Raw genomic sequence first — 54697 nt, forward strand, 5'->3', positions numbered from 1 at the left:
CCGCACTACGAGGCCGGACATATGCAAGCACCCAACCGGATTCGACGCGCTTTGAGGAAAGACTTGACGAAGGGGGTGTCCACATATGCTTCGCGATGCAAAGGCGGCCCTGCCGCCGGCGGAAATCAGTTGCCCCCCGTCCTTGAAGGGGCGGCACCTTTGACGGCCGCCTGCCCATCTCTTGAAGGCCGTGTGGGTGACGGGTGGATGAGGTTGCCCGGGAAGAGGCAAAGCGACAGTCCAGAGCCACGACAGGGATGTGACCCCTGCCCCGCACTCCCCGACTGACCCTTGCGCGATGCGGATCAGCCGAACAGGCGTTGCCGATCCTCTGGCCCGATCTGACCTGCCAGATGCTGGCGCAGCGCGTCCTTGCCGTATGCCCGAAGATCATCGTTGAAATCCCCGAGAAGCGGTTCCAGCACCCGAACGGCAATCCCAACCTCAGTGGCTCTGGCGTTCAACCTCTCTGCCGCACGTTGCCCCGCCGGATCGCGGTCGATGGCGATGTAGAGGCGCTGCAGCCCCTCCGGCAGCAGGACCGCCCCGAGGTGACCGGACGAGAGCGCCGCCCAGACGGGAAGGCCGGGCATGGCCTCGACAAGGGACAGCATGGTCTCGATGCCCTCGCCGACCACGAGGATGTCATCATGCGGGGTCAGCCTGACGGCATTGCCGAGGAGGTGACCCATGGCACGCCTCTGCGTCTCGACCCGCGCTTTTCCCTGTCCGTCAGGCGCGAGCCAGGTGCGATGCACACCCTGCAAGGCCCCTGCCCCATCGGTGACCGCGGCGATCAGCGCCGGTCTGGGGAGGCTCCGGGTCTGGCCCTCATCCCGATGCCAGCATTTCGGGTGGAAGCGCAGGGCACTCATCACTCCGCCCTGGGTCAGGCCCCGGGAGCGGAGGTAGGTGTCGGCAAGCGTGCCTGCGACCGGCACCGAGGCTGCGAAGAGCCGCGCCGCCGCTGCTGGTGTGCTACCGGGTGCCTTCGCCTTCTTTGGCACCGGCGCATCCGGGAGGACCGGCTGCGGACGGCCCAGATGCGCCCGGGCCTCAGTGAGAAGATCGGGAAAGCGAGAGATCCCGGTCCTCTCGCGGATGATGTCGAGAAGATCGCCATGCTCGCCCGTGGCTCCGTCGGTAAACTTGCCGGCCGCACCGGGCCCTGTCGCAGGCCCGGTCAGCCGCACGAAGAGCGACCGGCCGGGATTGTTCTGCAAATCGCCCACGATCCAGTAGGATCCTTCCCGCCGTCCGGCGGGAAGGTAAGCGCGACACACGCTCTCTGCGTTCTCCGCAAGAGCGCGGATCACATCTTCAGTCTCGGAATACATGGCTCAACAACCTCCGCGTGCATGTAGTCCCGTCACAGGACAACGTGCAAGCAGACGATCCAGCACGGCGATGCCGGCAGGATCGATCGGACAGAAGAGGCGCAGCTTCCAGCTGATGATCTCCGAGAAGAAGCCATCGGCCTTGAGGCGGTCCTTGGCCGCTTCCGTGAAGCCGGAAAGCTCGATCCGGTTCACCCCCATGACGCGGGACCGGTGCAACTCCATCCCTTCGGCCAGCCGCACCACGGTCTTTCCCTCCAGCACGAGAGCATGGACCTGCGCCGCCGTGAGTTGCGGCGCATCGGCGGCCAACGTGGTCGCGACCCAGGCGGGTGAGACGCGGCGGCCGATGATCCGCCGCCCGTCATCGGTCTGCAGCCGGTAGACGCGGGTTTCGTCCTGGGGGAGCTGTTTCCAGATCGGCAGAAGCAGCCCCGCCACGATGTGCAGCGTGGATTCCGAGAACTCCGGCACATCGGCCAGCTCCGCCGTCCAGGCGGCGGTGAAGGCCGCGCAGTCAGCCTCGAGCCAATGGGTGTCCTCCATCATCCGAGCTGGGACCGTGCTGGCCTCTGTCGGCCGGATCAGCCGCAAGCGGGGCTGGATTGTGCCATCATCCAGCATCAAGCTGGTAGCAGACACCTGCACCGCCGCCCGGCCGGAGCGGCTGTTGACGAGAAGGCGCGCTTTTGGGTCATCGAGCCAGTCAAGCGCATCCACCAGCGAGGTCGGCGTGTTGCGCCGTTTTTCCGCAATGGTGAGCAGCTGGGTTTCCGCGCCGGAGCCGGGATGGGTGTAGATCACCCGCGCATCAGTGACGCGGAAGCTCTCGGCGCGCAGCGTCTCGAGCCCGAGGTCATAGACCCCGGCGGCGATGGCGCCCTCAATGCGCTGGTCGAGCAATTCCTCGAAGGCCGCGAAGAGCACGGCCTGCATGTCGATCGTCAGCGCGAGCAGGCGATTGAGGAAGGTCGTGATCGGCGGCAGGTCGTCCTTCAGACCGTTGTCATCGGTCAGGCTGAGACCGGTGGCATCCTCGAAGGCTCCGAGCGAGCATCCCGCGACATCGCCGCGATAGATCCGGCGATAAAGCTGACGCAGGGCGTCACGAGCATAGGGGCTCTCGAGGTTGTCCTCGGGCCGGAACAGCCCCTGCCCGCCGGTCTGACGCTGACCGCGGGTGATGGCCCCGAGCGTGTCAAGGCGGCGGGCGATGGTGGAGAGGAACCGCTTCTCCGCTTTCACATCCGTGGCGACGGGCCGAAACAGCGGTGGCTGTGCCTGGTTTGTGCGGTTCGTCCGGCCAAGACCCTGGATCGCGGCATCGGCCTTCCAGCCGGGTTCCAGCAGGTAATGGACCCGCAGGCGCTGGTTCTTGGCCCCAAGATCGGCGTGATAGCTGCGCCCCGTGCCGCCGGCGTCCGAGAAGATCAGGATGTGCTTCTGGTCATCCATGAAGGCGGCGGTCTCGGACAGGTTGGCCGAGCCAGCCCGAGATTCCACCACAAGCCGCGCGGCAGCGCCCTCGCCCTTGCGCACGATGCGGCGCGAGCGGCCCGTGACCTCGGCCACGAGATCGGTGCCGAATCGCTGGACGATCTGGTCGAGCGCACCTGGCACGGGCGGCAGCGAGGCCAGCTTCTCGATCAGCGCATCACGCCTGCGGGCCGCCTCGCGGCATTCTACCGGCTGGCCGTCGCGCACCACGGGGCGCGAGGACAGGTTGCCCTCGCTGTCGGTGAAGGGCTCGTAGAGCTGCACCGGGAAGGAATGGGCGAGGTAGTCCAGGACATATTCCCTGGGAGTGATGTCACAGCGGATGTCGTTCCACTCGTCGGTCGGGATCTCCGACAGGCGGCGCTCCATCAGAGCCTCGCCGGTCGAGACGATCTGGATGACGGACGCATGGCCTGCCGCAAGATCGGCCTCGATGGCGGCGATCAGGGTAGGGGTTTTCATCGAGGTGAGCAGATGGCCGAAGAAGCGCTGCTTGGCAGACTCGAAGGCCGAGCGCGCGGCGAACTTGGCTTGGCGGTTCAGCGTGCCGCTGTCGCCCGTGATATTGGCGGCCTCCATCGCGGCGGCGAGGTTGTTGTGGATGATGGCGAAGGCCCCAGCATAGGCATCGTAGATGCCGCGCTGCTCAAGCGTCAGCGCATGTTCCAGCATCTCGTATTCGACGCCATCGTAGGAGAGCGACCGGGCGGTATAGAGGCCCAAGGACCGCAGGTCGCGGGCCAGAACCTCCATCGCGGCGACGCCGCCCGCCTCGATGGCTTGCACGAATTCTGCCCGCGTCGCGAAGGGGAAGTCTTCGCCGCCCCAGAGTCCGAGGCGTTGCGCATAGGCGAGGTTGTGCACCGTCGTGGCCCCTGTCGCCGAGACATAGACCACGCGGGCGTTGGGCAGCTTGTGTTGCAGGCGCAGGCCCGCCCTGCCCTGCTGCGAGGCTTCCATATCGCCACGTTCGCCCTTCGATCCGGCGGCATTGGCCATGGCATGGCTTTCGTCAAACAGGATCACCCCGTCGAAGTCGGTACCTAGCCAGTCAACGATTTGGTCGACGCGGGATTTCTTGGCACCGCGCTCTTCAGAGCGCAGCGTGGCATAAGTGGTGAAGAGGATGCCTTCGTTTAGGGGGATGTCGCGGCCTTGGGCGAAGCGCGAGAGCGGCGTGACGAGCAGGCGCTCCTGGCCGAGCGCTGACCAGTCGCGCTGCGCGTCCTCGAGAAGCTTGTCGCTCTTCGATATCCAGAGCGCCTTGCGACGGCCTTGCGCCCAGTTCTCGAGCACAATCCCGGCCGACTGGCGGCCCTTACCCGCACCAGTGCCGTCGCCGAGGAAGAAGCCGCGGCGGAAACGGACGGCATCAGCGGCATCGGCGGGCGCGGCCGAGACCATGTCGCCGGTTTCATCGACGGTCCACGATCCGGCGAGATGCGCGCCATGGGCTTCGCCCGCGTAGATCACTGTCTCGAGCTGAGCGTCGGATAGTAGGCCGTCGCGCAGGACGGCCACGGGGAGTTTCGGGCGGTAGGTCGGTTTCGGAGGCGCGACCGAGGCCATGGCAGCCGACTGCACCAGCTTGGTCGGGTGCGGGGACGCGCCGGGGATGTCGATCGCCTGCAGGCGGAAGGTCTCGTAGATCGCGTCCGACAGACGCGCAGCGCCGAGATCGTCCGCCGTCTCGCGTAGGGTGTAGGCGAGGTCCTCGGGATCGGGCGTGGTGACATGCACATCCATCTTGGCCGACGCCGTTGACCGCGCGGGTCGAGCGGCAGGGCCGGACGAATGGGGAGGAATTCCCCGGAAAGGGGAAGCGGGCTGCGATTGAGCGACGGCGCCCGCATCCATCTCGAGGCGTGGCGGGACCTCGGCGGTGATCCGGGACAGAAGGCTGGCAACATCGGCGGACATGGGCAGGGCCAGATCGGCAGTGATGCCGCCCAACTCGCCGCCCCGGCATTTGTCGAAGACCGAAATCCGCGTCTCGAAGCTGGTGCCGTGCTTGGCGAAAGCAGATCCCGACACAGCAAGTGTGAAGACCAGGTGAGCAGCCTCAGTCAAACGGCTGAAGGTTTCCGCCCAGGCCGGCGCATCCGGCGCGAAACCGGCGCCGGTGATTGCGACCAGACGCCCGCCGGGCGCGAGGCGGGCAAGGGCAGAGCGCAGATGCCGGGCCGTCGCCTCTGTCGTGCGGGTATCGACATGGGCCACCGCCGAGAAGGGCGGGTTCATCAGGATGACGCTCGGGCGTAGCCCCGCGTCGAGATGATCGTCGATCTGGGCGGCGTCAAAGCCTGTGACGGGTCGGCCCGGGAACAGGCGGCGCAGAAGGTCGGCGCGGGTGTCTGCCAACTCGTTCAGCGCGAGGCTGCCGCCGGCGATTTCCGCGAGGATCGCCAGAAGGCCGGTCCCGGCCGAAGGCTCGAGGACGAGGTCACGGGGCGTGATCTGCGCTGCCGCCATTGCAGCCAGTCCCATGGGCAACGGCGTCGAGAATTGCTGGAAGCGCTCCATTTCCTCCGAGCGCCGGGTGTGCGTCGGCAAGAGGCCTGCCACCTTGGTGAGGATGGGCAAGATTGTTGCGGGCGAGCCCGCCCGGGCGAGCAGCGCGCGGCCGAACTTCCGCAGGAAGAGGACGAGCGCCACCTCGCCAGCTTCATAGGCAAGCTTCCAGTCCCAAGCGCCGTCAGCATCGGAGCCGCCGAAGGCACGCTCCATCTCAAGCCGCAGACGCAGCGCGTCGATCTGGAACCCTTGCGCCAGATCGGGCTGCAAAGCTTCGGCGACAGCGAGGATCGCGGGAGCCGGATCAAGAGGCTGGACAGGAACGGGAGGCGCAACTGGCGCAAGATAGGTCATCAGGAAACTCCGGAATGAGGGACAGGGACAGGCCCGGACACCGTCTCTCGGGCACCCTCAGGCCTGATCTTCCCCGGCCCTCCTTTCCCTCTCGAACCGACGCGTCCCGGACGCTCAGCTTGATTTTGTTCCTGTTATGTTCTAATTTGAAGACCAAGCCAGAAAGGGAGTTCCCGATGGACAGCACCACGCACGCCCTGCCCGCGACGCCCAAGCAGATCGCCTATGCGCGGTCGCTCGCCCTGCGTAACCAGACTCTCCTGCCCTGGGAGGTCCAGCAAGATCGCCGGTCGTTGAGTGCCTGGATTGAGGCGCAGGCCCAGTTGAAGCCAGTGTCGGACATGGACCGGCTGCCGACCTCAAAGCAGGTGGCCTTTGCGGAGAAGCTCGCCCGGATCAAACGGCGCGCCGTCCCGGAGGAATGCTTCCGCGACAAGGAGCTGATGTCGAAGTGGATCGACGGGAACAGGTGACGTGAAGCGAATCGCTGCCCCCGAGACAGAATCTGCCCAAAACCCGAAGGGTTCTGACCAAGGTATATGTCCAGCCTAAACCCTTGATTTCATGCAGAGCCGAACTCCAGGCCAGAAATGACCGTTATCGCACATGAAGTTGCGCCCAAACAAAACAACGGGGTAGAACCACATTCCGCGAATTGCAGGTATCCCGGTTTACGAACCAGCTGCGAGGGCTTCGATCACACGGCATTCGGCCACGACGCCGCGCCCGCACTCCTTGACCATGCGGGACAGTTCTTTGCGCAAGTTCAGAAGACGAGCAATCCGGCTCTCCACCTCGGCAAGCTGCGCCTGGGCGATGCGGCTCGCATCCTCGCATGAGGCTTGCGGCTGCTCCTGAAGTGCCAAGAGTGCGCGCACGGCTGCAAGGTCGAACCCGAGTTCACGGGCATGACGAACGAAGCCAAGACGGCGGGCATCAACCTCGGTGTAGCTGCGCCGCCCGTTCTCTTGACGGGCTGGCACCGGCAGGACACCGATGCGCTCATAGTAGCGGATAGTTTCAATGTTCACGCCCGCGTGACGGGATAAATCCCCAATCTGCATGTTTTCGCCTTGCTCCTGTAGTTACTACAGGATGTATCACGAACTATCTGCAAGATCGAGGAAGCACCCATGGACGCAGCAACTGCCACCATCCGCTATCAAGTCACCGGCATGGACTGCGCTTCCTGCGCGGCAAAGATAGAGGGCGCGGCCCGTAAAGTTGAAGGCGTCGATGATGTGAAGGTGTCGATTGCGTCACAGATCATGACGCTCATGGTCGATGATCCGGCGCGTCGGCTTCCGGCGCTCGAAAGCGCGGTGACCGGCCTTGGCTACCAGCTCGACCGCATGAGCGAGCCGAAGGTGGCCGGAGCGGAGGCTGATGAGGACGACGACAAGATTCCCGACTTGTCGCATGTCACCCCAGCCTACAAGCGCGCGCTCTGGATCGTGGTATTGCTCAATATCGGCTATGGCGTAGTGGAGATCGTCGGCAGCTTCCTGGCGGGGTCGCAGGCCCTACAGGCTGACGCCCTCGACTTTGTCGGCGATGGCCTGATCTCATTTTTGGGGCTGATGGCCGTCGGGTGGGGCCTTGCCGCCCGTGCCAAGGCGGCGCTGTTGCAAGGCATTTTCCTGGCGCTCCTCGGCTTGGGCGTTATCGGCTCGACGGCCTACCGGGTCTTCGTGGAGCATGAGCCGCAGACCCTGCTCATGGGCGGCTTCGCGCTCGTGGCCTTCTTCGTCAACGTGGCTGCTGCCCTGGTGCTGATCCCGCACCGAAAGGGCGATGCCAACATGCGTGCCGTCTGGCTGTTCTCGCGCAACGACGCTATCGGCAACCTCGCCGTGGTCGTCGCGGCAGCACTGGTGTGGTGGCTCTCCTCGCCGTGGCCAGACCTCGTGGTCGCCTTTGCCGTCGCGGGCCTGTTCCTGCAGTCGGCATGGTCGATCATCCGCGACGCGCGCTCCGATCTTGCACAGGCGCCGCGAGCGTGAGGGCCGGAGCAGCCGTTTCGCTGGTCGTCTTCGGGTCCGCGCTCGATTTGGCCGGCAAAGCCTGGGCGCGGGCTGCGCTCGAACCCTACGCCGCACCGCTCGACTTCCTACCCCTCGTGTCGCTGCGCCTAAGCTTCAACGAAGGTGTGTCGTTCAGCATGTTCGCGTCCGAGAGCGAAGGCGCGCGGCTGGTCTTACTTGCCCTGACAGGCCTATTGACGCTCGCGCTTGGCGTCGAGGCCCTCCGCTCGCACGGTTGGCAGCGCGCAGGCTTATCGCTGATTATAGCCGGTGCCTTGGGCAACCTGATAGACCGGGCTGCGCGCGGCTCGGTGACCGACTTCCTCGGACTGCACTTCGGGGAATGGTATCCCTTTGTGTTCAACCTCGCTGACGTGTGGATTTCGCTCGGCGTGGTGGTTCTGGTCATCTCGCCGTACTTCAGTAAGAACAGCCCCCACGCACTCAAAACTGTCAGCTCCTCGGGCGAATCCGCCCCATTCCCGGCTGGAAAGCCGTAGCGGAACTTAAGTTCATTGAGACAGGCATATTCTGATCACCTAAAGTTCCCAGCCTAGGCCCCTGTCGTGTTTGTGCTGCCTTTCCAGTTCTAGCTGGCGCAGCCGTTCGCGCTCTTCTTCCAGCTTGCGCTGCTGCTCCTGGCGCGGATCGGGTTTGTCCCGTGCCAGCACCTGGTTGAGCCGATTGCGGATCGAGTTCGCACCTGCCCCTCTGTCGGCTTCATCCGCGCCAAGATCCCGCCCCGCAATCCGCGCCAGACGCTGCTTGATCTCGTCCTGGTCCAGTTCCTTCGCCTGTCGCCCTGCGGCGGCGCGCAACGCCGCCAGCCCCGCGCCGACATGGCCCTGTCCCTCTTCCCGGGCCTCGGCGTAAGCATCGCGCGCCAGTTCCAGCCGCTCGCGCATTTCCGCGAACATCGTCTTGGCCTGGCGGGTAGCATGCACCCGCGCACCCCTCTGGGTCAGCGGCGCGTAATCTCGGCCCTCGGCCTCGGCGGCAAACTGTTCGCGGCGCTCAATGGCATTGGCAGCGGGGCCAAGCTTCAGCTCCGGCTCGCGGTCAAGTTCCTCGGCCTTCAACGTGTCGCCAAGCGACAGCGCCTCTTCGCGCTGCACCTCTAATGACCGATGATCGACGCGCTCTTCCTGCCCTGCCAGCTCAAGGGCGCGGTTTTGCAACTCGGCCCAGTAGCCGCGCATGGCCTCGATCTCCGGCCCGCCCGTGCTGGCCGCATCAAGAATGCGGGTTTTGTCGGTCAGCCCCTCGGCAGACAGAACGCGGGTGGTGGTCAGGATATGGGCGTGATGATTGCGCTGATCACCCTCGCGGTGCGGCGCATGGATGGCCACATCTGCTGCCACGCCATAGCGCTCGACGAGCTGCGCGGCGAAGGCCCGCGTGATCTCGATCCGCGCGGCGTCCGATATCTCGGACGGCAAGGCCAGCTCCCATTCGCGGGCGGTCACCGAATTTGAGCGGGTCTCGCGCGCCTCGGCGGCGTTCCAGAGCGCGGCCCGGTCCTGCGCCCAGGACGGCGCATCATCTGGGGCGAGAATGAAGCAGGCCTCGACCCCGCGCTTGGCGGTGTAATCATGCATGCGCCCTTCCCGGTCACAGGCAATGACGGAGGCCGACCGATAGGCCGCCGCCGCCGTGGCGGAACGCCCGGCGCTGCGTTTAATCGTCTTGACCGAGAGGTGGTAGCTGGCCATGGCCGCGCCCTACCGATCCGGTGACGGGCAAAGGCCGGCAGACTGCCAGACAGGCAAACTGGCAGACATGCAATCTGGCAGGCTGCCTTCTGGCCATCCGGGCAAGCAGGCGACCGTGCAAACAGGCAGACATGCAGCCACGCCGACAGGCGGGCGATCATGCGGCCAGCGAAGCGCGGGGCCATCGCCAGGATGGGCCACGGTTTGCCGGACAAGCGCAGCGCGGCAAACCCGATCCGGCAGGGCACCCCCAAAGTGGGGAGCCCGGAACCGGATCGCCCGCTGGCGCGGGCGACCTCGTGGAACTGCCCCGCTCTCGGGGCCAGTTCCAAAGAGGGCGACAGGGACAGCGGGGCGCAATCCAACCGCGAAGGTTGGCCAGGAAGGGTTCGGGAAGGCGGGACGCGCTTCCTGATCCGGCGCAACAAGCGCCGGACTGGGGACGCCGTCGGCGGGGGGCCTTGCCCCCGGAGAGACCGCACCCAAATCTCGGAAGCGCCGCAGGCGGTGGAGAGTTTGCATAAGTGCGCCCTTAGGGGCGCCGATTTCTGCTTAGTGTTGCGGTCGGCTCCCGAACTGAACGAACTGCGCAGTTTTTCGGATTGGGGACTGCCTGAAGAGGCGCTACTGGCGTAGCGATTCAGTGCGAAGGAAGACGCCCGTCAGCCAACCTTCAGGGCCGTAGCGCCTATATCAGCAAGGAACTCCCTCCGCCTACGAAACGCTGCCCGTAGCGCTTCCGTCGGTGAGGGCGGACAGTCCAAAGCCTCGAAGAGCACCTTATGGTCGCATGGCTTCAAGTTCGTGACCTCCGCGCTATTTTCGTCTGCCGGTTTCATTTCTTCGGCCCCCCAAAACGCATTCGCCGTTACTCGTCAGCCGACTGCCGTAATCGAGTAGTGCGGTGTCCCATCCCAAACAAGATCCCAAGACGCGCCCGGCCGGACGTTCTGGATCGCATGGGGCTCGAAGCACACGAGGCAATTCCCGCCCGGCGCGGGAGCCCGAACTGAGGGGTAAATCAAGCCCCGCGATCCACCCCGACGGAGATGCAGGGCGAGGCTTTGGCCCTCGGGATATCCGACAGCCGGATCGGGATGCAGAGCCGGATGACCCGGCTCGTCGGTCATGTTTTCGAAGATGCCAATGAAGTCCGCCAGCAGTTCCACATACCGGGCGCTGTCATGGAAGCTGCCGGCAAAGCCGAGTTCGCGCGTGCGGTGCCAGGCCACTTCGCTGACCGACACCATGACATCCCATGCGCAATACCAGGCGCCGCGCTCCTCGGTGTTGAAGCGGTTTCCGCCGACGCGGGTATAGGTGAAGGCGGCATTGACATGACTGTCGCCGTAGATGCGCAGATCGCGGCTCCGGCGCTGCCAGGCAAGCTCGCGCGGGTCCAGATGGGGATTGCGGCCACGTTCGGCCAGAAGGCGGCCGCTGGTCAGGCCTTCGATCTCTGCGAGGATCTCCATCTCGTCATCAGTATCGACGAGACCGCGCAGGGATGGCGGCTTGTGGTAGGTGGCGGGCAGTAGACGAACGAGACCGCGATCAGAAATCTCGGTCTGCTTCATGCCCCACCACGCAACGCATCGAGATAAGTCCGCACCGCCACGATCTGCGGCAAACCCCCGTCGATGGCGGTGTCGACGGGACGGCTGCCCCCGAACAGCGGACCGGTGTTCGGCCGGGTAAACCAGCTTCGCGCGAGCGGCTCGGAGAAGTAGAGCTCGAGCGACTTGTAAATGCCGATCACCGCACTGAGCCGCAGCAGCTGGTCCTTCGTCAGTTCCCCCGCAAAGTCCGGCTTCTTGGCGCGCTTCCACGTGCTCTCCGACATGTCGGCAAGGCCAGCCGCTTCCTTGAGGCTGAGACCCCAAGCATCGACCACCCGGGTATAGGCTTTCAACGCGACGGCGTTGATCTGTGCGGGTTCCCGGATTTTCTCAGCAACGTACATGGCGTCCTCCATTGGCCTGAATATAGATCATATGGCCTCCGTGTAAAGATCAAATGAACCTAACGCGCTCTCACCCTAAGCGGCGCCCTCCTTCGGTGAAGGTGTACTCGTTCACGACGATCCCCTCCTCGATGGCCTCGTCCGAGGTCAGGTGGTCGTATTCAGCCTGAAGCTGGCGGTAGAGCCAGCGGGCCAGATCACGCAGCGCCTCGGTCACGATCTCCTCGGCGTCTTCGGTCGGCGGCTGCCAGGTCGGGCTGTCCCGCGTGACGTCCACCGACATCGTGTACTCGTGGTAGTAGCGCCCGCGATGGCTGACCTCGGCGGCAAGCTGGTAGAAGTTGCGGCGCTGGATGGCCTGCAGCCGGTCAGCGATGCCGTGCAGCGTCGCGTCCGTGGGCGCGTAGTCCCGGATGCGCGTGGCCCCGCCCTTGGCGTGGGACCAGTAGCTTTCAAAGCAAGCGCCGTCGCCCTGGCTGCAGAACCCGGAGAACCAGATACAGAGCTTGGGCCGCGTCCCGCCGCCCATCAGGCGGACGGGGGTGGTCTTCAGCCGGATGCCGAGGATTTCGCAGACCCGCTCGAAATCCTCGTAGACCGCGTCCCACCAATCGTCGTGGGGGCCAAGCTCGCGATACCAGCTGCGGGCCTTTTCCTTGGCGGCATCTGAAAGTTCTGGGAACTGGTAGACGGTGGTGCAGATGAGCTCAGGCATCGATGTCCTCCCCGTTGAGAGCCGCGGCCAGCCATTCGTGACTGCTGGTCCAGCCGAAGGATTTCCGCGCACCGAGATCGATGACATGCGCGCCGCCGCCGAAGGCGTCGAGGCGCGGCCGGGAGCAGGTCAGGGCGTACTGGAACCCCCAGAGGCCGGCGAGGTCGATCTCTTCCGCAAGGCGCAACACGAAGCGGATGACGGCTTCGACATCGCCGTGGTCGTCGTCATGGATCCAGATGGCGCTGCCCTCGGGCGCGTCCTGGAGCACGAGATCAAAGCCTGCGACCTCCGGGTCGTCTGCGTCCTGATCTGCGGCGCGAAGTTCCTGGAACAGCGCGAGCGCGCGGGCAGCCTTGTCGGGGGTGCCGACATCGAGCAGGCACGAGAAATGGGTGAAGTAATCCGCCATGGGGACCTCCTGAATGGGAAAGACCCGGCCGAGAGGCCGGGCACTCGATTGGGATGAAGGGGTGGTCGGGGGCGATTAGCCTGTGGAACTGTCGCCCGCCGCCTGTCGCGCGGCATGGGCGCAGAGCATCTGCCGATAGAAGCGCTTGCGCGCGGCCCGGAAGCCGCGAACGGCGCGCGTGTCGGGGTGCAGCGCCCGGACCGCTGCCCGAAGGACGGCGAAGGGCGAAGCCGTCGCTGGCACGCCGAGGCGCTGATAGGCTGAATCGGTCATCTCAGGTGACCTCGACCACGGGCGAGGCGAGATGCGGATCGACCAGCGCCTCGATCCGCGCCGACCGGCCCATCCAGGGCTCGGGCCGGATGGCCTTCACCCAGTCGGCAAAGCTCGGGATGAAGCCGAGGTCCTCCTTGACATGCTGCTCACCGACCCAGCGGGTCGGGATGATGCGCCCGGTCGAGAGTGTGAGGGTGCGACCGAAGATCGTCTCGGCCATGAAGATGCCCTCGGCATGGTGGCGCAAGGCCCGGTGCCGAAAGTCCGCTGTGATCTCCTTGCTCTGGTCGATTATGTGGACAGCACGCCCGCGGCGGCGTTTTGCCATATGCTGGACGGTATGACCCCGGAATCTCTTGAGGCGCTGATGTTCAAACTGACAGGTTCCGTTAGCGGCGGCACAATTCTGGTGACAGATTTGGACGGTAATCCAGTCGAGCCGATCTGTCGATTTGCTGCCTACTTGCTGGCGAAAGCATATTCGCCCAACACCGCCCTCGCCTATGCGCGCGACCTCATTCATCTCTGGACCTTTCTCTCAACACAAGGAATTCATTGGACCTCCTTCTCCCCTGAACTCTCAGCCGCCTTCCTGGGGCACCTTCGGTCGGTGCCAGCCAATCGCAAGCGCCGGGACACTTCGATCAGACTTGTGGTGAGTGAGGGGGCGCCCGTTGCAAAAGGACTGTCGGCCGCCACGATCAATCGCGCCCTTGTGGCGGTCGACGCCTTCTATCGTTGGGCGATTTTCACCGGAGCGTTCAGCGTGGCAAACCCGATCGTGAAGAAACAAGATCAAACATCTTGGCGGGTGAGCGACAGGCACAGGCCGTTTCTGACTGGGATTTTACGGCAGAGGTCTGAGGTCAGAGAATTGCGCCTCAAGACCATGCAGCGGCTTCCAAGACCGATGAATCAGCAACAGGTCGAAGGCCTAATGGCCGCCACGCGCAATCTCCGCGATCGCAGCTTGGTATTGCTGATGCTGAACGGAGGCCTTCGCCCCGGAGAAGTCCTCGGCTTACATCTGGCCGATATCGGCTACGGGCGCCGCCGCATCTTCGTGCGCTGCCGCGATGATCATCCAAAGGGCGCACGATCGAAGTCCCGCGTCGAGCGCGTAGTCGATTTGCATGATGGCGAGACACTGGAAACCCTGAACGCATACGTCATGCACGAACGACCAAGTGATGCTGACGTTCCTTTCGTGTTCCTGGTCGGCGGCACAGGCGTAAACCGTCAAGAACCGCTGTCCTATTCTGCGCTGGCGCGACTTTTCGCTCGCGCATGTGAGCGCGCCGAGATCCGTGAGCCGTGGATGACCCCGCACGCCCTTCGCCACACCCATGCGACGCGCATGTGGGAGGCAGGGATGCGAGAACTGACATTACAGAAGCGATTGGGTCATGCCTCGCCGGAATCGACCAGAATTTACACAAGGGTATCCGACGCCGTAGTGGTCGCCGAGTATCGACACGCCTTGGGTCTGGACCGTCCTTCGCAAACAACGGACGGAGAGGCTCTGTGACCCATGTATCGCCAAAATCGGACGTCGACCGCCCTGTCATATTTGAGCACGCAGACGAAGCTGACTATGCGGCATTTCTGGCGCGCATCCCGATGGCTGACAGTTTTCGCCGCAAGCGGCTGATATACCGATCCACGTTTATTGAGAGTTGGCCGGATATCAGGGATTGGTTCGCTGCCCCCCTGCCCATCAGAATTGGCTGCCTAAATGGTGACAAGCAGGCCCACCCGACTTATCCGGTCAGCTTTCGGGCCCGCAGCTATCTTTATTACGCAGCCATGACCGACCGAATCCGGTTGGACTACGATTTCCTGTTCGCAGTCGGGAACATGCGTGTGGCGGAGACGATGGAGCCATTGAACGCCTATGAGGGGCTCGACGCATTGGTCGCGGACAGTGCGAAGATTGGCTATTCCGCAACCGGCGTGCAAGCAGCGCTCCGCGTGGTTTTGCCACGCCTTGCGATGAACACGGGTGTTCGCTCTTTCGGCGAACTTCGCCAGCATCACCTCGACGAAATGATCGCAGGTGTCGACGCCTTCGCCGCACGGCATGACACTCATATCTTCCGAAACGAGAAAGAAGACTTCCCGGCAGGCTTTCAGCGCAGCTGGCGGGTCAAAACCCGCATTCTGCAGCTGCTCCTCTTCCAAAACGGGAATGATGTCATCCGGCCTCAGATTATCCAAGACAAACGCAAGCCGATCGCTTCGCCGAGGCCAGACCTCCAGGAATGGGCAAACCGGTGGCTTGAGAGAAAGCGGGTCAGTCTTGCTCGCCCGACGGTAGATCACATGGCCGTTTCGATGAGGCATTTTGTGACTTACTTGTCTACCCGACAGCCCAGCATTTTGAACTTTGCTGATATCAATCCTGAGCTTTTCAACGATTACCTTCGCCACCTTCAGTTCGACATTGCACCACGCACAGGCGCGCCGCTGTCCATAAACGCTCGTCGAGCAAGGGCGGGCACTGTTGCCAAGTTCCTGTCTGATGGCGCGGCATGGGACTGGCCCAATTTTCCAACACGGCCGATTCTTGATCCGAACGATCTGCCGAAGTTGGCACACCGCGTGCCAAGGTTTATTCCAGAGGACCAGCTGTCGCGCCTTATGGCGCAGCTGCCGAGCCTCGAGTGTGAGTTTCAGAAGGCAGCGCTCCTGATCGCCCGCTGGTCTGGCGCTCGGCGGGGAGAGGTGATTCGGCTCCGCTTGGACTGCCTGGATCAGTATCCCGACGGGACCTTCCGACTGCGGATACCCGCTGGAAAGACTATGCGGGAACGCCTGGTGCCTTTGCATGACGACGCCGCAACGGCATTGCACGAAGTCATCCAGCGACGGCTCGAAGCCAACGACCGTCCGATCCGGGATGACAAGACTGGCGACTTGGTCCGCTATGTCTTCTTTCGCCGCAGCGGGCGGATGTCGGCAGACTATTTGCTACAATACCCCCTGAATCAGATGTGCAGACTCGCCGGGCTGGTCGATCAAGATGGAAAGCCGATAGTTACCAGCCATCGGTTTCGGCACACTGTGGGCACGCAACTTGCCGAACGAGGTGCCAAGTTGCACACGATCATGAGCGTCTTGGGGCATCAGACGCCGCACATGTCCATGGTCTACGCACGGATCAGCGACGCCGAAGTGCTGCGCGACTACCGCAGCGTTCTGGGACCCGGCGAAATGATTGCCGGACCGGGCGCAGAAGCGATCCGCGCAGGAAAGCTGTCATGCGCGGCGATCGACTGGCTTAAGTCGAACTTCATCAAGACCGAGCTCGAACTTGGCCATTGTCTACGCCTGCCGTCGGAGGGACCTTGCGAATGCGACCTGTATCTCAGCTGCGCCAAGTTCGTCACGACCAAAGCTTACGCTGGTCGGCTGCAAGAGCGGAGAAAACTCGAGTTAGTACTTGCTGAAGATGCGCGCGAGCGGGGATGGTCTAAAGAGGTCGAACGACATCAGAGCACAGCTTCGCGCATCGAACGTCTGTTGAAGGATCTGGGTGAAGAAGCCGACCCATAGCAGTGAGCGAACGACAAATAAGCTATGTTGACATCGGATTGCGTCGGCCAAACCGCGCGCTATAGCAAACTCATACCAGATGTCATGATCTTCGCACGGAAGCCCAGACCATCGCTACCCAGAAAGCTGTCCGAAACGTCATCGCGCCGACAGTGCGCGCCTCGAAGGCATCCCCCACAAAAACCCGCCAGCCGAACACGGCAAACACCGTTGCGTTCGCGATCAGGATGGTCAGCGCGACGGGCAACGCAAGCCGATGCCCGATCATCAGAAGCCGGCCGCCAATGACATAGGCGAAGCCTGCGAGGAAGTTGAACCACAAGACAAAGGGCACGACGGCCCCCATGTCGACCAAGCCGAACAGGGCCGATCCACCCGATATCAGCGTCAACAACCCAAAGGCTATGGCCGCTACACCGGCGATGTGATGCGTTTTCATGTCTGCATCTCCTTGCGGGCAAACAGGACCAATTGCACCTCCAGCAGGCGCATCCCCTCGGGCACGATGTCAAAGCTGCGCGAGCCAAGGCTCCACCGGATGGCAATGCCCTGAACAAGCGAGGTCAGAAGCACGGCGGCATCCTTTGGCTGAACGCCCGCACCCATCATCCCGGCTTGGGCCATGGCATGCAGGTTTGCCACCAGATGCGCCTGATACTGCATCAGAACCCCACGAAACCGGTCGCGCAGGGCGGCATTGTCCACGTTCAATTCGCGGGAATGCAAAATGGCCGGAAGCGCGGGGGTTTCCCCGATTTGCTGCAACTGCGCAGCAATCAGCGCCCGGAGCCTTGACTGCGGGCTTTCGTTGCTGTCGACGGCCTGCTTCCAGGCAGTTTCCAGCCGATCTGCGATGGCCTCCCCGACGGCGGTCCAGAGTTCGGCCTTTGTCGGGAAATGCCGAAAGATCGCGGCTTGGGTCACGCCAACCTCTTGCGCGACGTCATTGGTGGTCAGCCGGTCGGGGCCGATACGGTCGGCCAAGTCCAGAACGGCCGCGATGATTTCCGTCTTGCGATCTTCGGCTGATTTGCGACGCAACATGGGACACCTATTGTAAGTAGGTAATCACTAACATATTTTGCAAAGCAAGCAAGCTGATTCGCCAGAGCGAGAGGACCGCCATGCCCAGCCCCAAAGGATACACCCGCCTTCAGATCGCGCTTCACTGGGGCGCGGCCCTGCTGATCGTGCAGCAATACCTGTTCAAGGATGCCATTGCCGCCGCGTGGGACGCTGCGGCAAAGGGGGTGGAAACCGCCTTTAATCCGCTGGTTCTGGCCCATGTCGCAGGCGGGGCGCTGGTCATGCTGTTTGCGCTGTGGCGGCTGTCGATCCGGGCGCGGCGCGGCGCGCCTGCCATGGTCGGTGACAGTGCCGCGCAGCGCGCCTTGGCAAAGGCCGCCCATGTCGGCCTTTACGCGCTGATGATCCTGATGCCGCTCAGCGGGTCGATGGCCTGGTTCGGCGGGGTCGATCTGGCGGCACAGGGCCATAACGTGCTGAAGATCGTGCTGCTGGCGCTGGTGGCGCTGCATGTTTTGGGTGCGCTCTATCATCAGTTTGTGCTGAAAGACGGCCTGATCAACCGCATGCGCCGGGCCGAGGGCTGAGCGATGCGCAGAACCTGGATCCTTGGCGCGGTTGCACTGGTTGGGCTGGCGGCGGCGGGCTGGTTTCTGACCGAACGGCCCCTGACTGTGACGGTTGTCGTCGCTGAAACCGGGGTGCCCTTGCGCCTTTACGGTCTAGGTTCCGTCGAGGCCCGGATCCTGTCGCGCGTCGGGTTCGAAGTTGGCGCGGCATTGGTGTCGGTGTCGGCAGATGCAGGGGATGCGGTCAAGGCCGGACAGGAACTGGCCGCCTTGCATCCGGCTGAGCAGATAGCGCGCGTTGCGCGGGCGCAAGCAGCGGTTGCGGCAAATGCCGCCGGTCAGGCCAAGGCCGATGCCGCAGTGGCGCGGGCGCAGGCAGTTCTGGCACAGCGCATTGCCGCGAACGATCGACAGAAGGAACTTGCGCGGCAGGACGTCGCCTCTATCCAGCGAGCCGAGGAGGCACAGCGCGACGAGGATGTGGCGCGGGCCGAACTGGCCTTGGCCGAAGCCGATCTGGCCGTGATCCGCGCGCAGGGCGCAGATGCGGCGGCCGCCTTGCAACTGGAACAAACCTTGCTCGCCCATCACCGGCTGGTCGCACCCTATGATGCGGTTGTCGTGGCTCGCCACGTCGAGCCGGGCACGGTGGTCAAGGCCGGTGATCCAATCTTCACCCTGATTGATCCGGCAACGATTTGGGTTCAGGCCTTTATCGACGAAGAACGCGCCGGCCAACTGGCGCTTGGACAAGAGGGTGTCATCCGCCTGCGGTCACAGCCTGCGGCAGAGTTCCACGGCACCGTCGCCCGGATCGGGCTGGAAAGTGACCGCGTTAACGAAGAGCGCCGCGTCTGGCTGACCTGTTCCGACTGCCCCGAAGCGATGTTCCTTGGCGAACAGGCCGAAGTACGCATCCTGACCGGCATACGCGACAACGCGCTGATGGTGCCCGAGGTGGCGATCACCGGCTTTGACGGCTTTCGCGGCATAGTCTGGCTGGTGCAGGATGGTCGGCTACGCCGCGCCGAGCTGACCTTTGGCGCACGCGACGACCGGGGCCGGGTCGAGGTGACAGGCGGCCTGCCCGAGGGCGCCGCGATTGTCGCCATGCCGCCGAAAGGTGCCGACGAAGGCAGACTGGCCCGGATCGGGGACGCGCCATGAATCTGGCGCTGAAAGACATCCGGCATGGCCTGTTCCGCTTTGTGCTGACCTGTTTCGGGTTGGGCCTGCTGATGACGGTCGTTCTGGCGATGATCGGCATCTACAATGGCCTTGTGGCCGATGCGTTGGCGGTGGTCGAGGCCCCCGCGGCGGACGTCTGGGTGGTCGAGGCGGGCACCAAGGGGCCTTTTGCCGAAGCCTCGTCCATTCCCGCCGACAGCCGCGACACCGTGGCCCGCATGCCCGGCGTGGCCGAAGCCGGGGCCATCAATTACCAGACCATCGAGGCCCCCTTCCTTGACCGCGCCTTGCGGCTTTATATCATCGGCTATGAAACCGGACGTCCGGGTGGCCCGCAGATCATCGCCGAAGGGCGCGGCATCGGCACCAGCCATTTCGAACTGGTGGCCGACCGCAAGACTGGCCTTGTGCTGGGTGATACCATCCGCCTTGGCCGCAACCGCTTTACCGTGGTCGGGCTCGTCGAAGGGGCGATGAACTCGGGCGGCGATCCGGCGGTTTACATGACGCTTGCCGATGCGATGGCGCTGCAAACGGAACTTGCTCCGGCAGATCAACGGGTGCAGGCCGCGCGCGGGGCGGGGGCGGTCAAGTCGGCCTCGGTCGCGGCAGTGATCGTGCGCGTGACGCCCGGCGCGGATGTCGATCTGCTGACCGCAACCTTGCGGCAATGGAAGCATCTGGCTGCCCTAAGCCAGACCGAACAGGAAAACATCCTGCTGGCCTCGGTTGTGGACAAGGCGCGCCGTCAGATCGGGCTGTTTCTGGGAATCCTCCTGGCGGTGTCGGCCGTGGTGATCGCGCTGATCATCTACACCATGACCATGGAAAAGCTGAAGCAGATCGCAACGCTAAAGCTGATCGGCGCCCCAGACCGCACCATCATCGGGCTGATCGTACAGCAATCGCTGATCCTTGGGACCGCAGGTTGGGGCATCGGTCTGGTTCTGATCCTGCTTGTCAAGGATGTCTTTCCGCGCCGCGTGGTGCTGGAACCGTTTAACGTGGCCGTTCTGGCCGGGATCATCGTCGTGGTCTGTCTGGCCGCCAGCGGTCTGGGCGTGCGCGCGGCCCTGAAGGTGGACCCCGCCACCGCGCTGGGAGGCTGAGCCATGGCCATCGGTGATATTCTGGTCGATGTGCAAGCCGTGGCCAAGCACTATGGCGAAGGCGAGACCCGCGTCGATGCCCTCCGCCAAGTTGACCTGCAGGTGCGTGCAGGTGAGGTGATCGCACTCCTGGGGCCGTCAGGGTCTGGCAAGACGACGCTTCTGAACATCATCGGCTGCATCCTTGACCCATCCTCGGGTCGGGTGGTGCTGGATGGTGATCCGGTCTTTGACGGCAAATGGCTGCGCAGCGATCTGCGTCGTCTGCGGCTGGACAAGATTGGCTTCATCTTTCAGGCGCACAACCTGCTGCCCTTCCTGACGGCGGCAGAAAATGTATCCCTCGTCCTCGACCTTGCCGGTTGGGCGCCCGAAAAGGGAAAGGAGCGGGCAAAAGAGCTTCTCGATTATCTCGAGGTCGGCCACCGCGCCCCGGTTAAGCCCGCGCTGTTATCAGGGGGCGAGGCGCAACGCGTGGCTATCGCACGCGCGCTGGCCAACCGCCCGCGGATCATCCTTGCGGACGAGCCGACCGCGGCATTGGACAGCAAACGCGCACAACTGGTCATGGACCTGCTGCGAAAGCTTGCCGCCGAGCAGGAAGCCTGCATCCTGACGGTCACCCATGACGAGAAAATCTTCGACCGCTTCGATCGGCTTATCCATCTGCGCGACGGAAAATTGGCAGATGAGTAGTGCCTAAGGACAGTCAAGCATAAACAGATGAATCGGAGATGCGCGACAATCGCGATAGACCACAGGGACCTCCCCGCCGTCCGCACCGCCAGCGCTTTGATCCGCGCAGTGCGGACGGCGGGGTCCCTCCTATGGACTATCGCTACCCTTGGCGCCAAAAAAATCCTTGCCTGTCCAGGTAACATCTAACCAGGCATGCACGGCGATGAAGTCATCAACCGTGCCGCCCCATTTCTTCACGGAGGACAGGGCGTGGTGATAGGGATGTGCCATCGCCGCCTCCTCAGAAATCGTGGGTGTGGAGTTCGGACAAGGTGTACCGCTCGTTGAACTCGAGGTGGATGCATCGGGCCGCGCCGTCGAAGCAGAACTCGCCCCAAGCGCCGTCGTTGTTCTCCCAACCGCCATGGGTGTCGGAGAGGAAATCGTAGGCCAGCTGCTCGACAACATCCTCCAGTGACAGGTTGCGCATCTCGACCTCGGGGTCGTCCCAGGTCAGCGCGGCATAGGCGATCTCGGTCGCGGGGAAATCGACGGCATTCTCACCGGACCATGCGCCGATGCTTTCGATCTGGCCGCTGTCCCCGGCCCCGTCGAAGGTCACGGTGACATGGGTGATGCCGGCGGCCGTGAGGCCGTCGAAGAGGCGATCCTTGTTGCCGGGGCGCAGCGCTTCGATCCGAGCGGCACGCTCGGCATGGGCCGCGAAGATCTGCGCCATGTCGACGGTCGAGGGCGCCATCGGGGGCGCGAGGGTGGGTTCACTCAGGGTCATCGGGTGTCTCCGGTAAGGGGAAGGGATCGGAGCCGGGCCGGGCGATCTCTCTCCCCCGGACAAGCTCCAAATCCCCCCTGCCCTTCTCTGTCTCTCGGGCCTCACGCAGCGACCTGCAGTAACCTGGCGGCGAAGGCGCGCCAGAGCGGGTCGACGAGCCGCCCATCCAGAAGATCGGCGCGGTGGCGCAGCCGCTGCGCAAGATCGGGTTCACCCCAGGTTGCCGCGCGGCCCGCCTGCGCGCGCAGCTGGCTCGCCTCGGTCACCACGCCCCGCGCTTCTGTGGCGCTCATCACCGGGTGACACCACGCGACGGCGCAGTCGCTGGCGGCCCCGGCCAGCACAAGGCGCTCGTCGCGGTCGAAGATTGCTAGCAGCTGGGGCGCGGTGTTCGTGGCCATCCCCTCGGCATGGTCGATCGCGCCCAGCATGGCATCGGCCAGCGTCGCGAATCGGGCGAGCACTAGGGGCGCGGCCCGGCCCGACATCAGATCGGCCGGCGCGCGGCGCGACAGGGTCAGCGCGAACGGATGACTGAGATCGGAGTTTCCAGACGGACAACCTGGCGGGACACCCCGCGCGCCGGTGGTCGGCAGGATGGGCAAGGGCAAGTCGAGCATGGGGGAAACCTCCGACGGCGCAGGGAGCCTCTCTCCCCGCCCTATCCGTCAAAGACCAAACCGCCGCCCTCTTCCTCGAAGGAGCGACAGAAGCTGCTCAACTTGCCGACGGCAAATCACTCCATCGGACACGCAGGTATCGACCTTGCCGCTTAGGCAAATCCTTTCGGTCAATCATTCGACCTGATACCTGGAAATCCTCGTTGATCTTGACCACGAGCAACTTGTTGAAGTTCCCTGCGGTATCGACCACCACGACATCCTTCGTCTTGAAGGGGGTAATCGTTTTCACTTCGACGTGGTCATTGCCAAGTCTTCCGTCAGCGCCTTGCGCGTAGGTTTTGTTCAGCTTGATGCCATACGTGATGGCGCCGAAAAGTTCACCGACATCGCCGTAGACGGCGAGATGAAGACCCGTCTCCCTGTGATAGCTTTCCGCAAGCGATATCAGATCTTCAAAGTAGGGTATCATTGATCGGATGGCGTTGGGGTATTTTGCTCCCCACTCTTTGTAGCGCAGCTGCTCGTCAATTTCTGACCAAGTAACCCATTCGCCATCATCGTAGAACGCGCGATCAGACCAATCGATATCATCCATACTTTTCGCCCAACTTGAATCACTGCAGGCAAGTAGCAATCCAGTTTGGCAATAAAGTGGCCGGAGGCAACAGAGCCTCCGGCACAGGGTCAGCCGACCCGGTCGAGTAGCTTCTTGGCGCGCCCTTCCATGTCGAGCCGGGCATCCTGCTGGGTCTTGTCGCGCGCAAGCCGCGTGATGCCCTGCACGAAGTCGAAGATGCTCTCGGGCGGGCGGCCCTCTTCCATCAGCACCTTCTCGATGATCTTGCCCGACTCCGCCTTCGAGAAGCCGCGCTTGCGCAGGAAGTCATCCCGGTCCTCATCCGTGCGCGCCACGATCTGCTGCCGCGCGGCCTTGATTCCGTTCACGAAACCCTGCGGCGAGGAATTGCCGAAGCGCGTCAGCGCCGGGGCCGCCTCATGTGCGAAGCGCGACGCGGCGTATTTCGAGTGGCGGATCTTGATCTCCTGGAAATCCTCGACGCCCCAGAGGTTGCGGTTCTGGCACACCGCCCGAAGGTAGAAGCTCGCCATGCCGAGCGTCTTGGCGCCCACCTCGGAGTTCCAGCAATAGAAGCCCCGGAAGTAGAGATCAGGGGAACCGTCCGGCAACCGGCCCGCCTCGATCGGGTTGTGATCGTCGACGAGAAACAGGAAGACGTCGCGGTCCGAGGCATAGAGCGTGGTCGTGTCGCGGCTGATTTCGACATCGGGGTTGTAGACCCCGGTCGACCAGTCGAGCACCCCCGGCACCTTCCAGCGCGTGTCGCCGGTGCCATTGCCCGCGATCCGTTGCACCGCCTCGACCAGTTCATGGTCATGGATGCGGCCGTAGTCCGGCCCGGTCACAGCGCGCAATTCAGTGCGGCCATCCTCGGTCTCGAAAGTCTTCACCTGCTCGGCGCGGTGGTTGGTCAGGCCATACTGCAGGTTGATCCCCGCCAGCGGCGCGGGCAACTGCCGCAGGTAGGAGGCCGGAGCGCCGACGATGCTGGCAAGCTGGCCGAACGCCCAATGCGTGGGCGCAACAGGTTCATGCGCTTTCGGCAGCATCAGATGCAACCGCTCGGAGTTATCGCGCGCGGCCTCGACCCGGATATCCGCCGTCTGCACCACTCGGCTGCGGCTGCGGTCGGACCGACCTTTCACATTGGCCCAGAGATCGTCGAGCGACAGATACCGCTCATCATCGGGCCGGTTGAACCATTCGGACGACACTCGCCCGTTCCGCTCACCCCGGCTCACATCCACTTTCCAGCCACCCGCCCGCGCCGGTGCGACTGGATCCAGAACTTCTACAACGCCCATCGGCTATCTCCCGCGACGGGCGCCAGGAGCCACTCTCCCAGCCCTCAACCCGTCGCCGGGAAATCGACACTCCTCTTACTCTGGCTGATGTGAAGGGCGGGAAGCGGACCTTCGCCGCGCTTGGGTCGAACGTCGCGGAAGGGCCGTCTCTGCTGGGCAGACCCCACTCGCTTGGGGGGCAGCAAGCTGTGCCGCCGCAACTCTGCTTCGAGCCCTTTCGAGCCCTTCGTGTCGGTTTTGGGCTTCATGTTGCATGACGGGCATCCAAGTGGGTGCCTGCCAATGTCCGCGGCGCTTAGCGCGCACGGCAGGCTTGGGGGGGGGTGACACGAATTGGATGCTTACTCAGCGCTCTGGCCGGTCAGCCAACGCGAGAACGTGCTCATCGCTGATGTGGCGGGCCGGTCGGACGGCCAGGCGAGATAGTAACGTCCGACAGAAACTGTGACGCCGAAAGGCTGTGCCAAGCGGCCCTGCGCGATGTAGCTCTCGAACATGGAGATCGGCAGCAGGGCGACGCCGGCGCCTGAGGTTGCCAGCTCTGCCAAAGCCACCGAGCTGTCAAAGACCGGCCCGGTGACAGGCGGGCAAGGCACGCCTGCGGCCTCAAACCAGCCCGGCCATTCGGCGCTTCGGTAGCTGCGCAGAAGCGTTACTTGCCCGAGGTCCGAGGGATGCAGCAGCCGTGACGCGAGGCCCGGCGCGCAGAGCGGCGCCATCGGCGCCTCTGCCAGTGGGATCGCATCGTGTCCTGTCCAGCCTCCAGTGCCGAAACGGATCGCCATGTCGAGCCCCTCGCGCAGGATCTCCACCCGGTTGTTGTTGGTCGAGATCCTCAGGTCGATCTGGGGATGGGCCTGTCGGAACGCCTCGAGCCGCGGCATCAGCCAGCACATCGCGAAGGTCGTGTTGACGCCAACCTTTAGCACCTCGATGTCGCGCCGCCCGCCGAGACGGTCGAGCACCCGCGACATCGCGTCGAACCCATGCTCAAGCACGGGAAAGAGCAGGCGTCCCTCGTCGGTCGGGATCAGCCCCTGGGAGGTCCTCAGGAACAGCGCTGTGCCCAGCAGGTCCTCGAGCCGCGCGACCTGGTGGCTGACGGCAGCCTGGGTGACGCGCAGCTCGATCGCGGCCTTGGTAAAGCTGCCCTGGCGCATGGCGACCTCGAATACGCGCAGGGCATTGAGCGGCAGGTCGGGGCGATCCATGGCAGTACCTCAGCTAATGGCAGGCCATAAGATTTGTCGTTTGATGGCTGCGATCAAGCCGAAATATACAGTCCGCATGACATCATGTGATGTCGCATCCCAGGCGCCACTGGCGCAGATCCTGAAAGGAATGGTCCCATGCGGTTCACCGCTACCGTCCTGTCGCGTGTCGCGACAGGGCTCGCTCTCGGCCTGTCCATGGCCACGGCCTCCCTCGCCGAAACGCCTGTCGAGGCGCTCTCCGAAACCGTCGCCCGGATCGAGGAACAGCTCGGCGCCCGCGTCGGCCTCTCGCTCATGGAGACCGGCACGGGTTGGTCCTGGTCTCACCGCGAGGACGAGCTTTTCCTCATGAACAGCACGGTCAAGGTGCCGGTCTGCGGCGCCATCCTCGCGCGTTGGGACGCGGGCAGGCTGTCGCTCTCCGATGCGCTGCCGGTGCGCAAGGCCGACCTCGTGCCCTACGCGCCCGTCACGGAGACGCGGGTCGGCGGCAACATGACCCTCGACGAGCTCTGCCTCGCGGCGATCGACATGAGCGACAATGTGGCGGCGAACATCCTGATCGGGCATCTCGGGGGGCCGGAGGCGGTGACGCAGTTCTTCCGCAGCGTCGGCGACCCGACGAGCCGTCTCGACCGCATCGAGCCCAAGCTGAACGACTTCGCTTCTGGAGACGAGCGGGACACCACGAGCCCGGCCGCCATGTCCGAGACGCTGCGAGCGCTGCTGCTGGGCGACGTGCTGTCTCCGGAGGCCCGCGGGAAGCTGGCGGAGTGGATGCGCCACGGCGGCGTGACCGGCGCATTGCTGCGCGCCGAGGCCGAGGACGCCTGGCTGATCCTCGACAAGTCGGGCAGCGGAAGCCACACGCGCAACCTCGTCGCGGTGATCCAGCCTGAAGGCGGAGCGCCCTGGATCGCGACCATGTTCATCTCGGATACGGACGCGGAGTTCGAGGTTCGCAACGAGGCGCTCAAAGATCTGGGTAGGGCGGTGGTCGCGGTTGTTCGCGAATAGCCTATCCCAGGCGCGGCTTCCGCTCTGAGAAAGGATGTACTTTGGGCTGCGGAGCAGTGAGACATCATGCCATTGCGCAGCCGATGGTGCCGGTGGGGTGCCCTGCAATACCTGGTCGACTGGAGCCGCTCTAGCACCGTCCCTAAAGTCCCGCACCGCGGACCTCGGGATCTTGGATCTTGCTGCGCAGTGGCATGAAGGTCCGGTATGGGGAAGCTGCGCTGCAGCAACGGTGATCTTGGCCAAGGTCCGCAATGGGCCGAAAACGACGGAACCCGGCGGGTTTCCCCGCCGGGCCCCTTCGGGGAAGACCCCGTTCTTTTCAGAACGGGATCTCGTCGTCGCGGTCGACCAGCTCGGGGTTTTCGTTCTCGGCCGACTTCGGGCGGCTCAGGAAGTCAACCTTCTCGGCGATGATCTCGCAGCCGTAGCGATCGGTGCCGGTTGCGTCGGTCCACTTCGTGTAGTGGATGCGGCCATGGACGAGGACCTTCATACCCTTTTCGCAGTGCTCTGCGACGGTCTTGCCGAGGCCGTTGAAGCAGGTGATGCGGTGCCATTCGGTGTCCATGACCCGGTAGCCGTTCTCGTCGCGCATCACGCGACCCTCGGAGAGGCGCGGCCGCGAGGTGGCCAGGGTGAAGTTGGTGATCTTCGTGCCGCTTTGGGTCGAGCGCACTTCGGGCTTTTGACCGATGTTGCCGGCGAGGATAACGATGTTCTGCATGGTAAGCTCCTGTGTTTCCTGTCCCTGGGACCGTCCCTTCGACAAGACCCGGAAAAAGCCTGTCGGCTGAGGCGTGCACGGGAGACGGAACGGCGACCGGAAACCTCCAGAGGGCCGGGGTGGAGCGGGCAGGTGACGCGTTTCCTCAGAAACGCTAGCCAACACGGCCCGGACTGACGCGGGGTTGCGCGCCAGAGGCCGAACAGGCTTAGGGGATTGTCAGTCGAAGGGATGGCACCGGGGATAGGAGCGGCCTGGGGCTCTCGCAGAACTCGGCCTTCCTCACCAAGGCAACCGGGTTGAAGCAGTTGCGAAACCGCCGACCCGGCAGCTCAAGCCAACCTCATCCCCCTGCCCTATCGCGGCGTCCTCCGTGGGAGTTGCGATGTTGCAGCCTGACGGCTATCCCGGACGCATCATTCAGGACACGAGGGCCCAATGGCTGATTTCAATCTCGAGGCGATGTCGCTCAAGGAACTGCGGCAATTGCAGAAGGACCTCGCCAAGGCGATTTCCACCTATGAGGACCGTCATAAGGCCGAAGCCCGCACCAAGCTGGAAGCCATCGCCAAGGAGATGGGCTACTCCCTCGCCGAACTGATCGGTATTGAGGTGAAAGCCACCCGTGCGCCGGCCCTCGCGAAGTATAGGCACCCTGAGAACGCGGCCCTCACCTGGTCGGGCCGGGGCCGGAAACCGCAGTGGTTCGCAGACCACATCAACGCCGGCAAGGACCCGAGCGCTCTGGCGGTCTGACGGAGTTGGGTGACCCCGCCCGGGCGAAGCATGGCCCAAGTTAAGGAAACCGGTTTTTGCTGACACGACTGTTCGATCATGTTAGAAAAACGACGATTTCTTAACACGACGCGGAGCACATGTTAAAGCCGACCTACGCCATTCCCGCCCTGCCACCCCCGGCCGAGATCGAAACCGTTCCGGTCCTGAAGGCGCTCGCTCGCGCCAGCCGCGCGCTTGCGGATCTGAAGGGTCAGGCCAAGACCATTCCGAACCAAGGCATCCTGATCGACACGCTGGCTCTTCAGGAAGCCAAAGCTTCGTCGGAAGTCGAAAACATCGTCACAACGCAGGATGAACTGTTTCAGGCGGATGTTTTCCCTGACGATCCGCAGTCCCCGGCGGCCAAAGAAGTAGCGCTGTATCGCGACGCTCTGCGGCTCGGATACGCACGCTTGGGCGAAACCGGCGGCCTGATCCCAAATTCGGCGCTCATCGACATGTTCCGCTTGCTGAAGGGCCGCAGCGATGGATTTCGAGTGACACCGGGTACTGCCCTCAAGAACGAGCAAACAGGGGAGATCGTCTTCGTCCCGCCCCAGGATGCGCACGAAATTGTCCGCCACATGACGGCGCTCGAACGGTTCATCAACGACGATGAACTCAGCGATCTCGATCCGCTCATCAAGATGGCTTTGATCCATCATCAGTTCGAAAGCATCCACCCGTTTCCGGATGGGAACGGACGTATCGGGCGCATCCTCAACGTACTTTATCTGACCAGAACGGGGTTGCTCGACATCCCGGTGCTCTACCTGTCGCGGTTCATCACCCGTAACAAAGCGGACTACTACAGGCACCTTCAGGCGGTGCGCGACACGGGCGATTGGGAACCCTGGGTCATCTACATGCTGGAGGCCGTTGCAGAGACTTCTGCCACAACAGTCGAGATCGTCACCGGCATCCGACAGCAAATGGCGGACGTGAAGCATCGGCTACGTGAGGACTTGCCGAAGATTTACAGCCAGGAACTTCTGAACAACTTGTTTCGCCATCCCTACACCCGGATCGAATATCTGCAGAACGATCTGGATGTCAGTCGGCAGACGGCCGCGAAGTATCTCGACATCTTGGCCGAGCACGGCTTTGTCGAAAAGCACCGCTCTGGAAAGCACAACTACTTCATCAACGTCGCCCTGGTGAAACTCTTCCTCGACGTTTCGGGCGGACCGTAAACTCGACACCGGGCGTTCGGCTCCTTGGGCAGTCGTGCCGACCTCCGCGTCGGCTCAGATTTCCGGGCCACCGAGAGGTCTGAAAGCCGAACGGACCGGATCGGGGACCCTGCCCCGATGCCGAGCTCTCGGGACAAACCGTGGGCGTCATGCCCACGGATCGACCTCAGCGACCACTTGAACCTCGTCGCCGTCGATTTCATCCGCAGGGACGGCGCCGAAGGTTCCATCCCCGGCCTGGAAGACGACGATCGAGACCATGAGCGTGGCGGCGAGGGAGGCTGCGAAGGCATGTGCATCTTTGCGGGACATCTGTTTGGCTCCTGTCTTGGAGGCGGGGGAGCATCCCCCGCGCGACAGGACCCCGCAGGCCCGAAGACTGGCTGACATCACCGGGTGCGTTCGGCTCGCCCGAATCCACCCGGCGGCACGGGCTCGCCCGTAGTCCGACCCCTTTGCGGGTTGATCTCGAAGACAGGATTCGGGGCAAGGAAGGGAATGGCGAGCGGGGGATGGTGCCCTGACGACTGGAGCCAATTGTCCCGCTGATGCTTCTAACGCCGCCAGCCTCCCGGGCAGGCTCTTGGTTGAAGACTTCCGTATTGGGGGATGGATCCTTTGGTGCCCCGCGACAGCGCGGGACGAGGTTCAAGTGGTCGGTGAGAGGCCGGCTCTTCGGCAGGCCCCTCACGCCTTGTCAGGGCTCAGGCGGCCAGATCCGCGCCCCCTGCCCTATCGCCGTCGTCGGCATCGACGATCTCGAGCCGCGCGTTGCGATAACCTTCCCGCGCGATCCAGAGCTCCGCTGCGGTCACGGACTCCGCCAGATGCAGCAGTTCGCTGTTGCCGCCGAAGTCCAGAAGCACGCGCACCTGCCCGGGCTTCGGTTCCTCGGCCACCTCGAAGACCAACCGGCTGTCCGCCGAATGGCTGCGCATGATGGTGACGAGGATGACCCCGTCCGAGGAGAAGTTCCCTTCATGTAGCGTGAAAGAAGCCGGTGCCGTCCAGGTCGGATAGACCCGCGGCGGTTCCTTCTTCACAAGGCGGCCGACGCCGTTCGAACGCTCCCAGGCGGCGAGCTTCTTGGTGAAACGTGCCGTCGGCTTGGGACTGCCGTCGGTATAGCGGATCAGTGCCCCAAGAGGGGCTGAGTCGATGATGGTTGTTGCAGACATGATTCCTCATCCTGAATGCGAGAAATCGCATCCATCATATTGATATTGCTGTATTTTATGGAGGTAAGGGGCGGGCTTCCCCGCCCCGGATGGCTCAGATCACTCCGCAGCCATCATCGACGCAGCGGTCTCCGGCAGATCGGCCGTCAGGAAAGCCGGGAGATAGACATCTTCGGGTTCGCCCACGTCCTCCCCCTGCCCTTCGGTGATCGGCTCGCCGTCGCCTGCCGCCAGATCGGCCCGACGAAGGACCTCGGGCAGCCAGCCGCTGCCCTTGAGGAGCCGCTCGGCCTCCGTGGCCATCTCGCCCTTCTTCAGATGATCGAGAAGCTGCGCAGTCCCTTCCCCCTTCGCCTCGCGCACGGCATCGAGGATCCGGGCCTTGGGCACGCGGTTGAGATAGCCGTCGACCGTCGGCTCCCAGCCCGCTTCGACCATGTCGAGATCAACCGCCCGCGCCACCAGATCGGCATGTGCCATACGACGGGTCAGACCGCTGGCGGAGATGCCAGCCCCATAGGGGTTCACCTTCTCATGGAGCGCGTTGATGCCGAAGCTGAGGCAATGCGCCAGGAGGGCTAGACGGCTGCTCTGATCGAGAACGTTCAGATAGTCCCAGAGCGCGGCATCGTCGCCGAGGGGCAGATCCGCCTCCCAGGCCGCGTGACGCTCGTCGACCAGCTTGGCCACCACGCTGTCCTTCAGATCGGGTGCCTGCGCGGACATGTAGACGTGGCGCACCGATGCTTCGAGACAGCTGCCCGAAGCAGAGGAGGTGCGGAAGGTATCCGTCACGAGCTTCAGGAGCAGGAGCGTCAGAGCGACGTCCGGCGAGCGCCCGATGGCCTCGCGCAGCGCTAGGGTCCGGTGGGCCGTCAGTTCCATGACCAGCCGCTCGGGCAACGGCTTCAGCGCGCCGTCATCTTCTTCCTCCGACAGGTCAGCACCGATCGGCTGACCACCCGAAGTGATGACGGTGCCGCCGACAGAGGTCCCCGAGGGTTTCCAGCTGGAAACACCGACATCACCCCCCTGCCCCATATCATCCGCGCCATCACCATACTGGACCGCGGTTTCCTCGCGCGGCTCGTCCTCGGGCCGGACATAGCCACGATAGACCGCGAGACAGCCGTCCCGATCCAGCGTGACGAAGACGCCGGCGCGCCCGACCTCGGCCGGATCGTAGATCAAGGGCCGCTGCTCAAGCGATTCCATCGCCGTTTCGAGCTGGCCCAGCCGAGCGTCGATCTCCTCGGGGTATTCGTCCTGGCCGGAGTATTCCTCCTCCAGCGCACGATACTCGGCGAGGAGCGAAGCGTGGGCCGCGCTTTCCTCGTCGATCATCGGGGCGGGATCACCGGCCAGACGCCGCAGACCGTGGCTGTAGCCGTAGGGCAGGTCGGCCGCGACCTCGATCCACTTCCAGCCCTCGGAGACCAGAGCCTCGGCTTCGGCCTGGAGCTTCTCGGCAACCAGCCGGTCCAAAAGGGCAGGGTCCTCGAGCCAGCCACCTTCGTCGCCCTGAAACAGATCGCGCAGGACGACGCCGCCTGCCGCCTCATAGGCATCGACACCAACAAAGACCGCGCGACGATCAGACGCCCGGACCGAGGTCTCGGTCAGCATGCGCCGGATGGCATAGGGCTCCTTGTTCCACGAGTTCTTCACAGCCTCCCAGACCTGCACCTGACGCGCATGATCGGGGTTCACAGTGAATGCCATCAGCTGTTCCAACGTCATGCCATCCTCGGCATAGACCTCGAGCAGGGCAGGGGCCACGGAGGCAAGTTTCAGGCGCTGCTTGACGATCTGCGGCGTGACGAAGAAGGCTGCCGCGATCGCTTCCTCGCCCTGACCCTTTTCGCGCAGGGCCTGAAACGCGCGGAACTGGTCCAGCGGGTGCAGGGCGACGCGCTGCATGTTCTCCGCCAGCGAGTCGTCCTCGGCGAGGATCTCCGACGCAGCATCCCGCACGATACAGGGGATCGGCGCGGTCTTCGCCAGCCGCTTCTGCTTCACCAGCAACGACAGCGCCTGGAAGCGACGACCACCGGCCGGGATCTCGAACATGCCGGTCTCGACGCCCTCGGCATCGAGCATGGGCCGAACGTTCAAGCCCTGCAGCAGGCCGCGCCGCGCGATGTCCTCGGCAAGTTCCTCGACCGAGACGCCAGCCTTGATGCGCCGCACGTTGGTCTGGCTCAGCGCGAGCTTGTCGAAGGGGATGTCCCGTGAGGGGGACAGGGTGACTTTCTGGGCTGCTTTCGCCATCAGATCTTCTCCGCGACGGGCGCCGGAAGCCACTCTCCCGATCTCGCTTCCCGTCACCCCTCAACCCCCCAACCTTTCTCTCTCAAAGCGGGCGGCATGTTTACCGGGGTATACGTGGAGCAAGAGGGGGTTATGTTTACCCGGGTATACATCAAGCAATGGTCATACTACGCGCTGACGGGGGCGGCAGGTTGTGAGCGAGCGGAACATACGGACGAAGTCCATGCTTTCACTGGCTGCCCGATTGGTTAGCGCTTGTAGATAGGCCCTCGGTTGCCGGATTCTGTCGAACGCCTCAGTAATACCAAGAATGGCGAGTGCTGAGCCAAGCGCTCCCATCGCATTTCGAGCAGTCTCTACGTCGGTTCTCGCTAGTCCAATCGCCGGAGCAAGGGTGTCGGACAATCGAATGACATCGCCCCAATCCTTTGCAGTTACGGAAGCGAAGGATGCTGCATTCTTGGCCAGGGCAATGCACTCAGACACCGTGATATCGTTGGTTTGTCCGACATCAGTGCTTCTTGGATAGCTGGTTCGATTGGCTGTGCTTACTTTCTCAGGCGCAACTTCAGATTCATAGTTTTCTTTCTTTGACTTCTGAATGTGCCGGTCATTTTGTCTGTCGCTGACGGTCACTGCATCTGCAACGGACGATGTCTCAGCGCCTGTCTGAGGAAGGTTTTCCTGTAGTTCCTGAATGAGACCGGCCAGTTGGTCCGAAGACAATGAACGACGCAGTGAGCGGCACGCAAGGTCGTGCAGTGCGGGCTGAATGGTCGCAGCCCTGTGGTAAAGAATGTCCCTGATCACTGATCGGAGCGCTTTGCACCGAATTTCTTCTCGGGAGCATTCTTCTGCAAGTGCGATGAGGTGATCGCGGATGGCGAACAGCGGCGCGAGGTCGATGCCGTAGGTTAGTTTGGCTTCGGCACACTCATCCTGTACCCGATATCGCTTTCCGTTCGGGCTCGACTTTCGAGCCAGCAATCCGTTTGCCTTCAAATTGGCGAGGCGGCGCCTTAGTGTGCGTTCGTCGATACCGTCACAGCGCTCGATCAACGCCCTGTTGGAGGCAAAGACAACAAGTGAGTTTGGGTCGGCCGACTGGGGCACGAACGACAGAAGGCCTCGCAGAACCGCAACGTCACGGTCTCTCAGACCAAGAGGTTTGCGGCAACGGCGTACCAAATCCAGAAGCGACCAGCGCGCGTCTTCCGCCTTAACCGGCGTCACAGTGCTGCGGTCGTTCAGATATGAGGAATTGGTGCGCCGAACGTGCCGCTGCACGGGCGAAGACATGACATGTTCCATGTTGAATCCGGCGGAACGCTCGGGTCAGCCGAGTGAAGACCTTGCAACCCTGCCTGTCGGTGTCCGTTCTTCTCCAGAAAAAGGATAAAAGATATCAGATCACCGCGAAGCGATGTTGCGTGCGATTCGGGCCTGCGCTAGTCTGCTCGTGCTAGAAGATGAGCATTCTCAGGGTTGGCGCCCTGTGTTTTGCGCGGGCCTTCCGGGTGGTTTCCATTCGGGAGGCCTATCCTTTTCCGACACTGCTCCTCTGTTGTTTTCGTTGCATTCCATCAGTCCTTCTTCTTGGACTGACTGAGAAATTCTTCATGCAGGCGTGAAAAGACGTCATCCGCATTTGCATGCAGCCAAGCCGCGAAACCCCTATGTTGCGCCGATGGCCGGAAGCCCAATGCCCCTTTGGTAAGGGCGACCTCTCCCAGGGCGGACCCATCCTGTGCCATCAGCGTGAAGGGCGTTGTGCCCTTCTCATGGCGTTTCTCCTTAGGGGTATCCGCCTTTGGAAGAGCTTTCACCCAGGCCGCAAATCGCTCGTCTGAGCTGGAACCTTCAGGGAAGGGGGCAGGGTGGACGGAAAGAACGTCGATCTTCTTCTCAAGTACCACAACGGCGAGTTCATACCAGCGTTTCCATCCGATCGAGGGCGCGGCACCGATGCGTTCCAGCACTTGTCTCGGAAATGCCTCGCGCACCTTACGCATGTGCGACGTGTGGCTGCGGTTCACGTTCAGCGCGTCCTGAACCACGCGCGCATCGTAACCCGCCTCCTCCAAGTCGCCCGCAAACAAGGCTTTCTCGATGAAGGACGGGTCCTTGCGAAGGTTGTTTTCCTGGCCCTGCGCCAGGACCGCCTCTTCGTCGGAAAGGGTGCGGATCAGCGCCTTGACCGGCGTTCCCAAGCCACGGATTGCGGCAAGCCTGCGGCGCCCGTAAACCACCTGATACCGACCGCTCAGTTTCGGGTGCGGTCGCAACAGGATCGGAACCTGCTGGCCGTGTTTGGAAATGCTTTCGCGCAGGTCGGCGATGTCGTCGTCTAGCGCTCCGATGCGATCCTTTAACCCGGTGTCTTCAATCAGTTCGGGATCGATGTCCTGCACTGATCGAGCCCCGACACTGCGCAGATCGTTGCGGATGGCTGCGATCGGCCCAGCACTTTGAAACACCTCTGGCATCTTGGCGGTCGGGCGGGGCAGGGGTGCATTTGCATCTTCTTCCGGCCGAGGGACAGGAGTGATGCCTTCGAACATGTTCTTCCTAGCCATCTCAGCCGCGCCCCCATGCTCTGTGGATGTCTTGTTCCAGCTCCCGCGCGACAGCGTTGATCGATTCCATCGCGCGGTCATAAGTGTTGCGGTTCATGCTACCTCGACCGACTTCGAACAGCGTCTGATGTGTAAGGCCTGCGTCCGAGACGGCGGTGGACTTCAGGAACGTCTCGGTCATCACGCGTTTGCCAAAGTTGGCGCGTAGCAATCCGGCAACCTGCGCTTGCGGCCCGTCCGAAGGTTCGAAGCGAGAGACCAGGTAGCGGAGAAAGTCGTATTCCAACGTCATTCCTGCTTCCCTGATCGTATCGAGCAAGGATGAGGTCATGGTCAGAAACTGGGCCAAGGATGCCACGTCGATAAAGTTCGGCACCACTGGAATGATGATCGAAGACGAGGCCACAAGAGCCGAGAGGGTCAAGAACCCAAGCTGCGGGGGGCAATCGATGAACACCAGATCATAGCTGGCTTCAACCGAGAGGATTGCTTCGCGAAGCCGCAGGTAAAAGGGTGGCTCGGAGCCACGGCGAAGGGCGTAGGGGGTCTCGGTCTCGTATTCCGACAGGATCAGGCCACCTGCGGCTATGTCCAGGCCGTGGAAGTAGGTTTTCCGCACCACCTCGCTCATCGGCACAGGGTTCTCATACCGGATGGCATCATAGATCGTGCCTTGATGCGTGAAGTCGATTTCAGGCCGCAAACCGGTCATCGACGAAAGCGAGGCCTGCGGGTCCATGTCGATCACCAGCACCCGGTAGCCGTGCAGGGCATACCATTGGCTGAGATATGCCGCTGTGGTCGTCTTCGCTGACCCGCCCTTGAACGACACGCAAGATATAATCTGCAGCGGCTCTGATCCGACCCGCCCACGTAGATAAAGCGAAGGGTCGCGCGTGGTTCGCGCCAGAGCCAAACGGATCTGCGCAAGGTCGTCGGCCGAGTACAGTTTCCGTCCACGCTCATCGAGCGGGACGTCAGGGATCTTGTCCTCCGCGTGGAGTTTGCGCAGGTGACCAGGCGCGAGCCCAAGAAATTCGGCCGCTTCTGTCGATGAAAAGCTTCTCAAGTACTTCCTGGCGTCAGGCGCAAAATTGCGCTCCAGATGCATCCGGATAGACTCATGCAGTGTGGATGCGTCGCTCTGAAGCTCTGCAAAAACACGCTCTTCGGTCATACTGCCCTCATCTAGATCGTGGTGCGGTTTACCCACACTCACTGTGCCCCTTGGAGCGACATTTTCTTTGTAGCGCAGAAAACCGCAATTCTCGCGATTTTCCGCTACGACAATAAATGCGTCATGTCTGGCAGTGGTGCAAGAAAATTCTACAGCTCGTGGCTGATGCTGACGGATGAGCGGGCGTGTCATCAGCCTTACTGACCGTCATGACATTGAAAAACAAGAACTTCTACCAGATCAAGCAGAGTTCACGCTTGCTAAATGTTGTGGTGCGCCCGCCAGTACTGCCTTCTAAGGATGAGCGCACTTTCGAATCGTCAAAGCAATAGCCCCAGCTTCTCCGCCCGCTCCAGCAGCATTTTCACCGAAGAAGGCTGCCAGCTTGTCCGCCCACGGGGCGTTCGTTCGCGCATCGCTTCCAGTCGGGTGCAGATCGCCTGGAGTGTGACGTCGGGGTCCGCGCCCTTGATAGCGGCGACGATTGCGGGCAGGCGGTCGTCAGTCTCGCGACGGCCGGCGCGGACCAGCACGGTGTCGGGAAGAAAGCCGTCGCGGACATAGGCATTAACGGCGCGGAGCAGACGGCCTTGCGTCCATTGGCGCTCGCGGGGCAGGGGGCCGTTTACGATGCGCACCACGTCTTCCCAAGCCATGTCGGGCCGCAGACGGCGCACATGGGGCACCCAGTCCTGCGCCGTCTCGTTCAGGCGTTCCATGTAGCCGTCCTGCCGTGCCAACCGAACCTTGCGCAGCGCCGCCGGATCCCGAGCGCGCAGGCCCGGATTGCCGCCAACCCGACCCTTGGTTCGTGCGCTGGCCAGCCCCGCCTTGGTGCGTTCGCGGATCAGGGCACGCTCAAACTCGGCGGCGGCGCCCAGGACCTGCAGGGTGAACTTGCCCTGCGGCGAGGACGTGTCGATCGGGTCCATGAGCGAGCGGAAGAAGGCTCCTTTCGCCTCCAGCCGTTCGATCACCTCCAGCAGATGTGAGAGCGACCGCGCCAGACGGTCGATGCGCACGACGACCAGCGTATCGCCCTTGGAGATGCGTTCCAACACGCGGGCCAGAACGGGCCGAGCACGGTTGCCGCCCGAGGCCTGCTCCTCGTGGATCTCTACGCAGCCCGCGGATTTCAGGGCCTGCGACTGGGGCAGGGGGGTCTGATCCTCGGTCGAGACGCGAGCGTAGCCGATCAGGGGCATCAAAACAGGCCGTTTGCAGTTTCACATACCACTAATAAACGACCGTTTGTAAACGGATGCAAGGGCGCTCTCTACGGCCGAGGTCCGCGAAATGCCCTTGGTTTCCTCAAGCTGTGCGCGATCAGAGTGGTCTCGCAGGCAGTCGCGCGCGCGTGCTATGTAAGGAGTGCAGACGCAGTTCGAGAAAACCATTGAGTAAAGTGCAAAATGTACGTATTTTGCACATATGAAGCCGCAAGCATCTGCTCCACATGATAGTTTTGACGAGCCCCTGACCTGGGTAGAAGAGGTCGAGGAGAGATCCGAAGATGATCTGTGGTTCCTGCCCGGTCCGATCGAAGACGAGCCCGACGATCTGCCGCCTAGCCCAAGGGGCGAACCCCGCGAGACTGCGATCCTCGACGACTGGCGCAAAGCCGAGGCGGACAATGCTGCGCGGCTCGCCCGTGTCGCAGGTCGGCTCGGTGGGCTGGACGAGCGGTTGCGGAGGGGGCCTGAGGGCTGGCGCCACAGGCTCGCCCTGATCGAAGCGGCCGACCTAAGCTGGTTCGCGGGCGACCGCATCGGGCCGGATCGACTGGCGCTCTGGATCGCCCTGCGCCTGTCTGGCGTGCAGGACGACAGTGTCGCCCTGGCGCGGGTCGGATGGGCGGTTCGGCGCCTGATAGGGGGGCCAAGGCCGGAGGAGGACCTGGCCACTTTTGTGGATCGTCGTGACCCCGAGAACTTGGCGGATGAGGCGGAGCCCTTTGCGGATCGCGCGGGCGGTTGGCTGGACCTGATGGCGCAAGCTGCCGACCTGCACCCGATCAGCCGTGCCTGCATGGGCTTTCACATTTGGAGTTTGGCGGGTCTCGGGCAGCACGGAGACCGGATGGAAGCGGCTGTCACGGCCGCGCGGATTGCGACCGGAGAGGGCAGGGGAGCGATATTTGCCCCTCTCGCCATGGGCGGGGCAGGCGGGCTGCGCGCCGGTGGCACTGCTGCTGACCGACTGGTGCGATGGCTCGACGGGATGGAGACAGCAAGCCGGACCGCGATGCGGCACCTTGACGACATCGAGGCTTGGTCAGCGCGGTCCGAAACCGAGATGGTCACGCTCTCGGGCAAAACGCCCCCAGCCTTGCGCGCAGTTCTGACCGAATGGCCCCTTGTCTCCGCCCCAATGGCCGAGGCAATCACCGGCGCCAGTCGCGCGGCCGTGCAGCGGAACATGGCCTGGATGCAGGCGCGAGGTTTGATCCGAGAAGTGACCGGGCAGGGAAGATTTCGCATGTGGTGTGCACGCGCAGCCTAGGTTGCCTTCTCTCACCCCGGCTCCGTCAAACCGTCAGCATCGGCCTTCGCGCCTGCTTCTGGCAAAAGCCGCAAGAGTGCGATGGCCAGCACCAGCCAACCGATCAGGTTCACGCTTAGCACGCGCGCCGCATAGAGCGCCGCAAGGTCGGGCGGCACTGCCGGGGCAGAAACGGGTGGCAAGGGCGCTCCGAAAAGGTGGGGTGCCAGGATCAGGGCAAGGCCCGCGAGCCGCCCGGGCCAGGACCGCAACCCCGCAGCAAAGAAAATGCCGGCAGCCGTCATCGCGACAGTCGCAACCCACCAGAGTTGCCGGTCCGCCAGTTCCGCTGCCTCCATTCCGGGCAGTTCGGGCGGAAGGTCGATTGCAGGCGCAAGGGACAGGACGGCAAAGCCGATAAGGCCGAGGGCTGTGGCCGGGATCCTCCCGCCGCCGGGCAGAGCCCGGAACGCGGTCAGGCCGGCTCCGGCCAGCAGGCCAAAGCCCGCCCAGGTGAGGATCAGGGTCAGGACCGTCAAGCCATTGCGCACAAGCAAGTTGTCCGTATTTTCCGCGCCCTGCGCATCATGGCCGGGCGTTTCTAGCGGGTTAGGTGCAGGGTCGGGCTTGTTGCTCTCGATCCCGATCAGAACGAGTTCGCCCGTCTCATACCGTTCAGCCTCGACGATCAGGGGTTGGATGAGAAAGAACTGAAAAACGGCAGCCACGAGGCCCGCGATGGCACCCGCGATTACCCCGCCGGACAGCAAGGTCTTTGTCATGTCGATTATCCAGAAACGTCAGTGGCAGGGAAAACCGGTCGCATGACGTGTGTCATGCGTTGCAGCGTGCAATGCGTCAGGCGAAGCAAAACCAGCGGCAAAGATCAGCACTGCGCCAATAAGCGCGCTGGTCAGGATTGGTCCGAACTGGCTCTTCGATTGCTCCGCTGTGGCGGACAGGATTCTGGTGGACATGAAGGTTCTCCGCCCGTCACACCCGACGGGATTAGGGTTGCGCCATCGCTTGGCCGGTCTCCTGGCTCGCGGATTAACACAGTCCTTCGCCTTCCCGGGCATTGGCCCAGTGGCACGATGAAGGACCGCTACCGCATACAGTCGCGGGGGCGGCTGAGGCCTTGGGCGCCGCAATTGGGTCCGCCCTTCCTCATTCCCGATTGAGTTCCAGGACTCTGCGCCCCTTGAACACCAAACAGTGAGAGCTTTGCGCCGAACCCCCGCGAAGTCAACTGACTACCGGGAGTGAAAATGCTGCACCGGTACTGCTTTGCCGCTCTGCTGTGTCGTGCAATCAGATCCATGCTCCACCCCGTGCCCGAGGTCAGCCAGGATTGGGCAGTCGGGCCGGTGATCGCCGCAGCATGCGTCGGCTAGGTGGCGCAGTGTGTCGATCATGGCCTGCATCTCGCGCACCTTCCGTTCGAGGCCGTCGATCTGGTCCGTCGCAAGGCGTTTCACATCCGCGCTTTGACGGGTCCGGTCGCGCCAGAGTGCCAGAAGCTCTTCGATCTTCTCGACCGAAAAGCCAAGGTCGCGGGACCGACGAATGAACCGCAGCATCTGCACTTCAGTCGGAGAGTAGACGCGGTAGCCTGATCCGGTCCGCCCTGCGGTGGGAATAAGGCGAATAGATTCGTAGTAGCGGATCATTTTGGCCGACACGCCCGAGGCCTTTGCCGCTTCACCAATGTTCATGATCATGCCTCCTTCAATGCACAACTGCGGCCTGGAACCGCCGCAGCCGGAGGGCGTTTCCAAGAACAAAGACCGACGACAAGGCCATCGCGGCGGCAGCGAAGATCGGTGACAGAAGAACGCCGAAGCTCGGCCACAGCACGCCCGCGGCAACAGGGATCAAGGCAGCGTTATAGGCAAAGGCCCAGAAGAGGTTCTGCCGGATGTTGCGCATCACGGCCTTGGACAGCGCGATGGCGTCCGATACCGCCGTCAGGCGACCGGTCATGAGCACGACGTCCGCCGCCTCGATTGCTACGTCGGTCCCCGTTCCGACAGCAAGGCCAACGTCAGCCTCGGCCAGGGCCGGGGCATCATTGATGCCGTCGCCGACATAGGCGAGCTGTCCCAACGCCTTCAGTCGCTTGACTGCGGCGACCTTGCCGTCCGGCAGCACTTCGGCCACGATCTCGTCGATGCCGAGTTGGCGGGCGATGGCGCCTGCGGTGCGGGCGTTGTCGCCAGTGATCATCGCAACTTTCAGCCCCATAGTGTGCAGGGCGCGGATTGCCGTTGGCGTGGTCTCCTTGATCGGGTCCGCGACAGCAAGGATGGCAGCGAGTTTGCCGTCGATGGCGGCATAGAGCGGCGACTTGCCTTCGTCTCCCAATCGAGCGGCAGTATTCCCAAAGGGCGATACGTCAATCCCCAGTCGGGCCATGTAGCGATCAGCGCCGATCTCGATCCGCTGCCCGCCCGCCTGTGCAGTGACGCCGAAGCCGGTAACGGAGTCGAAGGCTGTGACGGCGGGCAGGGACAAACCTTCGTCTTCTGCGGCCTTTACGATGGCGCGGGCGATCGGGTGCTCGGACTTCGCTTCGACGGCTGCCAAGAGTGACAGAACGGCGGCGCGATCGAAACCTGGTGCAAGATCGAGGTCGGTGAGGCTCGGCCTGCCCTCGGTTAGCGTGCCGGTCTTGTCGAGTGCCACGACCTTCACTCCCTGAAGAGACTGGAGCGCCTCGCCCTTGCGGAACAGCACCCCCATTTCGGCCCCGCGCCCGGTGCCCACCATGATCGAGGTCGGCGTGGCGAGGCCCATGGCGCAGGGGCAAGCGATGATCAGCACGGCTACGGCATTGACAAGACCGAAGGTCAACGCGGGGTCGGGGCCGAAGATCAGCCAAACGGCAAAGGTCAGTGCTGCAAGCGCCATCACTACCGGGACGAACCACATCGTGACCTTGTCGACGAGTGCCTGGATCGGCAGCTTGCCGCCCTGTGCCGCCTCGACCATGCGAATGATTTGAGCGAGCATCGTCGCCTCGCCCACCGCGGTGGCGCGGAACGTGAAGGCACCTGTCTGGTTTACAGTCCCGCCGGTTACCCCATTCCCAGCGGTCTTCTCCACCGGCAGCGGCTCGCCCGAAATCATGCTCTCGTCGATCCAGCTTGCGCCAGTCATTACCTCGCCATCGACTGGCACCCGCTCACCGGGACGGACCTCGACGACATCTCCCGGGCGCACCTCGGAAACAGGCACCTCGACCACCCCGCCGCTGCGGATCACCCGGGCTGTCTTGGCCTGTAGGCCGACCAGCCGCTTGATCGCCTCGGACGTGCGTCCTTTGGCGCGCGCTTCGAGGTAGCGACCGAGCAGGATCAGCGTGACGATCACCGCCGCCGCCTCGTAGTAGACATATGTTGTCCCGGCAGGCAGGAGCCCTGGAGCGAAGGTGGCGACCAGCGAATAGCCGTAGGCGGCCGAGGTGCCGACGGCGACCAGGCTGTTCATGTCGGGGGTGAGGCGGGCAAGCGCAGGCAGGCCCTTGCGGAAAAAGCGCAAGCCGGGGCCGAAGAGGACTGCCGAGGTCAGGGCGAACTGCAAATACCAACTGTTCTGCATCCCGATCGTGTTCATTACGGCCATGTGGACCGACATGAACAGGTGCGACCCCATTTCCAGAACGAAGACCGGTAACGAAAGGGCGGCAGCGATTACAACATCTCGCTTCAGCAACGCTTCTTCTGCGGCCTTTTTCGCTGTCGCGCCATCATGCGCAGCCATAGCTGGGGCTGCGGGGCGGGCGTCATATCCCGCGTCTGCTACCGCTCGGGTCAGCGCCGCCACATCGGCCGATCCTCGCACTGTTGCCCGCTCGGTAGCCAGATTGACGGTGGCAGACGCTACCCCCGGCACTGATGCCAACGCCCGTTCGACCCTCGCCACGCAAGAGGCACAGGTCATGCCTTCGATAGCGAGATCGATGGGCTTTGCTGGCACATCGTAGCCCGCATCTTCGACGGCCCTCACCAACGCACCGCGATCGAGCGCCACGCCCGTAACCTCGGCTCGCTCGGTGGCAAGGTTAACTGATGCCGTCGTCACCCCCGGCACAGCTTTCAAAGCCCGTTCGACATGTGCGACGCAGGACGCGCAAGTCATCCCGTCGACGTCGATCGTCATAAGATCGGTATCAATTCGAGACGATTGCTTTGCGAGCATGTTCATCACGGAATTCCTTTCAGGGATGCCTCCGCCGTATGAGATACGGCTTCCCATTATGGTAAGGTCAAGGGGCAACCTGAGATTCGTCATCACGGCTTTGTGGGCTTGACCTTACAACCGTGGGAAGCCCTATCTGATGACGCATGAGGCAAAACCCTGAAGGAGGCACTCATGCAGTTCCATATCGAGAACATGACCTGTGGCGGTTGCGCCAACAGTGTGACGAGGGCGATCCAGTCGGTGGATCCGGCCGCCGACGTCAAGGCGGACCCCAGCACGCAGAAGGTCGAAGTCACGTCCGCAGTTGCGCGTGATCGGCTGGTCGCGGCCCTGACCAAGGTTGGCTACGCCCCTGCCTGAAGCATCCAAAACAATACAGGACATCCGAAAATGAAAAAACGCACAGTAGTGCTCTCCGCAGCAGCCATTGCCGTTGTTGGCGGCCTTGCCATCGCCCAGACCATGGAAGGGATGGACCATTCTAACATGGGCGGAATGGGAGACATGGGCATGATGAGCCACACGTCGCTGATCCCGCCGGAACTCGCCGACAATCCGGCCGCACAGGCCTATGCCGCCGCCATGGATAAGATGATGGCCGACATGATGGTCCCATATACAGGCGATGCGGACGTCGACTTTGTGCGAGGCATGATCCCGCACCACGAAGCCGCAGTCGCCATGGCGCAGATCCAGCTGGAACATGGAACCGACCCTGAAATCCGCAAGCTCGCGGAAGAGGTGATCGCGGCTCAGGAAGCCGAGATTGCCGAGATGAAGGCCTGGCTCGCCGCACGCGGCCTGTAAGGCTCTTCAGTGGCGTGCGGGGTGGCTTGCTCCCGGCCATCCCGCCGCCCGACTGGCAGGGGCTCTTGATCCACCCTGGCAACGTGAAAGGAGCGCAGCTATGTCGGATGCACACCGGAACAAGCATCATCAGCATGGACATGGGATCGCAGCGGGCTCTGGGCCCGCCGACGTTCAGTCGGGCGCTTCGGCAGCCACTGATGAGAGACCTGCAACTGCACATGCAGGACACCATGCCGGGCATGGCGACATGGTCGCCGACTATCAGCGCAGGTTCTGGGTCTCGCTGGTACTCACGATCCCTGTTCTGATCCTTTCGCCCATGGTGCGCGACTTTGCGGGGCAGGGGATGACGCCGCTGTTTACCGCCGAGGAGTGGGTCGCACTTGCCCTGTCCTCCATCATCTACTTCTGGGGCGGTTGGCCTTTCCTTACTGGCGCGCTTCCGGAGATCCGGACGGGCCGTCCTGGGATGATGACGCTGGTCGCACTGGCGATCTCGACCGCGTATTTCTATTCCGCCGCCGTCACGCTGGGCCTGCCTGGTGGTGAGCCGTTCTATTGGGAACTGGCCACGCTGGTGACCATCATGCTGCTGGGTCACTGGCTGGAAATGCGGTCGGTTCTCGGTGCATCGCGGGCGCTGGAGGAACTGGTGCGCCTCTTGCCCGACACCGCGCTGCGGGTGACGGCCGATGGCGGCACCGAGGAGGTGGCGGTGGCGGCGCTGATCGCCGGCGACCGGGTGGTGATCCGCCCGGGCGCGAAGGTGCCAGTGGACGGCGTGATCACCGACGGCGTCTCGTCGTTCAATGAGGCGATGCTGACGGGCGAGTCGAAGCCCGTGACGCGCACGGCCGGCGAGACCGTTATCGGCGGGGCGGTCAACGGCGAGGGCGCGGTCACCATCGAGGTCAAGGCAACTGGGGAGGCGACCTACCTTTCGCAGGTCATCGCCATGGTAAAGGCCGCGCAGAACAGCCGGTCGCGCACCCAGGACCTTGCCACCCGCGCGGCCACAGTTCTGACCTGGGTCGCCATCACCGTCGGCCTGGGTTCGTTCGTCTGGTGGATCTGGGCGGGCGAAAGCGTCACCTTCGCACTGGAGCGGATGGTGACGGTGATGGTCATTGCCTGCCCCCACGCGCTTGGCCTTGCCGTGCCGCTGGTGGTGGCAGTCTCGACGTCGCTGGCGGCCAAAAACGGCCTCCTGATCCGCGACCGCGCAGCCTTTGAGCGGGCGCGCGACCTGAACGCTGTGGTGTTCGACAAGACAGGTACACTGACCGAGGGGCGGTTCGGGGTCAGCGATATCGTCATGCTCGACGGTGGCGATGCAGCAGTGGCGCTGCGCATGGCAGCTTCGGTCGAAAGCCAGTCGCAGCACCCGATCGCGCAAGGCATCGTGGCCGATGCCAAGGCCAGGGGGATCGACTTTCCCGCCCCGGAGGGGCTGCACAGCATTACTGGCGCCGGCGTCACCGCTCGGGTGGACGGAGAGGACGTGGCCATCGTCAGCCCCGGCCACCTGCGTCGGCAGAACACCCCTGTGACAGATCCGCGCCTTGCGGCACTGGAGGAGGCGGGCAAGACAGTTGTTGTCCTTGTGAGGGGCGGCAAGCCGCAAGCACTCTTCGCGTTGGCCGACATCGTGCGGTCGGAATCTCGCGATGTTGTGGCGCGCCTCAAAGCCAGGGGTGTGCAGTCGATCATGATGACGGGTGATGCGGAAGGCGTAGCCCGGTCGGTCGCAACCGAGCTGGGGCTGGACGAATACTTCGCTCAGGTCCTGCCCGATCAGAAGGCGGCCCGGGTCAAGGAATTGCGTGCCCGGGGACTGAAGGTTGCTATGGTCGGTGACGGTGTCAACGACGCCCCGGCGTTGGTCGAGGCCGATCTTGGCATCGCCATCGGCGCGGGCACGGATGTGGCGGTAGAATCAGCCGATGTCGTACTCGTCCGCTCCGACCCGCGTGATGTCGAGGCCATTCTCGGCCTGTCGCGGGCCACCTACAACAAGATGGTGCAGAACCTGATCTGGGCCACAGGATACAATGCGTTTGCAATTCCGATGGCCGCGGGGATCACATTCGGCACAGGATTCCTGATGACGCCGGCCGTCGGGGCCGTGTTCATGTCGGCGTCCACCATAATCGTCGCCATCAACGCCCAGCTTTTGCGGCGCTATCGGGGCTGACGCTCCGGTCACATGCCATGCAGCCCGTGCAGGCTGCCGGTGAGCAGGACCGGCGCCAGCAGGGGCGCCGCAACGGCAAGGACCAGTGCACGGTCGCGCCATCTTTCCAGACGCCAGCAAAGAAAGCTGGTCAGCCCCACGACCAGCGCAACTTCGAACATCCCGAAGGCCTCGCCGTAGAACTGCGGATTCCAATAGCTGACCGGACTGCGGAAAACCCAGTCCGAGACAGGCCAGAGCTGGCGGCGGGTATCATCGTGATGTGTCAGAAAGTCCGCAAGGGCATGCAGAAGACCGGCGCCCGCGAAGGCGCGCAGGATCAGCTGTCTGCGCCAGAGTGCCAACCCGAGCAGACTTCCCCAGACGAAAAAGCTGTGGTCCACGGCGAAGACAGCCTGCCAGCTCTCCGAAAAGAACAGTGTGCTGAAGACCTCATGTTCCGGAATGCCCGAAACGCGGGTTGAGCAAAGGACCATTGCAAACATCGGAAGGTCCGGAGCGAGCCCACCTGCGAGCGCGGCCACCAGGGTTGCGACGCAGAGGGGTCGTGCGAAGATTGCAGCCCCGAGCAGCATGTGGGACGGCGTGTTCATCGGGTCAGCAAACTGGCGCTGCCTGGGCAGCCTCGTCTTCCACAATCTGGCGAAGGAGCGCGTAAGGGATTGCGCCATTCAGGACGGTCCGCCCGATTACAAGACCTGGCGTGCCGATGAAGCCAAAGATATCGGCGAGCGCTCGTGTTCGGTTCATCTCTTCCTGCACCTCTGCAGATGCCATGTCTTTGGTCAGCCGATCGACATCGAGGCCGATATCCGCCGCCACCCTGAGGACTGAGGCTTCTTCGGCGACCAGAGGTGTTCGCATGAACCGACGCCGAAGTTCTGGTTGTTTGCCTTGCTTCGCGGCAGCGACCGACGCCCGCGCTGCAAGCTCGGAAGCGGGTCCGAAGATCGGAAGTTCATGCTGAACCAGCCAGAAGGAAGCAGGATGATCGGCCATCAGCGTGTCGAGGTCTCGCTCCAGCGCCCGGCAGTAGGGACAGCGGAACTCGCTGAAATAGGCAATGGGAATGACCCCCTCAGAACCGCTGTTGCCAAAGAGGGCAAGGCAGGGGTCAGCACGTACCGCTTCGGCACGCGCGCGGCGCTGGTCTGCATCCTGAGGCGGCGCATCGAGTCCGACAAGGGCCAGCGGTGTTCCGGAGGTCTGGCCAACCCCGTCAAGTCGGCGAAACGGCGGCAGATCCGCAATGTCGGCATAGCGCGGCCCGCGGCCCGGGAGCCGGTCCCAGGGAAGGGCACGCAGACCATAGATAAGGGCAACGATCCCGCCGAAGACGAGAAGGTCGCGGCGCCTCACGTTCACATCACAGTCACCGGTGTTCCAACCGGCACCTGTTCGTAGAGCTGGATCACATGCTCGTTCAGCATCCGGATACAACCGTTCGAGACGGACTGACCGATTGACCACGGCTCGGTCGTGCCATGGATACGATAGTAGGTATCGCGCCCTTCCCGGTAAAGGTAGAGCGCGCGCGCCCCAAGGGGGTTGTTCGGCCCGCCGGGGACACCATCGGCGAACTGGGCATAACGGTCAGGATTGCGGCGGATCATGTCGTTCGTCGGACGCCAGGACGGCCATTCGGCTTTGCGCTCGATGATCGCGGACCCCCTGAAGGCAAGCCCGGCCTTGCCGACACCGACTCCGTAGCGGATCGCCCGCTCGGTATCGAAGACGTGGTACAGAAAGAAGCTTCGCGGGAACACGAGGATCTGTCCGGGCGCGTGCTGCTCGCGGACGCGCACCTCGCGGGGCTGGAATTCGTCGGCCAGCACAAACGGCTCTGCGGTATGGGCCCGAAGGATGGTGGGCGAGGACAGCGCTGCAAGCGCGGCCCCGCCAATGAGGAAGCGTCGGGAAATCATGCTATCTCCTGAGAGGAACGAAAATGACCGGGTTCGTTCAGAAGACGTATCGCGGCGGCGGCGTGTGGGGGGCCAAACTGCGGCTGGAGCCCATGACCGGCGTGATCTCGAAATGCGACGATCCGGCCACCGACATCAGAGTGACGGGCACTGGCTCACCGGGGAAAACAAGCTGACATGTTCCGTGTCCTGACCCCTCACCGCAGAAAGCATCTGGTATCAGGGGTTGGGCGTGAAGTGCGTCAGCATGTACTCCGTGCGGTGATCGTTCTGAGTGCGCCAGTCCAAAAAGGGTGGCGAGAAGGAGGAAACTGCACAGGAGGGCCATCATCAACCGCATGGCTGGAGCATAGCCCTCTCACCTAAGTGCCGACTGATCACATCTAGGTGAAGCACCAAATTCCTTCCAGGATTGGCGAAAACGCAACGCATTCACCTGTTTGTGACCCGGCCGCGATGCAAAGCCGTTTGACCTTCCCACGTTGGAAGGAAGCAAACCTTGCTCAAAAAGGAGCAGAACATGCGATTCACTCGACGGCTTTTTGTTGCCGGAGCACTTGCCGCGCCTTTCGTGACCGGTCGCGCCGCCAGCGCGTCGGAAGACACGCCTGGCCCGGTCCGTAACAACATCTCGGCTTTTCGCACCCATGAGTGGCAGGATCACTTCGATGCTCTGGGCGTCGGGATCATCATCTCTGACACGACGGCCAAGGTCCTCCAGCACTGGACGAGCGACGGTCAAATGTACCTCTACCCGACCTCGGTCCCGCTGTCGGACGAGCTGACCCGCCGGGGCTATACCGAGGTCGTCGAGAAACGGGTGAACCCGAGTTGGGCCCCGACACCGTCGATGCGGGAAAGGAACCCGGAATGGCCGGCCTTCGTGCCTGGCGGCGACCCGACCAACCCGCTCGGCACCCGCGCCCTTTACCTGTCGTGGCAATACTACCGCATCCATGGTACACACGACACGCGCAAGATCGGTCGCCGCTCGTCGAACGGCTGCATCGGGCTCTACAACGAACATATCGAGGAAGTTTTCGACCGGACGCCGGTCGGGACGCAAGTGAAGCTGATCTAGCAAGATGAAACCTTCGTCGACCTCACCGAACCCACTCAAGAACCTGTTTTCGCGCGGGTCGTTTCGGTTCGTGTCGATGTGGCTTCTGTCCGTGGTGCTGACGCTTGGCTTGGTCCTCGGACAGACCGCAGAGGCGGGCCCGGTCGAGGATCATCATCCCGGCACGTCGGTCGAGGTCGCGGGCAACGCCGGGCAAGAGACCGCGCCGGCACCTGCTTGCCACCCGGGCCTCGCCTGTTCTGTTTTCGTCGTGCCCGAGGGGCCGGTCACAGCATTGTCCCTTTCAATCGTGATCACTCTGCGACCGGACCTGACGCAGTCGCAACGCCGCTTCGGCGGCCCGTCTGTGACCCTGCCTCCCCCCCGAACCCGGATCTGACAGTCAGGCCGGACGTGCGTCTGACGGTTCGATAGGCTCTCCGCAGCTCTGTCGACAGTTCAATCTCTGTAAGCCTGACACCAGACAGTTGCGCAAGCCGCGCGACCCGCCGGAGGCGGGACGCGGGATCGGTCAACAACAAGAAACCAAGGGCAGTCAGGCAGATGAAACTACAATGGACAGGCGCTTTGGCGCTTACCGCTTCCGCAGTCGCGGCAGTGGCGCTGGCACATAACGGGGCGACGGGTGTCGTCCTGGAACGGATGAACGGTATGACGGCGATGCGGGACACGGTGGCGGAGCTGGCGCCGATGATGCAAGGCACGATCCCCTACGACACATTTATCGTGTCGGAGGGTGCGAGCGTCATCGCTGGTCACGCGGGCGAGACGATGCTGTCGCTGTTCCCGGAAGGCAGCCTCGAAGGGGTGACCTACGCCAGGCCGGAGATCTGGTCCGACTGGCAGGACTTCGCAGCACTTGCCGAGGAATTGAAGACCTACGCTGACGCGCTCGCCGTGGCAGCCCCGAACGGTCTTGACCCGGCGCTGCCGCCGCCCGGAGATATGGCCGGGATGGATCACTCGGCGATGGCCATGACCCCGGCACCACAGGTAGATGAGGGCTTCACGATAGCGGAGTTGATGGGCTACGGCGAAAGGACCCAAGAGGTCCTGGTTGCGCGTGGCACATCGGACCCGGCGACGCTGGCGTTCGATCTGACGACGCTGGCCGCTGACGACCTCTTCACCCGGATCAGCGCCACCTGTTCGTCCTGCCATTCGCAGTACCGCGCGGGCCGGAACTGACCATGCGGGGTCTGATCCGCGCTTCCGTCATTTTCCCGGCCGTGGCGGCGAGCCTCGGGGCCGGTGTTCTGGCGCTATGGCCCATAGGCGCGCCGGAGCCGGCCGCGTTCCCGCCCGGGGATGCAGAACGCGGCGCCTATCTGGCCCGTGCCAGCGGCTGTGTGTCCTGTCACACCAACGCGGCTGCCAAGGGACTGGCGCTCGCCGGAGGTGCGCCTCTCGACACGCCCTTTGGCACTTTCGTGCCCCCGAACATCACCCCGCACACCACCGCCGGGATCGGTGCCTGGACCATCCAGGATTTCGCCAGGGCTGTTCGACAAGGCATCTCGCCGGAGGGCGACCCCTACTATCCGGTGTTCACATATTCTTTCTATGCAGGCTTCACGGATCAGGAGATCGCCGACCTGTGGGAAGCGTTCCGCACCGTTCCGCCGGTTGCGGATGCTGCCCCGGCGCATGATGTCGGGTTTCCGTTCAGCTTTCGCTCGGGGCTGAAGCTCTGGCGCGCTGCCTACCTCGACGCGCCGGAGACGGATGCGCTGATGGGCACATCATCGCCCTGGAACCGCGGGCGTTTGCTCGTCGAAGGGGCGGCGCATTGTGCAGCCTGTCATACCGGCCGAACGCTTGCGGGCGGCCTGGACGCTTCCGCCCGGTTCGCCGGAAACGACAGCCTTCCCGGCGGCAGCAAGGCACCGTCGATCCTGACAGCCGACCTTCTGGAAGGCGGCTGGACGGTCGCGAACCTCGCCTATGCGCTCCAGTCGGGGCTGCTGCCCAATGGGGATGCTTTCGGCGGCAGCATGGCCGAGGTCGTGGCTGAGGGCACCTCGTACCTCACCGACGCCGACCGCGAGGCAATCGCGACCTACCTGCTCGACCCCGACGGCAGCGGGGACATCCCGGAACCCGCGCCTCCTGCCACGGAGACCCCGATGGCGGGGATGGACCACTCGCAAATGGAGATGGGCAATGAGAACTAGAGTGCTCGCAGTGGCGCTTGCTCTGTGCGTCTTTGCCCTTGTTGCCGCGTTCATCTGGGCAACGGTGCGCACACTCGATCCGCGAGACACCGTTGCGGATCAGAGCGTGCCGACAGCCGAAGTGTCGGAAGTCCTTCCGGATGGTCGGATCGACGTCCAGGTCTATGCGCTCGGAAACCGGGATGTCCGCCTCGAGATCCAGTTCACACCGGATGCCGATGCCATCGAATCTGCTGCCATGAGGCCGGACGTGAACTTCGCGATGTTGGAGATGCATATGGACGACTTTGATCCGCCGCTTCAGTTAGTCGAGGCCGGGGTCTGGCGAGCAAATCTCAAGTTGCCAATGGCTGGACGTTGGGTGGTCAGTGTTGGCTTTGGCGAGGATCGTGCAGAGGTTGAATTTGATGCACAGTGACGGAGCGACACAACAGGCAAAGCAGGACGACACCCTGCGCAGGGGGCTTCGCGGCACCGCCGTCGGTGTCGCGCTGTTCGCCGTCCTCGGGACGGTGACCGCAGTGTGGGCGAACCCCCTCTTTGTCCGCATGACCCCGGTCGGCCCGTGGGAGTTCGGGGCCACCGTCCTGACGGCACTCTTGGCTGGAGTGACAGTCGCGCTCTGGGTTCCCAGATGCAGACTGCGGACGTCCGGGGCAGGCGGTCTTGCGAGTTTCCTCGGGATTGCCTGTCCGACCTGCAACAAGATCCTGATGCTGATCTTCGGCGGACCGGCGTTGCTTGCTTGGTTCGACCCGGTAAGGCCCTGGCTCGCCGCGGCCGGGGTCATCATCATGAGCATGGCGGCGCTCAGGACGTGGCGTGCGTTTCGCGATGACAGGGCAGGTGCCGCCGTCGTCGTCAGCAGCGAAAATCCTCCCATGGGAGGGCTAAAGTGAATACTTCAACAGGTTCGCTTTCTGGGATGCGCCGACTTGTGCGGAAGGTGATGGTCCGACACGCGCTTGTGGCCATGGTCGCGACGGGTCTCTTGATCGGCTTTGCTTCGGTTCATGCGGAATGGAGCCCGATGCACCGCTGGAACCGCGCGTTCGGTGATGCCTCGCTCGTCTTGATTGCCCTGTCGATGGGTTTAGGGCCGCTGACACGCTTCCTGCGGGTGGCGGTTCCGCTTCTGCCCTTCCGCCGAGAGATGGGCATTTACGGCTGCCTTCTAGTACTTGTGCATGCATCAATCATCCTCGTCGGCTGGGTCCAATGGGATCTGATGCGGCTCTTAGGGTTCGAATGGCATCCCGAACTTCTGGCCTATGTCATGTACCAGCATGGCTTCGGTCTCGCCAATGCCATCGGCATCGCTGCGCTGGTCCTCGCGGCACTGCTGGCGGCAACCTCCAGCGATTTCGCGATGCGCCGTCTTGGCGTCTCGGGATGGAAGTTCCTGCAGATGGGTGTTCTGCCGATGTGGTGGCTGACCGTGGTCCATGTTGCCTATTTCCTGTTCATGCATTTCCTGAGCTTCCACCGGGCGACACCAGAGCCGAACCCCCTGCAGTACTGGTTCGTCGGGCTGGTTGTGATCGTCCTTGGGCTCCGCACCGGGGCCTACCTGCGTACGATTCGCGCCAAGGCTGCTCTTGAGCCGCAAAGAGAGCAGGGAAGCCATGCGTAGATCGGAACGTGACCTCGTGCAGGCGGCGAAAAAGACAACCCGCCGGGCACTGATCGTTGGTGGTGCGATGACGTCAGTGGTGGGCGTCCTTGGTGTCCGGATGTGGCAACTGAGCGTCCGTGATGCCGAGCAATACTACCTGCTGGCCGAGGAAAACCGGATCAGCCTGCGGCTGGTGCGACCGGACAGGGGGCGCATCCTTGATCGGGCTGGAAAAATCGTTGCGGACAATGAGCAGGCATATCGCATCACGCTGGTGAAGGAAGAAGCCCGCGATGTCGACGACGTTCTGGAAAAGCTGCAGGTGCTGCTCGGCCTGGACGCAGAGACTGTCTCCAAGGTCAAGGAGCAGATCGACCGTGTTCGAGCCTTCGTGCCGGTAACGGTGAAAGACCGCGTCACGTGGGAAGAATTGTCGATCGTGGCACTGAACTCACCTGTCCTTCCCGGTGTGCAGCCCGAGATGGTCCTGTCGCGCGTCTATCCTTTCGGGCCGGATTTCGCGCATCAGGTCGGTTATGTCGGGCCAGTCAGCGACAGCGATCTGGAAAACGAAGCGGCTGACAATGAGCCGTTGCTCCGCCTGCCCGATTTTGAAGTAGGCAAGACAGGAGTTGAACGAAGCCACGAACGCACCTTGCGCGGCTTGCCAGGCACGCGCCGCGTCGAGGTCAACGTGTCCGGCCGCACAATGCGCGAACTCGCTCTCGATCCGGCCACCCCGGGCCCGGACATGCAGATCACGCTCGACCACCACTTGCAGAACTTCATGCGCGTCCGGCTGGAAGGCCAAAGCGCGGCCGCGATCGTGATGGATGTGACGAACGGCGATCTGCTCGGCTGCACGTCCGCCCCCTCGTTTGATCCGAACCTTTTCGTGCGTGGGATTTCCAGCCGAGACTACAATGCGCTCCGAGACAGCGAGTATCGGCCGCTCGCCGACAAGTCGGTGCAGGGCGCGTATCCACCTGGATCGACGATCAAGATGTCGAATGCGCTGGCCGCGCTGGAAACCGGGCTGATGGACCCGGAAGAGACTGTCGCCTGCAATGGCTATGTCGAGATCTCCGGCCGAAGGTTCCACTGCTGGAAGCGCGGTGGTCATGGCCGAGTGAACATGGTCGGCGCGCTGCGCGAGTCTTGCGACGTCTACTTCTACGAGGTCGCGCAGCGCATCGGCATTGACGGCATCTTCGCGATGAACGACCGGCTGGGGCTTGGCCAGAAGTACGACCTTCCGCTGTCCGGCATGGCGCACGGCAACAATCCATCGCGTGCTTGGAAGCAGGAACGGTACGGGCAGGACTGGCTGATCGGGGACACCATCAATGCCTCGATTGGGCAAGGCTTCACGCTCGCCTCGCCGATCCAGCTTGCCACCATGACGGCGCGACTGGCTTCGGGGACCGCCGTGTTGCCCCGACTGGTGCGACCGCGTACCGGGCAGGACCAGGATACGGCTGCTCCGGCCCCGCTCGGTCTGTCGGCCGATGCACTGGCCATTGTGCGACAGGGCATGTTCGAGGTCTCGAACCACGAGCGCGGGACGGCCTATTCCTCGCGGATCGCCGATCCGACATTGGCGATGGCCGGCAAGACGGGAACGAGCCAGGTCTTCTCGATCACCGCTGCCGAGCGGGCGGCAGGCGTCCGCTCGCAGGACGAGCTGCCGTGGAACCGGCGCGATCACGCGCTGTTCGTGGCCTTTGCACCCTTTGACGCGCCCCGCTTTGCTGTCACGATCGTGGTGGAACACGGCGGTGGCGGGTCAACGGCAGCGGCGCCAATTGCGCGCGACATCATGCTGTTTGCACAGCATGGCGGCCTGCCGCCTGAG

Annotated in this window: 57 protein-coding genes, 2 pseudogenes and 1 riboswitch (1 of these 60 cut by a window edge); of the genes and pseudogenes, 25 read left to right on the plus strand and 34 right to left on the minus strand. The window is 63.3% G+C overall.

Features of this window, described 5'->3' with window-relative positions; all coding sequences use genetic code 11:
- Positions 1–305: 305 nt before the first annotated feature.
- Both G481_RS0114970 and G481_RS0114975 read right to left on the minus strand, forming a co-directional pair.
- The gene (locus tag G481_RS0114970; protein WP_028030762.1) at positions 306–1337 is read right to left on the minus strand and encodes a DUF7146 domain-containing protein; all 1032 of its coding nucleotides are present in this window, start codon (positions 1335–1337) and stop codon (positions 306–308) included.
- Positions 1338–1340: 3 nt separating this feature from the next.
- Positions 1341–5702, minus strand: a complete 4362-nt coding sequence (locus G481_RS0114975) for a strawberry notch family protein (RefSeq protein ID WP_028030763.1) — start codon at positions 5700–5702, stop codon at positions 1341–1343.
- Positions 5703–5878: 176 nt separating this feature from the next.
- Between G481_RS0114975 and G481_RS0114980 the strand changes: the two genes are divergently transcribed.
- A complete protein-coding gene (locus G481_RS0114980; RefSeq protein ID WP_028030764.1) occupies positions 5879–6175 on the plus strand; it encodes a hypothetical protein in 297 nt (98 codons plus the stop codon).
- Positions 6176–6373: 198 nt separating this feature from the next.
- On the opposite strand, the gene G481_RS0114985 is transcribed toward G481_RS0114980, so the two are convergent.
- Positions 6374–6766: a MerR family transcriptional regulator gene (locus G481_RS0114985; RefSeq protein WP_028030765.1), complete on the minus strand. Its 393-nt coding sequence runs from the start codon at positions 6764–6766 to the stop codon at positions 6374–6376.
- Between the two features lie 69 nt (positions 6767–6835).
- Here G481_RS0114985 and G481_RS23980 point away from each other — a divergent pair, with 69 nt between their 5' ends.
- Together G481_RS23980 and lspA are read left to right on the plus strand one after the other, a co-directional pair.
- Positions 6836–7705 (plus strand): cation efflux transmembrane domain-containing protein, encoded by an 870-nt coding sequence (locus G481_RS23980; RefSeq protein WP_028030766.1) that lies wholly within the window; start codon positions 6836–6838, stop codon positions 7703–7705.
- Positions 7702–8226 carry a signal peptidase II gene (lspA, locus tag G481_RS23985; RefSeq protein ID WP_051294558.1) on the plus strand — a complete coding sequence of 175 codons (525 nt, stop codon included), beginning with the start codon at positions 7702–7704 and terminating at the stop codon, positions 8224–8226. The genes G481_RS23980 and lspA overlap by 4 nt, the downstream gene beginning before the upstream one ends.
- Positions 8227–8265: 39 nt before the next feature.
- Here the strand turns inward: lspA and mobQ are convergent, their stop codons facing one another.
- The 8 genes and pseudogenes from mobQ to G481_RS23990 all read right to left on the minus strand — a co-directional run.
- Entirely contained in the window at positions 8266–9438 is a 1173-nt protein-coding gene (mobQ, locus tag G481_RS0115000; protein WP_028030767.1) for a MobQ family relaxase, read from the minus strand.
- Between the two features lie 662 nt (positions 9439–10100).
- Entirely contained in the window at positions 10101–10277 is a 177-nt protein-coding gene (locus G481_RS26985; protein ID WP_141135739.1) for a type II toxin -antitoxin system TacA 1-like antitoxin, read from the minus strand.
- A 36-nt stretch (positions 10278–10313) separates the two neighbouring features.
- Positions 10314–11015, minus strand: a complete 702-nt coding sequence (locus tag G481_RS0115010; protein ID WP_028030769.1) for an RES family NAD+ phosphorylase — start codon at positions 11013–11015, stop codon at positions 10314–10316.
- Complete coding sequence (locus G481_RS0115015) at positions 11012–11413, minus strand: MbcA/ParS/Xre antitoxin family protein (RefSeq protein ID WP_028030770.1); 402 nt, start codon at positions 11411–11413, stop codon at positions 11012–11014. Before G481_RS0115015 ends, G481_RS0115010 begins: the two co-directional genes overlap by 4 nt.
- A 58-nt stretch (positions 11414–11471) precedes the next feature.
- Complete coding sequence (locus G481_RS0115020) at positions 11472–12116, minus strand: hypothetical protein (protein WP_028030771.1); 645 nt, start codon at positions 12114–12116, stop codon at positions 11472–11474.
- On the minus strand, positions 12109–12528 hold the full coding sequence (locus tag G481_RS0115025; protein ID WP_028030772.1) for a hypothetical protein: 420 nt from the start codon (positions 12526–12528) through the stop codon (positions 12109–12111). Before G481_RS0115025 ends, G481_RS0115020 begins: the two co-directional genes overlap by 8 nt.
- A 75-nt stretch (positions 12529–12603) precedes the next feature.
- On the minus strand, positions 12604–12801 hold the full coding sequence (locus G481_RS0115030; RefSeq protein WP_028030773.1) for a hypothetical protein: 198 nt from the start codon (positions 12799–12801) through the stop codon (positions 12604–12606).
- 1 nt (position 12802) lies between these two features.
- Positions 12803–13108: pseudogene (locus G481_RS23990) on the minus strand (DUF6915 family protein); the annotation flags it as partial.
- Here G481_RS23990 and G481_RS25500 point away from each other — a divergent pair.
- A complete protein-coding gene (locus G481_RS25500) occupies positions 13040–14332 on the plus strand; it encodes a tyrosine-type recombinase/integrase (RefSeq protein WP_235858281.1) in 1293 nt (430 codons plus the stop codon). The pseudogene G481_RS23990 and the gene G481_RS25500 sit on opposite strands and share 69 nt — an antisense overlap.
- Positions 14329–16359: a tyrosine-type recombinase/integrase gene (locus G481_RS25970; RefSeq protein WP_089258509.1), complete on the plus strand. Its 2031-nt coding sequence runs from the start codon at positions 14329–14331 to the stop codon at positions 16357–16359. The genes G481_RS25500 and G481_RS25970 overlap by 4 nt, the downstream gene beginning before the upstream one ends.
- Positions 16360–16441: 82 nt before the next feature.
- Here the strand turns inward: G481_RS25970 and G481_RS0115050 are convergent, their stop codons facing one another.
- On the minus strand, positions 16442–16798 hold the full coding sequence (locus G481_RS0115050; protein ID WP_028030776.1) for a hypothetical protein: 357 nt from the start codon (positions 16796–16798) through the stop codon (positions 16442–16444).
- On the minus strand, positions 16795–17400 hold the full coding sequence (locus tag G481_RS0115055; protein WP_245594981.1) for a TetR/AcrR family transcriptional regulator: 606 nt from the start codon (positions 17398–17400) through the stop codon (positions 16795–16797). The genes G481_RS0115050 and G481_RS0115055 overlap by 4 nt, the downstream gene beginning before the upstream one ends.
- An 83-nt stretch (positions 17401–17483) precedes the next feature.
- Between G481_RS0115055 and G481_RS0115060 the strand changes: the two genes are divergently transcribed.
- Genes G481_RS0115060 through G481_RS0115075 form a run of 4 tightly spaced genes read left to right on the plus strand, consistent with a single transcriptional unit; the run spans position 17484 to position 20947 of the window.
- A complete protein-coding gene (locus G481_RS0115060; RefSeq protein ID WP_028030778.1) occupies positions 17484–17972 on the plus strand; it encodes a cytochrome b in 489 nt (162 codons plus the stop codon).
- Between the two features lie 3 nt (positions 17973–17975).
- Entirely contained in the window at positions 17976–19121 is a 1146-nt protein-coding gene (locus tag G481_RS0115065; RefSeq protein ID WP_028030779.1) for an efflux RND transporter periplasmic adaptor subunit, read from the plus strand.
- Positions 19118–20251 (plus strand): ABC transporter permease, encoded by a 1134-nt coding sequence (locus G481_RS0115070; protein ID WP_028030780.1) that lies wholly within the window; start codon positions 19118–19120, stop codon positions 20249–20251. The genes G481_RS0115065 and G481_RS0115070 overlap by 4 nt, the downstream gene beginning before the upstream one ends.
- A gap of 3 nt (positions 20252–20254) precedes the next feature.
- Positions 20255–20947 carry an ABC transporter ATP-binding protein gene (locus tag G481_RS0115075; RefSeq protein WP_028030781.1) on the plus strand — a complete coding sequence of 231 codons (693 nt, stop codon included), beginning with the start codon at positions 20255–20257 and terminating at the stop codon, positions 20945–20947.
- 183 nt (positions 20948–21130) lie between these two features.
- On the opposite strand, the pseudogene G481_RS26990 reads toward G481_RS0115075, so the two are convergent.
- The 6 genes and pseudogenes from G481_RS26990 to G481_RS23995 all read right to left on the minus strand — a co-directional run.
- A pseudogene (locus G481_RS26990) lies at positions 21131–21220 on the minus strand (DUF6915 family protein); the annotation flags it as partial.
- Between the two features lie 10 nt (positions 21221–21230).
- On the minus strand, positions 21231–21722 hold the full coding sequence (locus G481_RS0115080; RefSeq protein WP_028030782.1) for a DUF6878 family protein: 492 nt from the start codon (positions 21720–21722) through the stop codon (positions 21231–21233).
- A gap of 101 nt (positions 21723–21823) precedes the next feature.
- Positions 21824–22342, minus strand: a complete 519-nt coding sequence (locus G481_RS0115085; protein WP_028030783.1) for a hypothetical protein — start codon at positions 22340–22342, stop codon at positions 21824–21826.
- Positions 22343–22439: 97 nt separating this feature from the next.
- Positions 22440–22940, minus strand: a complete 501-nt coding sequence (locus tag G481_RS0115090; RefSeq protein ID WP_028030784.1) for a hypothetical protein — start codon at positions 22938–22940, stop codon at positions 22440–22442.
- A gap of 89 nt (positions 22941–23029) precedes the next feature.
- Positions 23030–24229 carry a hypothetical protein gene (locus G481_RS0115095; RefSeq protein WP_028030785.1) on the minus strand — a complete coding sequence of 400 codons (1200 nt, stop codon included), beginning with the start codon at positions 24227–24229 and terminating at the stop codon, positions 23030–23032.
- A 341-nt stretch (positions 24230–24570) separates the two neighbouring features.
- Entirely contained in the window at positions 24571–25440 is an 870-nt protein-coding gene (locus G481_RS23995) for a LysR family transcriptional regulator (protein ID WP_035026280.1), read from the minus strand.
- A 138-nt stretch (positions 25441–25578) separates the two neighbouring features.
- Here G481_RS23995 and blaRCP point away from each other — a divergent pair, with 138 nt between their 5' ends.
- Entirely contained in the window at positions 25579–26460 is an 882-nt protein-coding gene (gene blaRCP, locus G481_RS0115105) for an RCP family class A beta-lactamase (RefSeq protein ID WP_028030786.1), read from the plus strand.
- A 322-nt stretch (positions 26461–26782) separates the two neighbouring features.
- Here blaRCP and G481_RS0115110 read toward each other — a convergent pair whose 3' ends face one another.
- Complete coding sequence (locus G481_RS0115110; protein WP_028030787.1) at positions 26783–27187, minus strand: single-stranded DNA-binding protein; 405 nt, start codon at positions 27185–27187, stop codon at positions 26783–26785.
- 438 nt (positions 27188–27625) lie between these two features.
- On the opposite strand from G481_RS0115110, the gene G481_RS0115115 reads away from it, so the two are divergent.
- Together G481_RS0115115 and G481_RS0115120 are read left to right on the plus strand one after the other, a co-directional pair.
- Positions 27626–27943, plus strand: coding sequence for an H-NS histone family protein (locus tag G481_RS0115115; protein WP_028030788.1), 318 nt, complete (start codon positions 27626–27628; stop codon positions 27941–27943).
- A 119-nt stretch (positions 27944–28062) separates the two neighbouring features.
- Positions 28063–29157, plus strand: coding sequence for a Fic family protein (locus G481_RS0115120; protein ID WP_028030789.1), 1095 nt, complete (start codon positions 28063–28065; stop codon positions 29155–29157).
- A gap of 147 nt (positions 29158–29304) precedes the next feature.
- On the opposite strand, the gene G481_RS26395 is transcribed toward G481_RS0115120, so the two are convergent.
- The 7 genes from G481_RS26395 to G481_RS0115150 form a co-directional block, all read right to left on the minus strand.
- Positions 29305–29469, minus strand: a complete 165-nt coding sequence (locus G481_RS26395) for a hypothetical protein (RefSeq protein WP_018001789.1) — start codon at positions 29467–29469, stop codon at positions 29305–29307.
- Positions 29470–29861: 392 nt separating this feature from the next.
- Positions 29862–30335 carry a hypothetical protein gene (locus G481_RS0115130; RefSeq protein WP_028030790.1) on the minus strand — a complete coding sequence of 158 codons (474 nt, stop codon included), beginning with the start codon at positions 30333–30335 and terminating at the stop codon, positions 29862–29864.
- Positions 30336–30434: 99 nt separating this feature from the next.
- On the minus strand, positions 30435–32606 hold the full coding sequence (locus G481_RS0115135) for a ParB/RepB/Spo0J family partition protein (RefSeq protein ID WP_028030791.1): 2172 nt from the start codon (positions 32604–32606) through the stop codon (positions 30435–30437).
- Between the two features lie 162 nt (positions 32607–32768).
- Complete coding sequence (gene repC, locus G481_RS25510; protein ID WP_084450953.1) at positions 32769–33917, minus strand: plasmid replication protein RepC; 1149 nt, start codon at positions 33915–33917, stop codon at positions 32769–32771.
- A 272-nt stretch (positions 33918–34189) separates the two neighbouring features.
- Entirely contained in the window at positions 34190–35167 is a 978-nt protein-coding gene (repB, locus tag G481_RS0115140) for a plasmid partitioning protein RepB (RefSeq protein ID WP_161630529.1), read from the minus strand.
- Positions 35168–35183: 16 nt separating this feature from the next.
- Positions 35184–36359, minus strand: a complete 1176-nt coding sequence (gene repA, locus G481_RS0115145; RefSeq protein WP_028030793.1) for a plasmid partitioning protein RepA — start codon at positions 36357–36359, stop codon at positions 35184–35186.
- A 320-nt stretch (positions 36360–36679) separates the two neighbouring features.
- Entirely contained in the window at positions 36680–37564 is an 885-nt protein-coding gene (locus G481_RS0115150) for a recombinase family protein (RefSeq protein WP_028030794.1), read from the minus strand.
- A gap of 226 nt (positions 37565–37790) precedes the next feature.
- On the opposite strand from G481_RS0115150, the gene G481_RS0115155 reads away from it, so the two are divergent.
- A complete protein-coding gene (locus G481_RS0115155; protein WP_028030795.1) occupies positions 37791–38861 on the plus strand; it encodes a hypothetical protein in 1071 nt (356 codons plus the stop codon).
- Positions 38862–38872: 11 nt separating this feature from the next.
- Here G481_RS0115155 and G481_RS25195 read toward each other — a convergent pair whose 3' ends face one another.
- From G481_RS25195 to G481_RS0115170, 4 genes are all read right to left on the minus strand, one after another.
- Entirely contained in the window at positions 38873–39610 is a 738-nt protein-coding gene (locus G481_RS25195) for a CbtA family protein (protein ID WP_161630530.1), read from the minus strand.
- Positions 39611–39640: 30 nt separating this feature from the next.
- The gene (locus G481_RS25515) at positions 39641–39817 is read right to left on the minus strand and encodes a CbtB domain-containing protein (protein WP_084450957.1); all 177 of its coding nucleotides are present in this window, start codon (positions 39815–39817) and stop codon (positions 39641–39643) included.
- A 34-nt stretch (positions 39818–39851) separates the two neighbouring features.
- Positions 39852–40068: riboswitch (cobalamin riboswitch) on the minus strand.
- A gap of 25 nt (positions 40069–40093) precedes the next feature.
- Positions 40094–40555, minus strand: a complete 462-nt coding sequence (gene cueR, locus G481_RS24005; RefSeq protein WP_051294570.1) for a Cu(I)-responsive transcriptional regulator — start codon at positions 40553–40555, stop codon at positions 40094–40096.
- A 13-nt stretch (positions 40556–40568) separates the two neighbouring features.
- Entirely contained in the window at positions 40569–43040 is a 2472-nt protein-coding gene (locus G481_RS0115170) for a heavy metal translocating P-type ATPase (RefSeq protein WP_375155719.1), read from the minus strand.
- A 174-nt stretch (positions 43041–43214) separates the two neighbouring features.
- Here G481_RS0115170 and G481_RS0115175 point away from each other — a divergent pair, with 174 nt between their 5' ends.
- The 3 genes from G481_RS0115175 (at position 43215) to G481_RS0115185 (ending at position 46047) form a co-directional block, all read left to right on the plus strand.
- A complete protein-coding gene (locus G481_RS0115175; RefSeq protein ID WP_028030797.1) occupies positions 43215–43403 on the plus strand; it encodes a heavy-metal-associated domain-containing protein in 189 nt (62 codons plus the stop codon).
- Positions 43404–43433: 30 nt separating this feature from the next.
- Positions 43434–43850, plus strand: coding sequence for a CopM family metallochaperone (gene copM / locus G481_RS0115180; protein WP_028030798.1), 417 nt, complete (start codon positions 43434–43436; stop codon positions 43848–43850).
- Between the two features lie 250 nt (positions 43851–44100).
- Positions 44101–46047 carry a copper-translocating P-type ATPase gene (locus tag G481_RS0115185; RefSeq protein WP_035026285.1) on the plus strand — a complete coding sequence of 649 codons (1947 nt, stop codon included), beginning with the start codon at positions 44101–44103 and terminating at the stop codon, positions 46045–46047.
- An 8-nt stretch (positions 46048–46055) separates the two neighbouring features.
- Here G481_RS0115185 and G481_RS0115190 read toward each other — a convergent pair whose 3' ends face one another.
- The 3 genes from G481_RS0115190 to G481_RS0115200 are packed head-to-tail and all read right to left on the minus strand — an operon-like array spanning position 46056 to position 47972.
- On the minus strand, positions 46056–46640 hold the full coding sequence (locus tag G481_RS0115190) for a hypothetical protein (protein ID WP_028030800.1): 585 nt from the start codon (positions 46638–46640) through the stop codon (positions 46056–46058).
- Positions 46641–46644: 4 nt separating this feature from the next.
- Positions 46645–47406 carry a DsbA family protein gene (locus G481_RS24010; RefSeq protein ID WP_161630531.1) on the minus strand — a complete coding sequence of 254 codons (762 nt, stop codon included), beginning with the start codon at positions 47404–47406 and terminating at the stop codon, positions 46645–46647.
- 2 nt (positions 47407–47408) lie between these two features.
- Positions 47409–47972 carry a L,D-transpeptidase gene (locus G481_RS0115200; RefSeq protein ID WP_028030801.1) on the minus strand — a complete coding sequence of 188 codons (564 nt, stop codon included), beginning with the start codon at positions 47970–47972 and terminating at the stop codon, positions 47409–47411.
- A gap of 23 nt (positions 47973–47995) precedes the next feature.
- On the opposite strand from G481_RS0115200, the gene G481_RS25980 reads away from it, so the two are divergent.
- From G481_RS25980 to mrdA, 9 genes are all read left to right on the plus strand, one after another.
- Positions 47996–48148 carry a hypothetical protein gene (locus G481_RS25980; RefSeq protein WP_154664631.1) on the plus strand — a complete coding sequence of 51 codons (153 nt, stop codon included), beginning with the start codon at positions 47996–47998 and terminating at the stop codon, positions 48146–48148.
- A gap of 344 nt (positions 48149–48492) precedes the next feature.
- Positions 48493–49053, plus strand: a complete 561-nt coding sequence (locus tag G481_RS0115210; RefSeq protein WP_028030802.1) for a L,D-transpeptidase — start codon at positions 48493–48495, stop codon at positions 49051–49053.
- Positions 49054–49057: 4 nt separating this feature from the next.
- Positions 49058–49432 (plus strand): hypothetical protein, encoded by a 375-nt coding sequence (locus G481_RS0115215; protein WP_154664632.1) that lies wholly within the window; start codon positions 49058–49060, stop codon positions 49430–49432.
- 164 nt (positions 49433–49596) lie between these two features.
- Entirely contained in the window at positions 49597–50241 is a 645-nt protein-coding gene (locus tag G481_RS0115220; protein WP_028030804.1) for a c-type cytochrome, read from the plus strand.
- Positions 50242–50243: 2 nt separating this feature from the next.
- Positions 50244–51227, plus strand: coding sequence for a cytochrome c (locus tag G481_RS24015; protein ID WP_235933394.1), 984 nt, complete (start codon positions 50244–50246; stop codon positions 51225–51227).
- Between the two features lies 1 nt (position 51228).
- The gene (locus G481_RS0115230; RefSeq protein ID WP_028030805.1) at positions 51229–51645 is read left to right on the plus strand and encodes a FixH family protein; all 417 of its coding nucleotides are present in this window, start codon (positions 51229–51231) and stop codon (positions 51643–51645) included.
- Positions 51635–52126 (plus strand): hypothetical protein, encoded by a 492-nt coding sequence (locus G481_RS24020; protein WP_051294564.1) that lies wholly within the window; start codon positions 51635–51637, stop codon positions 52124–52126. The genes G481_RS0115230 and G481_RS24020 overlap by 11 nt, the downstream gene beginning before the upstream one ends.
- A 50-nt stretch (positions 52127–52176) precedes the next feature.
- Positions 52177–52860, plus strand: a complete 684-nt coding sequence (locus tag G481_RS24025; RefSeq protein WP_229825818.1) for a ferric reductase-like transmembrane domain-containing protein — start codon at positions 52177–52179, stop codon at positions 52858–52860.
- Positions 52853–54697, plus strand: the 5' portion of a protein-coding gene (gene mrdA / locus G481_RS24030) for a penicillin-binding protein 2 (RefSeq protein ID WP_035026287.1). 108 nt of this gene lie beyond the right edge of the window; the window shows 1845 of its 1953 coding nt (coding positions 1–1845); its start codon is at positions 52853–52855; its stop codon lies off the right edge, out of view. The genes G481_RS24025 and mrdA overlap by 8 nt, the downstream gene beginning before the upstream one ends.

This window comes from Gemmobacter nectariphilus DSM 15620 (assembly GCF_000429765.1).
Lineage (GTDB): Bacteria > Pseudomonadota > Alphaproteobacteria > Rhodobacterales > Rhodobacteraceae > Wagnerdoeblera > Wagnerdoeblera nectariphila.

Bases quoted from the DNA above. Each gene is read 5' to 3' on its own strand.
- G481_RS24025 (WP_229825818.1), top strand. From the start codon at position 52,177: ATGGTCCGACACGCGCTTGTGGCCATGGTCGCGACGGGTCTCTTGATC.
- repA (WP_028030793.1), bottom strand. From the start codon at position 36,359: ATGACCGAAGAGCGTGTTTTTGCAGAGCTTCAGAGCGACGCATCCACA.
- repB (WP_161630529.1), bottom strand. From the start codon at position 35,167: ATGTTCGAAGGCATCACTCCTGTCCCTCGGCCGGAAGAAGATGCAAAT.
- G481_RS0115095 (WP_028030785.1), bottom strand. From the start codon at position 24,229: ATGGGCGTTGTAGAAGTTCTGGATCCAGTCGCACCGGCGCGGGCGGGT.
- blaRCP (WP_028030786.1), top strand. From the start codon at position 25,579: ATGCGGTTCACCGCTACCGTCCTGTCGCGTGTCGCGACAGGGCTCGCT.
- G481_RS0115120 (WP_028030789.1), top strand. From the start codon at position 28,063: ATGTTAAAGCCGACCTACGCCATTCCCGCCCTGCCACCCCCGGCCGAG.
- G481_RS0115050 (WP_028030776.1), bottom strand. From the start codon at position 16,798: ATGAAAACGCATCACATCGCCGGTGTAGCGGCCATAGCCTTTGGGTTG.
- G481_RS0115080 (WP_028030782.1), bottom strand. From the start codon at position 21,722: ATGACCCTGAGTGAACCCACCCTCGCGCCCCCGATGGCGCCCTCGACC.
- G481_RS0115110 (WP_028030787.1), bottom strand. From the start codon at position 27,187: ATGCAGAACATCGTTATCCTCGCCGGCAACATCGGTCAAAAGCCCGAA.
- G481_RS0115115 (WP_028030788.1), top strand. From the start codon at position 27,626: ATGGCTGATTTCAATCTCGAGGCGATGTCGCTCAAGGAACTGCGGCAA.
- G481_RS0115030 (WP_028030773.1), bottom strand. From the start codon at position 12,801: ATGACCGATTCAGCCTATCAGCGCCTCGGCGTGCCAGCGACGGCTTCG.
- G481_RS25515 (WP_084450957.1), bottom strand. From the start codon at position 39,817: ATGTCCACCAGAATCCTGTCCGCCACAGCGGAGCAATCGAAGAGCCAG.
- G481_RS0114985 (WP_028030765.1), bottom strand. From the start codon at position 6,766: ATGCAGATTGGGGATTTATCCCGTCACGCGGGCGTGAACATTGAAACT.
- G481_RS0114970 (WP_028030762.1), bottom strand. From the start codon at position 1,337: ATGTATTCCGAGACTGAAGATGTGATCCGCGCTCTTGCGGAGAACGCA.
- G481_RS0115130 (WP_028030790.1), bottom strand. From the start codon at position 30,335: ATGTCTGCAACAACCATCATCGACTCAGCCCCTCTTGGGGCACTGATC.
- G481_RS0115155 (WP_028030795.1), top strand. From the start codon at position 37,791: ATGAAGCCGCAAGCATCTGCTCCACATGATAGTTTTGACGAGCCCCTG.
- G481_RS0115170 (WP_375155719.1), bottom strand. From the start codon at position 43,040: ATGCTCGCAAAGCAATCGTCTCGAATTGATACCGATCTTATGACGATC.
- G481_RS0115090 (WP_028030784.1), bottom strand. From the start codon at position 22,940: ATGGATGATATCGATTGGTCTGATCGCGCGTTCTACGATGATGGCGAA.
- G481_RS0115215 (WP_154664632.1), top strand. From the start codon at position 49,058: ATGAAACCTTCGTCGACCTCACCGAACCCACTCAAGAACCTGTTTTCG.
- G481_RS25980 (WP_154664631.1), top strand. From the start codon at position 47,996: ATGACCGGGTTCGTTCAGAAGACGTATCGCGGCGGCGGCGTGTGGGGG.
- repC (WP_084450953.1), bottom strand. From the start codon at position 33,917: ATGGAACATGTCATGTCTTCGCCCGTGCAGCGGCACGTTCGGCGCACC.
- G481_RS0115150 (WP_028030794.1), bottom strand. From the start codon at position 37,564: ATGCCCCTGATCGGCTACGCTCGCGTCTCGACCGAGGATCAGACCCCC.
- G481_RS24015 (WP_235933394.1), top strand. From the start codon at position 50,244: ATGCGGGGTCTGATCCGCGCTTCCGTCATTTTCCCGGCCGTGGCGGCG.
- G481_RS0115200 (WP_028030801.1), bottom strand. From the start codon at position 47,972: ATGATTTCCCGACGCTTCCTCATTGGCGGGGCCGCGCTTGCAGCGCTG.
- mobQ (WP_028030767.1), bottom strand. From the start codon at position 9,438: ATGGCCAGCTACCACCTCTCGGTCAAGACGATTAAACGCAGCGCCGGG.
- G481_RS26395 (WP_018001789.1), bottom strand. From the start codon at position 29,469: ATGTCCCGCAAAGATGCACATGCCTTCGCAGCCTCCCTCGCCGCCACG.
- G481_RS0114975 (WP_028030763.1), bottom strand. From the start codon at position 5,702: ATGACCTATCTTGCGCCAGTTGCGCCTCCCGTTCCTGTCCAGCCTCTT.
- G481_RS0115010 (WP_028030769.1), bottom strand. From the start codon at position 11,015: ATGAAGCAGACCGAGATTTCTGATCGCGGTCTCGTTCGTCTACTGCCC.
- G481_RS0115190 (WP_028030800.1), bottom strand. From the start codon at position 46,640: ATGAACACGCCGTCCCACATGCTGCTCGGGGCTGCAATCTTCGCACGA.
- G481_RS0115070 (WP_028030780.1), top strand. From the start codon at position 19,118: ATGAATCTGGCGCTGAAAGACATCCGGCATGGCCTGTTCCGCTTTGTG.
- G481_RS0115210 (WP_028030802.1), top strand. From the start codon at position 48,493: ATGCGATTCACTCGACGGCTTTTTGTTGCCGGAGCACTTGCCGCGCCT.
- G481_RS0115135 (WP_028030791.1), bottom strand. From the start codon at position 32,606: ATGGCGAAAGCAGCCCAGAAAGTCACCCTGTCCCCCTCACGGGACATC.
- copM (WP_028030798.1), top strand. From the start codon at position 43,434: ATGAAAAAACGCACAGTAGTGCTCTCCGCAGCAGCCATTGCCGTTGTT.
- G481_RS0115020 (WP_028030771.1), bottom strand. From the start codon at position 12,116: ATGCCTGAGCTCATCTGCACCACCGTCTACCAGTTCCCAGAACTTTCA.
- G481_RS0114980 (WP_028030764.1), top strand. From the start codon at position 5,879: ATGGACAGCACCACGCACGCCCTGCCCGCGACGCCCAAGCAGATCGCC.
- G481_RS23995 (WP_035026280.1), bottom strand. From the start codon at position 25,440: ATGGATCGCCCCGACCTGCCGCTCAATGCCCTGCGCGTATTCGAGGTC.
- G481_RS25500 (WP_235858281.1), top strand. From the start codon at position 13,040: ATGGTGGCGCAAGGCCCGGTGCCGAAAGTCCGCTGTGATCTCCTTGCT.
- G481_RS0115025 (WP_028030772.1), bottom strand. From the start codon at position 12,528: ATGGCGGATTACTTCACCCATTTCTCGTGCCTGCTCGATGTCGGCACC.
- G481_RS0115065 (WP_028030779.1), top strand. From the start codon at position 17,976: ATGCGCAGAACCTGGATCCTTGGCGCGGTTGCACTGGTTGGGCTGGCG.
- G481_RS0115085 (WP_028030783.1), bottom strand. From the start codon at position 22,342: ATGCTCGACTTGCCCTTGCCCATCCTGCCGACCACCGGCGCGCGGGGT.
- G481_RS23980 (WP_028030766.1), top strand. From the start codon at position 6,836: ATGGACGCAGCAACTGCCACCATCCGCTATCAAGTCACCGGCATGGAC.
- G481_RS24020 (WP_051294564.1), top strand. From the start codon at position 51,635: ATGCACAGTGACGGAGCGACACAACAGGCAAAGCAGGACGACACCCTG.
- G481_RS26985 (WP_141135739.1), bottom strand. From the start codon at position 10,277: ATGAAACCGGCAGACGAAAATAGCGCGGAGGTCACGAACTTGAAGCCA.
- G481_RS0115175 (WP_028030797.1), top strand. From the start codon at position 43,215: ATGCAGTTCCATATCGAGAACATGACCTGTGGCGGTTGCGCCAACAGT.
- G481_RS0115075 (WP_028030781.1), top strand. From the start codon at position 20,255: ATGGCCATCGGTGATATTCTGGTCGATGTGCAAGCCGTGGCCAAGCAC.
- G481_RS0115220 (WP_028030804.1), top strand. From the start codon at position 49,597: ATGAAACTACAATGGACAGGCGCTTTGGCGCTTACCGCTTCCGCAGTC.
- G481_RS0115015 (WP_028030770.1), bottom strand. From the start codon at position 11,413: ATGGAGGACGCCATGTACGTTGCTGAGAAAATCCGGGAACCCGCACAG.
- G481_RS0115185 (WP_035026285.1), top strand. From the start codon at position 44,101: ATGGTCGCCGACTATCAGCGCAGGTTCTGGGTCTCGCTGGTACTCACG.
- cueR (WP_051294570.1), bottom strand. From the start codon at position 40,555: ATGAACATTGGTGAAGCGGCAAAGGCCTCGGGCGTGTCGGCCAAAATG.
- G481_RS0115060 (WP_028030778.1), top strand. From the start codon at position 17,484: ATGCCCAGCCCCAAAGGATACACCCGCCTTCAGATCGCGCTTCACTGG.